At 64.8% G+C, this 56,008-nt stretch carries 55 protein-coding genes and 1 tRNA gene (2 of these 56 running past the window's edge); 39 read left to right on the top strand and 17 right to left on the bottom strand.

Annotated elements, in window-relative coordinates:
- Positions 1-349, bottom strand: partial view of a hypothetical protein gene (locus tag KVT32_RS17230; protein ID WP_217618560.1) — the 5' portion only. Its footprint begins 257 nt before the window's first position; the window shows 349 of its 606 coding nt (coding positions 1-349); its start codon is at positions 347-349; the stop codon falls past the left edge of the window.
- A gap of 203 nt (positions 350-552) precedes the next feature.
- Between KVT32_RS17230 and KVT32_RS17225 the strand changes: the two genes are divergently transcribed.
- Together KVT32_RS17225 and KVT32_RS17220 are read left to right on the top strand one after the other, a co-directional pair.
- A complete protein-coding gene (locus tag KVT32_RS17225; RefSeq protein WP_056322490.1) occupies positions 553-798 on the top strand; it encodes a hypothetical protein in 246 nt (81 codons plus the stop codon).
- A gap of 184 nt (positions 799-982) precedes the next feature.
- Entirely contained in the window at positions 983-1,255 is a 273-nt protein-coding gene (locus KVT32_RS17220) for a hypothetical protein (RefSeq protein ID WP_152383820.1), read from the top strand.
- A 10-nt stretch (positions 1,256-1,265) separates the two neighbouring features.
- Here KVT32_RS17220 and KVT32_RS17215 read toward each other — a convergent pair whose 3' ends face one another.
- Together KVT32_RS17215 and KVT32_RS17210 are read right to left on the bottom strand one after the other, a co-directional pair.
- Positions 1,266-1,829 (bottom strand): DedA family protein, encoded by a 564-nt coding sequence (locus KVT32_RS17215; RefSeq protein WP_152383821.1) that lies wholly within the window; start codon positions 1,827-1,829, stop codon positions 1,266-1,268.
- The gene (locus KVT32_RS17210; RefSeq protein WP_217618559.1) at positions 1,826-3,265 is read right to left on the bottom strand and encodes a PLP-dependent aminotransferase family protein; all 1,440 of its coding nucleotides are present in this window, start codon (positions 3,263-3,265) and stop codon (positions 1,826-1,828) included. The genes KVT32_RS17215 and KVT32_RS17210 overlap by 4 nt, the downstream gene beginning before the upstream one ends.
- Before the next feature lie 169 nt (positions 3,266-3,434).
- Between KVT32_RS17210 and KVT32_RS17205 the strand changes: the two genes are divergently transcribed.
- From KVT32_RS17205 to KVT32_RS17190, 4 genes are all read left to right on the top strand, one after another.
- Entirely contained in the window at positions 3,435-3,815 is a 381-nt protein-coding gene (locus KVT32_RS17205) for a hypothetical protein (RefSeq protein WP_175156834.1), read from the top strand.
- Positions 3,816-3,835: 20 nt separating this feature from the next.
- A tRNA-Met gene (locus KVT32_RS17200) sits at positions 3,836-3,912 on the top strand.
- Positions 3,913-4,135: 223 nt separating this feature from the next.
- Entirely contained in the window at positions 4,136-4,480 is a 345-nt protein-coding gene (locus tag KVT32_RS17195) for a hypothetical protein (RefSeq protein WP_056322501.1), read from the top strand.
- 296 nt (positions 4,481-4,776) lie between these two features.
- The gene (locus KVT32_RS17190) at positions 4,777-6,012 is read left to right on the top strand and encodes a TIGR03862 family flavoprotein (protein ID WP_217618558.1); all 1,236 of its coding nucleotides are present in this window, start codon (positions 4,777-4,779) and stop codon (positions 6,010-6,012) included.
- Positions 6,013-6,049: 37 nt separating this feature from the next.
- Here KVT32_RS17190 and KVT32_RS17185 read toward each other — a convergent pair whose 3' ends face one another.
- Together KVT32_RS17185 and KVT32_RS17180 are read right to left on the bottom strand one after the other, a co-directional pair.
- A complete protein-coding gene (locus tag KVT32_RS17185; RefSeq protein WP_056322507.1) occupies positions 6,050-6,454 on the bottom strand; it encodes a hypothetical protein in 405 nt (134 codons plus the stop codon).
- A 73-nt stretch (positions 6,455-6,527) separates the two neighbouring features.
- A complete protein-coding gene (locus KVT32_RS17180) occupies positions 6,528-6,878 on the bottom strand; it encodes a hypothetical protein (protein WP_056322508.1) in 351 nt (116 codons plus the stop codon).
- A 190-nt stretch (positions 6,879-7,068) separates the two neighbouring features.
- Here KVT32_RS17180 and KVT32_RS17175 point away from each other — a divergent pair, with 190 nt between their 5' ends.
- The 5 genes from KVT32_RS17175 (at position 7,069) to KVT32_RS17155 (ending at position 11,132) form a co-directional block, all read left to right on the top strand.
- A complete protein-coding gene (locus KVT32_RS17175) occupies positions 7,069-7,203 on the top strand; it encodes an entericidin A/B family lipoprotein (protein WP_056322511.1) in 135 nt (44 codons plus the stop codon).
- Positions 7,204-7,336: 133 nt separating this feature from the next.
- Positions 7,337-7,768 carry a BPTD_2524 family lipoprotein gene (locus tag KVT32_RS17170; RefSeq protein WP_152383825.1) on the top strand — a complete coding sequence of 144 codons (432 nt, stop codon included), beginning with the start codon at positions 7,337-7,339 and terminating at the stop codon, positions 7,766-7,768.
- A 3-nt stretch (positions 7,769-7,771) separates the two neighbouring features.
- Complete coding sequence (locus tag KVT32_RS17165) at positions 7,772-8,182, top strand: hypothetical protein (protein WP_152383826.1); 411 nt, start codon at positions 7,772-7,774, stop codon at positions 8,180-8,182.
- A 98-nt stretch (positions 8,183-8,280) separates the two neighbouring features.
- Positions 8,281-9,573, top strand: coding sequence for an aspartate carbamoyltransferase (locus tag KVT32_RS17160; protein ID WP_056322519.1), 1,293 nt, complete (start codon positions 8,281-8,283; stop codon positions 9,571-9,573).
- Positions 9,574-9,698: 125 nt separating this feature from the next.
- A complete protein-coding gene (locus KVT32_RS17155; RefSeq protein WP_175156836.1) occupies positions 9,699-11,132 on the top strand; it encodes a diguanylate cyclase in 1,434 nt (477 codons plus the stop codon).
- A 54-nt stretch (positions 11,133-11,186) separates the two neighbouring features.
- Here KVT32_RS17155 and KVT32_RS17150 read toward each other — a convergent pair whose 3' ends face one another.
- Positions 11,187-12,086 carry a recombination-associated protein RdgC gene (locus KVT32_RS17150; RefSeq protein WP_062838487.1) on the bottom strand — a complete coding sequence of 300 codons (900 nt, stop codon included), beginning with the start codon at positions 12,084-12,086 and terminating at the stop codon, positions 11,187-11,189.
- Between the two features lie 150 nt (positions 12,087-12,236).
- On the opposite strand from KVT32_RS17150, the gene KVT32_RS17145 reads away from it, so the two are divergent.
- Complete coding sequence (locus KVT32_RS17145) at positions 12,237-12,446, top strand: hypothetical protein (protein WP_056322527.1); 210 nt, start codon at positions 12,237-12,239, stop codon at positions 12,444-12,446.
- A gap of 373 nt (positions 12,447-12,819) precedes the next feature.
- Here KVT32_RS17145 and KVT32_RS17140 read toward each other — a convergent pair whose 3' ends face one another.
- From KVT32_RS17140 to KVT32_RS17130, 3 genes are all read right to left on the bottom strand, one after another.
- Positions 12,820-14,481 carry an MFS transporter gene (locus KVT32_RS17140; protein ID WP_371825594.1) on the bottom strand — a complete coding sequence of 554 codons (1,662 nt, stop codon included), beginning with the start codon at positions 14,479-14,481 and terminating at the stop codon, positions 12,820-12,822.
- Between the two features lie 196 nt (positions 14,482-14,677).
- A complete protein-coding gene (locus tag KVT32_RS17135) occupies positions 14,678-16,054 on the bottom strand; it encodes a sensor histidine kinase (RefSeq protein ID WP_108006845.1) in 1,377 nt (458 codons plus the stop codon).
- Between the two features lie 112 nt (positions 16,055-16,166).
- Complete coding sequence (locus KVT32_RS17130; RefSeq protein ID WP_063952853.1) at positions 16,167-16,856, bottom strand: response regulator transcription factor; 690 nt, start codon at positions 16,854-16,856, stop codon at positions 16,167-16,169.
- Between the two features lie 288 nt (positions 16,857-17,144).
- On the opposite strand from KVT32_RS17130, the gene recA reads away from it, so the two are divergent.
- Positions 17,145-18,206, top strand: coding sequence for a recombinase RecA (gene recA / locus KVT32_RS17125; RefSeq protein WP_056322539.1), 1,062 nt, complete (start codon positions 17,145-17,147; stop codon positions 18,204-18,206).
- 123 nt (positions 18,207-18,329) lie between these two features.
- Positions 18,330-19,058 carry a recombination regulator RecX gene (gene recX, locus KVT32_RS17120; protein ID WP_217618556.1) on the top strand — a complete coding sequence of 243 codons (729 nt, stop codon included), beginning with the start codon at positions 18,330-18,332 and terminating at the stop codon, positions 19,056-19,058.
- 102 nt (positions 19,059-19,160) lie between these two features.
- Here the strand turns inward: recX and KVT32_RS17115 are convergent, their stop codons facing one another.
- Positions 19,161-20,078 carry a LysR family transcriptional regulator gene (locus tag KVT32_RS17115; RefSeq protein ID WP_152383829.1) on the bottom strand — a complete coding sequence of 306 codons (918 nt, stop codon included), beginning with the start codon at positions 20,076-20,078 and terminating at the stop codon, positions 19,161-19,163.
- Positions 20,079-20,263: 185 nt separating this feature from the next.
- On the opposite strand from KVT32_RS17115, the gene metE reads away from it, so the two are divergent.
- From metE to KVT32_RS17050, 14 genes are all read left to right on the top strand, one after another.
- A complete protein-coding gene (gene metE / locus KVT32_RS17110) occupies positions 20,264-22,561 on the top strand; it encodes a 5-methyltetrahydropteroyltriglutamate--homocysteine S-methyltransferase (protein WP_217618555.1) in 2,298 nt (765 codons plus the stop codon).
- Positions 22,562-22,869: 308 nt separating this feature from the next.
- Positions 22,870-23,472: a DUF2889 domain-containing protein gene (locus tag KVT32_RS17105; RefSeq protein ID WP_056322544.1), complete on the top strand. Its 603-nt coding sequence runs from the start codon at positions 22,870-22,872 to the stop codon at positions 23,470-23,472.
- 10 nt (positions 23,473-23,482) lie between these two features.
- Positions 23,483-24,643: an ADP-forming succinate--CoA ligase subunit beta gene (gene sucC, locus KVT32_RS17100; protein WP_056322547.1), complete on the top strand. Its 1,161-nt coding sequence runs from the start codon at positions 23,483-23,485 to the stop codon at positions 24,641-24,643.
- Between the two features lie 21 nt (positions 24,644-24,664).
- Complete coding sequence (sucD, locus tag KVT32_RS17095) at positions 24,665-25,546, top strand: succinate--CoA ligase subunit alpha (protein ID WP_056322550.1); 882 nt, start codon at positions 24,665-24,667, stop codon at positions 25,544-25,546.
- A 264-nt stretch (positions 25,547-25,810) separates the two neighbouring features.
- Positions 25,811-26,509, top strand: coding sequence for a TerC family protein (locus tag KVT32_RS17090; protein WP_056322553.1), 699 nt, complete (start codon positions 25,811-25,813; stop codon positions 26,507-26,509).
- Positions 26,510-26,623: 114 nt separating this feature from the next.
- Positions 26,624-27,343 (top strand): TerC family protein, encoded by a 720-nt coding sequence (locus KVT32_RS17085; protein ID WP_175156839.1) that lies wholly within the window; start codon positions 26,624-26,626, stop codon positions 27,341-27,343.
- Complete coding sequence (locus KVT32_RS32490) at positions 27,330-27,452, top strand: hypothetical protein (protein ID WP_255357201.1); 123 nt, start codon at positions 27,330-27,332, stop codon at positions 27,450-27,452. The genes KVT32_RS17085 and KVT32_RS32490 overlap by 14 nt, the downstream gene beginning before the upstream one ends.
- A 9-nt stretch (positions 27,453-27,461) precedes the next feature.
- On the top strand, positions 27,462-28,406 hold the full coding sequence (hemC, locus tag KVT32_RS17080) for a hydroxymethylbilane synthase (protein ID WP_217618554.1): 945 nt from the start codon (positions 27,462-27,464) through the stop codon (positions 28,404-28,406).
- Positions 28,406-29,224, top strand: a complete 819-nt coding sequence (locus tag KVT32_RS17075; protein ID WP_152383832.1) for a uroporphyrinogen-III synthase — start codon at positions 28,406-28,408, stop codon at positions 29,222-29,224. The genes hemC and KVT32_RS17075 overlap by 1 nt, the downstream gene beginning before the upstream one ends.
- Positions 29,225-29,261: 37 nt before the next feature.
- Positions 29,262-30,452 (top strand): uroporphyrinogen-III C-methyltransferase, encoded by a 1,191-nt coding sequence (locus tag KVT32_RS17070; protein WP_152383833.1) that lies wholly within the window; start codon positions 29,262-29,264, stop codon positions 30,450-30,452.
- 4 nt (positions 30,453-30,456) lie between these two features.
- Positions 30,457-32,070, top strand: coding sequence for a heme biosynthesis HemY N-terminal domain-containing protein (locus KVT32_RS17065; protein WP_152383834.1), 1,614 nt, complete (start codon positions 30,457-30,459; stop codon positions 32,068-32,070).
- Positions 32,071-32,099: 29 nt separating this feature from the next.
- Positions 32,100-32,630, top strand: coding sequence for an inorganic diphosphatase (gene ppa / locus KVT32_RS17060; RefSeq protein WP_056322566.1), 531 nt, complete (start codon positions 32,100-32,102; stop codon positions 32,628-32,630).
- A 289-nt stretch (positions 32,631-32,919) separates the two neighbouring features.
- Positions 32,920-33,615, top strand: a complete 696-nt coding sequence (locus tag KVT32_RS17055; protein ID WP_128827800.1) for a fumarylacetoacetate hydrolase family protein — start codon at positions 32,920-32,922, stop codon at positions 33,613-33,615.
- 38 nt (positions 33,616-33,653) lie between these two features.
- Positions 33,654-33,785 (top strand): entericidin A/B family lipoprotein, encoded by a 132-nt coding sequence (locus KVT32_RS17050; RefSeq protein WP_008164311.1) that lies wholly within the window; start codon positions 33,654-33,656, stop codon positions 33,783-33,785.
- 72 nt (positions 33,786-33,857) lie between these two features.
- On the opposite strand, the gene KVT32_RS17045 is transcribed toward KVT32_RS17050, so the two are convergent.
- The 3 genes from KVT32_RS17045 to KVT32_RS17035 are packed head-to-tail and all read right to left on the bottom strand — an operon-like array spanning position 33,858 to position 36,536.
- Complete coding sequence (locus tag KVT32_RS17045) at positions 33,858-35,558, bottom strand: PhoH family protein (protein WP_056322570.1); 1,701 nt, start codon at positions 35,556-35,558, stop codon at positions 33,858-33,860.
- A gap of 55 nt (positions 35,559-35,613) precedes the next feature.
- Positions 35,614-36,078 carry a peroxiredoxin gene (locus KVT32_RS17040; protein WP_062838474.1) on the bottom strand — a complete coding sequence of 155 codons (465 nt, stop codon included), beginning with the start codon at positions 36,076-36,078 and terminating at the stop codon, positions 35,614-35,616.
- Positions 36,078-36,536: an Mth938-like domain-containing protein gene (locus KVT32_RS17035; RefSeq protein WP_142055794.1), complete on the bottom strand. Its 459-nt coding sequence runs from the start codon at positions 36,534-36,536 to the stop codon at positions 36,078-36,080. The genes KVT32_RS17040 and KVT32_RS17035 overlap by 1 nt, the downstream gene beginning before the upstream one ends.
- 233 nt (positions 36,537-36,769) lie before the next feature.
- Between KVT32_RS17035 and alaC the strand changes: the two genes are divergently transcribed.
- The 4 genes from alaC (at position 36,770) to KVT32_RS17015 (ending at position 41,274) form a co-directional block, all read left to right on the top strand.
- Positions 36,770-37,957 (top strand): alanine transaminase, encoded by a 1,188-nt coding sequence (gene alaC / locus KVT32_RS17030; RefSeq protein WP_056322579.1) that lies wholly within the window; start codon positions 36,770-36,772, stop codon positions 37,955-37,957.
- Between the two features lie 168 nt (positions 37,958-38,125).
- Positions 38,126-39,430, top strand: a complete 1,305-nt coding sequence (locus KVT32_RS17025) for a homoserine dehydrogenase (RefSeq protein ID WP_056322581.1) — start codon at positions 38,126-38,128, stop codon at positions 39,428-39,430.
- Between the two features lie 34 nt (positions 39,431-39,464).
- Positions 39,465-40,874: a threonine synthase gene (gene thrC, locus KVT32_RS17020; protein WP_152383835.1), complete on the top strand. Its 1,410-nt coding sequence runs from the start codon at positions 39,465-39,467 to the stop codon at positions 40,872-40,874.
- 178 nt (positions 40,875-41,052) lie between these two features.
- A complete protein-coding gene (locus tag KVT32_RS17015; RefSeq protein ID WP_062838472.1) occupies positions 41,053-41,274 on the top strand; it encodes a YgdI/YgdR family lipoprotein in 222 nt (73 codons plus the stop codon).
- 93 nt (positions 41,275-41,367) lie between these two features.
- Here KVT32_RS17015 and KVT32_RS17010 read toward each other — a convergent pair whose 3' ends face one another.
- Both KVT32_RS17010 and pepN read right to left on the bottom strand, forming a co-directional pair.
- Positions 41,368-42,387: a class 1 fructose-bisphosphatase gene (locus KVT32_RS17010; RefSeq protein WP_062838471.1), complete on the bottom strand. Its 1,020-nt coding sequence runs from the start codon at positions 42,385-42,387 to the stop codon at positions 41,368-41,370.
- 10 nt (positions 42,388-42,397) lie between these two features.
- Positions 42,398-45,103 carry an aminopeptidase N gene (pepN, locus tag KVT32_RS17005; RefSeq protein WP_217618553.1) on the bottom strand — a complete coding sequence of 902 codons (2,706 nt, stop codon included), beginning with the start codon at positions 45,101-45,103 and terminating at the stop codon, positions 42,398-42,400.
- 151 nt (positions 45,104-45,254) lie between these two features.
- On the opposite strand from pepN, the gene KVT32_RS17000 reads away from it, so the two are divergent.
- On the top strand, positions 45,255-45,890 hold the full coding sequence (locus KVT32_RS17000; protein ID WP_152383837.1) for a DUF4136 domain-containing protein: 636 nt from the start codon (positions 45,255-45,257) through the stop codon (positions 45,888-45,890).
- 90 nt (positions 45,891-45,980) lie between these two features.
- Here KVT32_RS17000 and KVT32_RS16995 read toward each other — a convergent pair whose 3' ends face one another.
- Positions 45,981-46,364, bottom strand: coding sequence for an H-NS family nucleoid-associated regulatory protein (locus tag KVT32_RS16995; RefSeq protein ID WP_056322597.1), 384 nt, complete (start codon positions 46,362-46,364; stop codon positions 45,981-45,983).
- A gap of 750 nt (positions 46,365-47,114) precedes the next feature.
- Between KVT32_RS16995 and tldD the strand changes: the two genes are divergently transcribed.
- From tldD to glcF, 6 genes are all read left to right on the top strand, one after another.
- On the top strand, positions 47,115-48,575 hold the full coding sequence (gene tldD / locus KVT32_RS16990; protein ID WP_056322600.1) for a metalloprotease TldD: 1,461 nt from the start codon (positions 47,115-47,117) through the stop codon (positions 48,573-48,575).
- Between the two features lie 246 nt (positions 48,576-48,821).
- Complete coding sequence (gene aroG, locus KVT32_RS16985) at positions 48,822-49,895, top strand: 3-deoxy-7-phosphoheptulonate synthase AroG (protein ID WP_152383839.1); 1,074 nt, start codon at positions 48,822-48,824, stop codon at positions 49,893-49,895.
- Between the two features lie 102 nt (positions 49,896-49,997).
- Entirely contained in the window at positions 49,998-51,407 is a 1,410-nt protein-coding gene (locus tag KVT32_RS16980) for an FAD-binding oxidoreductase (RefSeq protein ID WP_217618552.1), read from the top strand.
- Between the two features lie 177 nt (positions 51,408-51,584).
- Positions 51,585-53,084 (top strand): FAD-linked oxidase C-terminal domain-containing protein, encoded by a 1,500-nt coding sequence (locus KVT32_RS16975; RefSeq protein ID WP_175156847.1) that lies wholly within the window; start codon positions 51,585-51,587, stop codon positions 53,082-53,084.
- Positions 53,085-53,096: 12 nt separating this feature from the next.
- Positions 53,097-54,203, top strand: a complete 1,107-nt coding sequence (glcE, locus tag KVT32_RS16970) for a glycolate oxidase subunit GlcE (protein ID WP_175156848.1) — start codon at positions 53,097-53,099, stop codon at positions 54,201-54,203.
- A 6-nt stretch (positions 54,204-54,209) separates the two neighbouring features.
- The gene (gene glcF, locus KVT32_RS16965; RefSeq protein ID WP_142049902.1) at positions 54,210-55,445 is read left to right on the top strand and encodes a glycolate oxidase subunit GlcF; all 1,236 of its coding nucleotides are present in this window, start codon (positions 54,210-54,212) and stop codon (positions 55,443-55,445) included.
- Positions 55,446-55,470: 25 nt separating this feature from the next.
- On the opposite strand, the gene KVT32_RS16960 is transcribed toward glcF, so the two are convergent.
- Positions 55,471-56,008 carry the final stretch of an NAD(P)(+) transhydrogenase (Re/Si-specific) subunit beta gene (locus KVT32_RS16960; protein ID WP_056322618.1) on the bottom strand. The gene runs 902 nt beyond the window's last position, so the window shows 538 of its 1,440 coding nt (coding positions 903-1,440); the start codon falls outside the window, past its right edge; the stop codon is at positions 55,471-55,473.

The following is a 56,008-nucleotide window of genomic DNA, read 5'->3' as shown; positions in this document are numbered from 1 at the left end:
GGCTGACCAGCAGCATGCCGAACTTGCGCTCTTCGTCCGCCATGGGTTCGGGCGGCGGCGGCGCGTCGCCAGCGTGCGGATCCTGGCAATCGAAGTGCGCGCCGGCCTCGCGCATGGCGGCCAGCACGCGCTGCCATTCGGACTCCTGCAGCGTCAGGCGCGCCATCATGTAGAACAGCCGCTGCCGGCCCAGCGTGCGCGGCTCGGCGCCGCCGACATAACTGGGCCAGGGCGTCGATGCGTCCAGCCCGGCCAGTTCGGCCATCTTGCCATCGCTGTAACCTAGCCTGTCCTGCAGCCGTTGCAGCGACTGGGCGCTGGGCGGGACGTAATTCTGGATCGTTTTCATGAGCGCGCTCCGGTTGTGCCGGGCGTCTGAAGGCAGCGCCGGCGGCGTGCGCCGCGGTGCCCTTGCGGCTACGCTTCATGCTAGCGCCGACCCCCGTGCTTGCCTAGCCGCGGCAGGGGGTACGCCTCGTGCGGCCCCGGCCCGACGCGCGCGGGCGCCATGCTAGGATTTGCGCCAAATTTCATTGCCAGGAGGCTTACACCATGGATATCCAGGAACAGATCGCCGTCGTCGTGCACACCATCTCGCATCAGGGCGGACGCATCGATGCGCTCAATGCCACGCTGCTGTCGGTGCTGCAATTGGTGAAGAGTTCGCCGGGGCTGCGCGAGGCCATCGAGGCGCAGCTCGAACAGAACTATTCCAGCCTGCTTGCGCGCTCGGAGAACCCGCAATACGTCGCGGGTTTCGAAAGCGTGCGCGACATGGTCGTGACGGCCTTGAAGTGATGTGCGCGGCGGCAGTTACCCACAAGTTCTGTGGACAAGCCTTGGGATAGTGCGGGCATAGATGCCCAAATTCCTTTAATTACAACGGCTTGCGCGGAGCGGTCAAAAGCGGCTCCCTGGCGCATGCGCGGTGCGCAGCCGGACGGCCGCCACGACGGGCCAAGCCCGGGTAATATGCGGCCCCATGCGGAATCAGTATTCATTGGAAGGCCGGAGCCACGCCCTCGCGGCGCGCGTTTCGGAAGCGGCAAAGCTGGCGGCGTTCGACCCCGGCAAGCTTTCCCCCGAGGCGAGGGAAAGCTGGGAGCGCATGGGCCACGGCTTCAAGGCGTGGCACGACTTCGACCAGCGCCACCCGATCCTGCGCCGCCTTGCGCGGCTGCCGGTCATCGGCGCCCTGTACCGCAAGGCGCGCCGCCGCCATGTGCAGCGGGCCAGCGGCAAGCTGGTCTTCTGAGCGCCGGCCGCTATCCGCGGCGGCGCGCATGGAGCCGATAGGCCAGCCACACCAGCACGCCTAGCGCCGCCGCGACGGCCAGCTTGGTTTCCACGCCGTGCAGGCGGCCAAGCAGCGCCTCGATCGTCCGTCCGAACACGAAGCCCAGCAAACTGAAGCAGACCGCCCAGATCATGGCCGCGATGGCGTTCAACACCAGGTAACGCAGGGCCGGCACCTTGGATATGCCAAGCGCCACGGGGCCGACCGTGCGCAAGCCATACAGAAAGCGCAGCGCCAGGATGAAACCGTTGGGATACCGGTCGATGGCCGACAGCGCCCTGTGGAACGCCGGCTTGGCGCGGATGCGCTGCACGTAGCGGTGGTCTCGGTAGCGGCGTCCCACGTAGAACAGCACCTGATCCGCCAAGAACGAGCCAGCGAACGCGCAGAGCATGACGTAGGGCAGGTGGAATAGTCCCTGGTGCGCCAGGAAGCCCGCAAACACCACCACGCTTTCGCCTTCCAGGAAGGTTCCGCCCAGCACGGCCCACAGGCCGTAGTCCGCGATGAATTGATGCAGTGCCGCGTTCATCCTGTCCTTTCTTCAACGATGCGCGCGAGCGCCACCAGTGCGTGTGAGACTTCCGGGGTGATGCGTTGCCCGCAACTGATACGCAGGAAGTGGTCGTAGCGGGCGCCATTCGAAAACATGGCGCCGGGCGCCACGCGTATGCCTTGCCGCAATCCGGTCTCGAAGACGTCCATGCCGGACACGCCCGCGGGCATTTCCACCCAGAGCAGCATGCCGCCTTGCGGCACGCTCAGCCGCGTGCCGCGCGGGAAGTGCGCGGCGATGGCCTCGGCGGTCAGGTCGCGCTGTGTCTTTAACTCGCGGCGCAGCCGGGCCAGGTGGCGGTCGTAGGCGCGCGACCCCATGAACTCCGCCACTGCGATCTGGGCCAGCGGTTCGTTGGGGCGGCTTTGCGCGAACTTGAGCATGGCGATCCGGGCTTTCCAGCGGCCGCCCAGCAGCCAGCCCAGCCGCATGCCCGGCGCCAGCGTCTTGTGCATCGAAGAGCAATAGATGACGTTGCCGGTGGCATCCCAGGATTTGGCGGCCGCCAGCGGCGTGTCGTCGTCGGTCAGGGCGCCGTAGGTGTCGTCCTCGATGAGCGGCACCTGTTGGCGCTCGCACAGGGCCACCAGCCGCGCCTTGTGCGCGTCGGGCATCACGCAGCCCAACGGATTCTGGAAGTTCGGCACCACGACCACGGCGCGGATGTTGCCGTGGGTCTGGAAGGCCAGGTCCAAGGCTTCGATCGACAACCCGTGCTGCGGGCTGGTGGGGATCTCGAGCGCGCGCATTCCCAGGCTTTCCAGGATCTGCAGCAAGCCAAAGTAGGCGGGCGACTCCACCGCGATGGTGTCCCCGGGCCGGGCGACGGCGCGCAGCGCCAGATTCAGGGCTTCGATGCAGCCATGCGTGACGATGACGTCGTCCGGCGTCGTGTTGATGCCATTGGCCAGCGCCCGGCGGGCCAGCACCCCGCGCAGGTCGGGATGCCCTTGGGGCGGCACCGGGCTGACCAGCACCTCGGGCGATTGCCGCAGCGCCCGCGTCATTGCCTGCTTGAGCGCCTCCATGGGATACGCCTGCGGCACGGCCGCAGCCAGGGCGAAGTTGGCGCTGACAGGATGGGCCTCGCACTTGGCGATGAAGTCCGAGACGCGGTCGTGGATGCCGACATACTGCGCCGCGCCGAGCGTCTGGCGGATGTCCGGCTCGGACACGGGTGGAATGCTGTTGCGTCGGGGTTTGAGAACAAAATAGCCGGAGCGGGGGCGGGCCTCGATCAGGCCATCGTCCTCGAGCTGGCGGCAGGCCTGCAGGGCCGTGGACAGGCTGACATGATGCGTGCGCACCAGCGTGCGGACGGACGGCATGCGCTGCGCGGGGGCAAGCACGCCGGTCTGGATGGCGCGCCGGTAGTGGTTGGCCAGGCGAAGGTACAGCGGTTGGGGTTCCATGCGCCGATCTTGCTCCCCTGCGTTGGGCCGTGGGTAGGCACAGATGAGGGCAAAGTACACCATAACAGCGACAAAATCGAGCCTCTGCATCGGTACAGAAAGCCGATTTGTGTGGCTGTTGCGCAAAGCAGCGCGCGCGTAGCCTGTCATGGTGCTTCTGGAGACCATCATGACCCCGCAATCCACCCCCGACTTCCCAGGCCAGCGCCTGGATCTTCCCGCCGGCGCCAGCCGGATGTTCGTGCTGCGCGCAGGCGCCGCCGTCGTCTGCACTGAAGGCAGCGTGCGCGTCGAAGAGGGCGCAAACGGCCTGGAAGCCGCGAACGGTCTGCATCGCGTCGTTCCGGTTCGCCTGAACGCCGGGGAGGTTCACGGCGTGACGAACGGGGGCGCGGTGCGCGTGAGCGCGCTGGGCGGCGCACAGGTGATATGCCTGGATGCCGAAGGCCGTTTGCCTTCGGTCCTGCGCCGGGCAGCGGGCTTTTTTCATCGTTTCGTGTCGAAAAACGGAAACATTCGCCTGGGTGCGCTGCACAAGATTTCAAAATGATGTATGATTCACACATCAGACGCGGGGTGGAGCAGTCTGGCAGCTCGTCGGGCTCATAACCCGAAGGTCGTAGGTTCAAATCCTGCCCCCGCAACCAGTTTCAAGCAGTACCCGGTCTTGCAAGCGGCGCGTTTCACATGCCCCGGCAAGTCCACAGCAAAAAAGCCGCGACGCTGTCGCGGCTTTTTTTCGTCTGCCGATTGCGCTGGGTCATGCCGCGCGTGCGTTCGGAGTTTCCCCGATAGCCGCGCCCGGACACGGCCGCCACCCTGCGCTACCATGGGTCACGCGCGCTACATTGCCGCACAAAAGGAGTGTCCATGGGAACCGCAAAATACGATCATCCCGGCTACGTTGCTGATACGGGCGCTGAGGGCAAGTACCACGTGGGCATCTGGTGCCCGCACGGGTATCCCGCCCACATCCATATCGGCCGTCCGGCCGACCGCGGCGATCCCCATGCCTTGCTGAGACTGCGCATTCCCGACGGCGTCTTCCAGTCGCTGCCGGATGACCCCGAAACCCTGTGCCGCCGCGCGTTGGGGCAGGCGCTGGATGCCGGGCTGCTGCGCACGGTCGCCGTCGATGGCGAGTACCAGGAACTGCGTTTCCAGCTGGATGCCGAGCCCTGGTCTGGCCCGATGCAGGCGGCCGAGCGCGCCTGATTCTTGTCTGAATCGCCGCGGCAGTTACCCACAGGGATTGTGGAAAACCCTTGGGATAGCTGCTGCGTATATGCAATTTCTCTAGCAAAAACATGGGCTTGGCGTCGGCGGTCAAGAAGTGGCCGCCGTTGCGCTTTCCGGGCAGTCACAGCGGGCAATCCCGCTGCCAGCCGGCGCAGCCATGAGACAATCTGCGTCCCCACGGCCCGACGTCCGAACGTCATCTTCGTCCCGGTTTTCTCCCGCATGCGTTCCGCTTTTCCCCTTCCGCGTCCTGTCACCAAGGCGACGGCGCCATGAGCCTGTCCGCCAAACGCGTTGCCATCATCGGGGGCGGCCCGGCCGGCCTGATGGCTGCCGAGAAGCTGAGCGAAGCGGGGGCGCAGGTCGACGTGTTCGACGCCATGCCCTCGGTGGGACGCAAATTCCTGATGGCGGGGCGGGGCGGCTTGAACTTGACGCACAGCGAGCCCGCCGAGCCCTTTCTTGCCCGCTACGGCGATCGTGCCCCTGTCGTGCAGCCGTGGCTGCACAAGATGGGCGCCGCCGCGCTGCGTGAGTGGGCGCACGCGTTGGGCATCCAGACCTTCGTGGGTTCATCGGGCCGGGTGTTTCCCCAGGAGATGAAGGCCGCGCCGCTTTTGCGCGCCTGGCTAGCCCGGCTGCGCGGACAGGGCGTGCGCTTTCACATGCGGCACCGCTGGCTCGGCTGGCGCGGCGGCAAGCCCGGTGTGGACGCGTTGCGCTTCGAGACGCCCGCCGGCCAGACGCAGCATGCGGCGGATGCCGTCGTGCTGGCGCTGGGCGGCGGCAGCTGGGCCAAGCTGGGATCCGATGGCGCCTGGGTGCCGGATCTCCAGTCGCACGGTGTGCCGGTTGCGGCATTGCGGCCCGCCAATTGCGGGTTCGACGTCGCATGGTCCGATCACTTCCGCAGCCGCTTTGCCGGTCAGCCGGTCAAGTCGGTGTCCATGGCCTGCGGCGGACTTCGCCGCCAGGGCGAGTTCGTCGTATCGGAAACCGGGATCGAAGGCAGCCTCGTCTATGCCTTGTCGGCCGCCCTGCGCGACCGGATCGACACCGGCGGCAGCGCCGTGGCCTTGCTGGACCTTGCGCCGGACTGGCCTCACGAGAAGGTGATGGCCGCAGTGACGCATCCGCGCGGCGCGCGCTCGATGTCGAGCCACTTGCAAAGCCGCCTGGGGTTGACGGGTGTGAAGGCGGGCTTGCTCAGAGAGTGCGCCAGTGCCGACGACTTCAAGGATCCGGAGCGGCTGGGCCAGCGAATCAAGGCCTTGCCCGTGACGCTCCTGCGGACTCGTCCGATCGACGAAGCGATCAGCACCGCGGGCGGGGTGGCATTCGACGGCTTGACCGCCGGGTTGATGCTGAAAGCGGTGCCCGGCGTTTTCTGCGTGGGGGAAATGCTGGATTGGGAAGCGCCGACAGGCGGCTACCTGTTGACGGCCTGCATGGCCAGCGGCGTGGCTGGCGCGGCGGGCGTCATGGAATTCCTGAATCCGCAATCCTGAACCGGCAGTCCTCTGCGGACTGCCTGGCAAGCGGCGATCAGGAGCCCGTCGTGTGCGGGGCCATGCCGACCGGCGCGCGAGGCGCCAGATCGCCGACCACGTGGCCCACCACGGGCGGGCCGCCCTCGGGCTGCGAGATGATGCCGATCACGCGGGTGATGGCGCTGGCGGGAATGGTCGTGCCGTGCGCGGGATCCTGCACCAGTTGCCAGATCGTGGCGTTTCCCATGCCGGTGTCGCCTTCAGTCAGGTCCAGGTTGTCCAGGCAGTTACGCGCAAAGGAAGACCAATCGGAAGCATTGCAGGGCAGGCCATGAGACGTGGCGAGCCGGGCCAGGGCCAGCGGCGCGTCGGCCTGGCTGGCGGCATGCTGAGCGGCGGTGCCCAGCGTCACGTCCAGGGAAAGCAGGCGGAGAAACTCAACAACGTTGTCCGTGCTCATCTTGTGGTCTCCTTCCTTTGGGGGCTGCTCTGTTCGATCGCCGGGGGCGCCAGTTTCCGGGGAGTCATCCCGGTCACTGTCCCAGCATCGACACCAGCGACTGCTTCAGGCGCGGCGAAAAAATCGGCACCGTGTGCGATACGCCGCTGCGGTCGATGCCTTCCTTGAGTTGGACTGACTGCCCCTGGAATATATCCGGGGCAGCGGAAATTTCGTTGTACCGCGCCAGCAGTTCATTGACCTGGGCCTGCGCGTCTGCCAGCGTGCTGCTGTCAGCCAGCTTGCCCGCGGCGTGCGCCTGCAAAATGCGATGCAGATCGTCGATGAACAGCGCCAATGCGGCCTGCCCACGGCATTGAGGCTGTTGCCAGCCCCAGCCTTGCGGACCGGCGCCAGCGGGTTGTGATGCTTGTGTCTTCGTCATGTGCGCATCCTAATCCATTGGCGGCAAATACGCGACAGCCGAGAATGCCTCGCAAATGTCACCGGCGCGTAAGGGGGGTGACGGTTTCTTGGCAGCGTTGTTACAGGTGGCGCGCTCGTGTCACGCAAAAAACGGGGCCTTTGAGGTATGCTGGGTTTCGTTTTTTCCATGCCCAGACAGGAGATGTCTTATGAAGAACAGAGTCTTTCTCGTCATGATGCTTTCGATTGCTGCGTTGACGGCCGGGTGCAACACCGTCGCCGGGGCCGGTAAGGATATCCAGCGAGGCGGGGAAAAGATCGAGGGGGCCGCGGAAAAGCGGTAGTGCGTCTGGTTCGCCGCCGTTCGGGCGGCGCAAGGCCACGCCAGAAGTGCCACGAGATTGGCATTTCCAGCGTGGCCTTTTTGCTGCCGCTGGCATAATCGCGGAAGTCCGAATAGCAATGGCGGGAAGAATCATGCGCAAGTCTGTATGGGTGGGTGTCGCGTTGGCGGCTACGTTGGCCGGATGCGCCAGCACCGGCGTCTACGAGTCGGAAACCGCAAAGAAAGAGACCTTCAGCGTCGACACCAATTACCAGGCGGCCTTCCGCCGCGCCGGCGAATACGTGCGCACCTGCCACACGCAGGTCAGCCATCCGTACGGCGTCTCCTATGCCTGGCGCCACACGCTGGGCCAGAAGGGGGCGCCAGACGAGATCCAGCTCTACAAGGTCGGTCAGCCCGCGACGGTGCTGGAATTGATTTCCGCGGAACCCGCAGGCCCTGCCAACGCCAAGGTGACCGTGACGGTCCTGGGCGAAGGCCGGTGGGACGAAGCCGAAATCGCGGCGGCGCGCAAGTCGATCCAGAGCGCGACGCCGACCTGCCGTAGCGCCAGCGGCGGCTGATACATGGATCCCCGCGCCCAGCAGATCCGTGCCAACGGCCTGTCGTTCGCGCTGCTGGCAGGCGCGTTCCGGTTCCTGGGGTGGCTGAACGGCGCGGCCGCCCTCGTCCTGGTGGGTTTCTCGCTAGGCATCGTGGGCGGGGACATTGCCGCGCCCGATCTCCAGATTCCCCTCATCCTTTTTTTGGGCGGCCTCATGCTGGCGTGCCTGGGTGTGGCGTTTGCCTACCTTGCGCAGGTCAGCCTGTTGCGGCAAGGCTACAACGGCCATCTGACGCGCGGCCATTGGCCGGCGCAGTTGCTGGCGCTACTTTGTTATGTGGCCAGCGCGCTGGCATTCTGCGGCGCCTGCTGGTTTGCGGCGTCGCAGGCAGTGGCGGACGCCCCAAAGGCGGCGGCTTACGCGCAGCGTTAAAACGCGGGTAAACCCGTATGCGCAAAAATATTGGACTTGTGTAGACGTACGGAATAATATGCGCACTGCGTATATAACTCCTCTTCTTGGGGCCCGTCATGAGCATCTCCCAGCAAGCCTTTCTGCGCGACGCCATGCGCCGCCTCAATCTCACCCGCGACGTGTTCGCCACCCGAATCGGCGTCAAACGCCGCGCGCTGGACACCTGGCTGTTGCCTGAAGGCTCGCAGGAGTTCCGGGCCATGCCTGAAGTGGTGCAGCGGTTCGTCAGCGAAATCGTGCAAAACGGCGTGCTGCTCGAAAAATATACGCAAAGCGTACAAGACGGCCCCTTGCGTGACCGCATTGCCGTCGAAGGCAAGAATCAGCTGCTGTCGGTGGACCAATTCACCCGCGATTCCGTCGAAGACCTGTTCCGCGTCGCCGACATGATGCAGCCCATTGCGCGCCGCCAGAAGGTGTCGCGGGTGCTGGAAGGCGCCGTGCTGGGCAACCTGTTCTTCGAGGCCAGCACCCGCACCCGCGTGAGCTTTGGATCCGCGTTCTGCCGCCTGGGCGGGTCGGTGTGCGACACGACCGGCTTCACGTTTTCGTCGATGGCCAAGGGCGAATCCATCTACGACACCAGCCGCGTCATGAGCGGCTACGTGGACGCGATGGTCATTCGCCATCCCGACCAGGGTTCGGTCGCGGAATTTGCGCGTGCGACGAACATTCCCGTGGTCAATGGCGGTGACGGCCCCGGCGAGCACCCCAGCCAGGCGCTGCTGGATCTGTACACGATCCTGACCGAGTTCTCGCGCCTGGGCAAACTGCTGGACGGCGCGCACATCGCCATGGTCGGCGACCTGAAGTATGGCCGCACCGTGCACTCGCTCATCAAGCTGATGGCGCTGTACAAGAACGTGAAGTTCTCGCTGATCTCGCCCAAGGGCCTGGAGATGCCGACCTACATCGTCGAGCAGGCCAGCCGCAACGGCAACATCATCGAGCAGAAGTCCTCGCTGGCCGAGGGCCTGGCGGGCGCCGATGTCATCTACGCGACGCGCGTGCAGAAAGAGCGTTTCGCCAACGAAGAAAACGAAGGCTATACGCCCGACTTCCAGGTCAACCGCGCCATCATCGACGCCTACTGCAGCCCCGAGACAATCGTGATGCACCCGCTGCCGCGCGACAGCCGTCCGGGCGCCAACGACCTGAGCGTGGATCTGAACCACGATCCGCGTCTGGCGATCTTCCGCCAGACCGACAACGGCATTCCCATCCGCATGGCGATCTTCGCGGTGTTGCTGGGCGTCGAAGGCCTGGTGCAGCATTCGCTGCGCGATGTGACGTGGCAACATCCGTCGCATGTCGGTCCCGACGATTCGGTCTTCCACGGCCTGGATTGAGGCCAGACGCCCGTGGCGGCGCCGCGAAAGCGGTCCCGTCACGGGGAATTCAAGCATAATCCGCGCTGGTTTTACGGGCGAGTGCCGCTATCAGGCGCGCACGCCGTTCTTGGGCGGATGATCTTATGTCTTCGAGCAGTTCCGATGTTCCTCCTTCCGCGGCCACCGCCGATGCAGCCAGCGGCCAGGCGTGCTACCTGAGCGCCTCCAATGCGCAGGCCTGGGAGGCGGTCTATCAATCGGTCGACGCCAATACGCGCGGCCAGGTTGCGGCGCTGGTGTCCGACCATGCCGCGCAACTGGTGGATGCCTTCTATTCCACCTTGCTTGCCGATGCCGAAGCCGGCCCGCGGCTCTCTCACGAAATCGTCTCGACCCGCCTGCACCGCGGCATGACGCATTGGCTGAAAGGCCTGCTCTGCGTGCGCGAGCAAGGCGATATCGACGTGCTGATGGCCACGCAGAAGAAGGTCGGCGAGGTTCACGCGCGCGTCCATATCCCGATCCATCTGGTGATGGCCGGCGCCCGCATCCTGAAGAACGAAATCGCGCAGCGCCTGCGCGCCGGCGGCCTGGAAGGCCAGGCGGCTTCCGTCGCAACGCAGTACGTGTGCAATCTGTTCGACCTGGCCATCGAACAGATGAGCCGCGCGTTCATGCGCGACATCAATCGGGGCGCCCGCAACGACGAGGCCTATCGCCTCTTTGCGTTGGGCCAGAACATTTCGACCGAACGCGAGCGGCAACGCGCCGCCTTGCTGGAATGGAGCCAGGCGGTGCTGATCGGCCTGCATTACCGCACGCCGGAGCAGGCGCTGCCGCGGTTGGCCGCCTCGGAGTTCGGACTCTGGCTGCAGCACAAGGGCGCGGTGCTGTTCGAAAGCGCGCCTGCGCTGCGGCAGATCGTCGAGGCCGTGGCGCGGCTGGATGACACGGTGCTGCCGGGGATGATGCAAAGCGCCAGTCAGGCGCCGGAATCGCTGCCCAATCAGGTGCGCGAACTGCAGGAGCTGGTGGCGCGCATCAAGCATCTGCTCAACGGCCTCTTTGACATGGTGGCCGAGATCGAAAGCGGCAGCGATCCGCTGACCAACGTGCTCAACCGGCGTTTCCTGCCGTCCGTCATCGGCCGCGAAATCTCGCTGGCGCAGCGTCAGCGGTCAAGCTTTTCGGTGCTGTTGCTGGACATCGATCACTTCAAGGCCATCAACGATGCGCACGGCCACGCGGGCGGGGACCAGATCCTGCGCCAGTTTGCCGAAGTCGTGCATCAGACCTGTCGATCCAGCGACTTCGTGTTCCGCTATGGCGGCGAGGAATTTCTTGTCGTGCTGGTGGACACGGGGCCGGGCGCTGCGCTGGCCGCCGCCGAAAAGCTCAACGCCGAGATTCGCCGGCATCGCTTCGTGATCGCCGAGGCCGGCGCGATGCATGTGACAGCCAGCATCGGCGTGGCGACCTTCGACGGCCATCCCGACTACGCCTACCTGATCGATCGCGCCGACAAGGCGCTGTACAAGGCCAAGCAGGCCGGCCGCGACCGCAGCGTCGAGGCATGAAAAAGGGCCGCTCGACAAGAGCGGCCCCTGGTGTTGCTGCCGGTCAAAGGCGGCTTAGATCTTCTTTTCGCCGCCCAGCGCTTCGACCAGTTCGGCCATCATCTTGGCCAGTTCGCCGGTCATCAGCATCATGTCGGAATCGAACTTTTCGTCGTCGTTCGCGGCCACGCCTTCGTTGCCTTCCTTCAGCACGTCCAGCGGCGCCACGCGCTTGACGTCCAGGCCTTCGGTCAGGACAAACGACACGCGGTCTGCCCACGTCATGGCCAGGCGGGTGCACTGCTTGCCCGACTGGATGTGACGGCGTACGTCGTCAGCGTCGATGGAGTGCTTGACGTAGCGGATCGCGGCGCCGCTTTCACCGGACGAGCGCAGTTCGGTGTCCTGGTCGATGGTGAAGTTGGTGGGCGCTTCGTCCTCGGCCAGCCAGCCGGTCATGGCGGAGGCGGGCGATTGGGCGACGTACAGGTTTTCGAGCGGGAACGGATCGACGCACTTGGCGAGCAGGCCGATGACTTCGTCGGCCTTGGCCGAAGCGGCCGCGTCAATGACGAGCCAGTTGTTCTTCGGGTCGATCCACACGCGCGTGTCGCGATAGACGCTGAAGGCGCGCGGCAGGAGCTCGTCCGTGACGCGCTCCTTGATTTCCTTCATCTGCTTGCGGCCAGGTTTGTAGCCTTGCTGCTCTTCGATTTCCTGGGCGCGCGCCTTGGCGACCTGGTTGATGACGGTGCCCGGCAAGAGTTTCTTTTCAGCGCGCAGGCTGAGCAGGATCTGGCCGTTCACTTCGTGGGCCAGGCCGCCGTTCTCGCGCGGGGGCACCCAGCCCAGGCTTTGCATTTCGAGGTTGTTGCCGGTCTGGTAGGCATGGCGCGCCAGCGTTTCTTCAAGCTGCTCGCCGGTCAGGGTCCAGGGCGAGGAGAGGCGGTAAATCTTGAGATTCTTGAACCACATGAGCGTCGGCCAAAAGGGTTGATTCTATACGACGCGGCGGCTTTGCCGAAGGGGGCAGGCACGCTGGCAACAGGCGACACGTTCTGTCACTGACAGGGGGCAGCCTATCCGGTAATGTCCCGCGCACCAACGTGAGATTGGAGTGAAAAGATGAAAATCATTGGCGCGATCCTCATTGTCCTGGGCGTGGTTGCCCTGGCCTATAAGGGCTTTAGCTACAAGTCCGAAGAAACGGTTCTGCAGATCGGATCTGTGAAGGCCACGGCGGAAACCGAGAAGTCGGTGCCCATCCCGACGTGGGCAGGCATTGCCGCGATCGTGGCGGGTGTGGTCGCCATCGGCGTGGGCATGCGTCGTTGATATGAGCCGGCCGCAAGGCCGGCCGTGCAGCATGAAGAGGGCGGTCGCGCTGCGGCCGCCCTTAGTCTTTTGCGGGCCGCCGCAAAAAAAGCGGCCCGGCTCAATAAAGAGTCGGGCCGGTACGGGAGCACGCAATGCCGCGTCATAAAAGGCTCGCGGGGAACGCGGCATTGGTGTCAGATCAGCAGCCCTGCAATCGTCTGACAGGGGGATCAATCGTCAGGCAATCTTGCGCAAGGCCGTAATCTGAGCGCTCAGTCTACTGGCGCAGGTCTGACATGGTCCTGAAAGTGCGGCACAAAAAAAAAGCTCCGCGAGGAGCTTTTGAAAGGCCGGGCAGGCGCAGCAGTCCCGCCCGGCGGGGGATGGTTTGTCAGGCGTTGATGTCGTTGTCCTTGGATTCGCGCACGAAGAGCGTGCCGACCACCAGGGTCATGACCGCGATGATGATCGGATACCACAGGCCGTCGTAGATGTTGCCGGTGGCCGCGACCACGGCGAATGCGACCGGAGGCAGGAAGCCGCCGAACCAGCCGTTGCCGATGTGGTAGGGCAGGCTCATCGACGTGTAGCGGATGCGCGTCGGGAACATCTCCACCAGCATGGCGGCGATCGGACCGTAGACCATGGTCACGTACAGCACCAGGATCGTCAGCAGCACCACGACCATCACGGTGTTGGTCTGGGCCGGATCGGCCTTGGCCGGGTAGCCGTGGCTGCGGATCGAGGCGGTCAGCGTCTTGTCGAGTTCGGCGACCTTGGCCTTGAACTCGGCCGGCGCCAGCGAACGGCCGTCGAACGAGGTGAACACTTCATTGCCGATCTTGACGCGGGCCACGGAACCGGCCGGAGCCGCTTCGTTGCGGTAGTTCACCGAGTTGCGGGCCATGAACGACTTGATCACGTCGCAAGAGCTGGTGAACGAGGCCGTGCCCACGGGGTTGAACTGGAACGAGCAGGTGCTCGGATCCGCGATCACCGTGACCGGGGCGGTGGCTTGCGCCTTTTCAAGCGCCGGGTTGGCAAAGTGGGTCAGGCCCTGGAAGATCGGGAAGTAGGTCGCCGCGGCGATCAGGCAGCCCGCCATGATGATGGGTTTGCGGCCGATCCTGTCCGACAGCGCGCCGAAGATCACGAAGAAGGGCGTGCCGATCAAGAGGGCGATGGCGATCAGGATGTTGGCGGTGTTGGCGTCGACCTTCAGCGTCTGCGTCAGGAAGAACAGCGCGTAGAACTGGCCCGTGTACCAGACCACGGCCTGGCCGGCGGTCAGACCCAGCAGCGCCAGCAGCACGACCTTCAGGTTCTTCCATTGGCCGAACGATTCGGCGATCGGCGCCTTCGAACCCTTGCCTTCTTCCTTCATGCGCTTGAAGGTGGGGGATTCATTCAGCTGCAGCCGGATCCAGACCGAGATGCCCAGCAGCACCACCGAGATCAGGAACGGAATGCGCCAGCCCCAGGCCTTGAAGTCGTCTTCGCCCATGAATGTGCGGATGCCCAGGATGACCAGCAGCGACAGGAACAGGCCCAGCGTCGCGGTGGTTTGAATCCAGGACGTGTAGAAGCCGCGGCGGCCATGCGGGGCGTGTTCGGCGACGTAGGTCGCCGCGCCGCCGTATTCACCGCCCAGCGCCAGGCCTTGCAAGAGGCGCAGGACGATCAGGATGGCGGGAGCGGCCAGGCCGATGCTGGCGTAGCTGGGCAGGATGCCGACCAGGAACGTCGACAGGCCCATGATCACGATCGTGACCAGGAAGGTGTATTTGCGTCCGACCAGGTCGCCCAGGCGGCCGAACACCAGCGCGCCGAACGGCCGCACCGCGAAACCCGCGGCGAAGGCCAGCAGCGCGAAGATGAAGCCCGCGGTCGGGTTCACGCCGGAAAAGAAGTGTTGGGCAATGATGGCTGCGAGCGAGCCATACAGGTAAAAGTCATACCACTCGAACACCGTGCCGAGCGAAGACGCGAAGATGACCTTGCGCTCCTCCTTGGTCATCGGACGCGGATCCGCGGATGGACCGCGGCCTGCCATGGTAGTTGTGCTCATGATGTCTCCTCGTTTTTTAGGCCGGCGGTTTTCCGCCGTGCTTGACCCTCCGCCGGCGCGGCCGACATCGAGCTAAGCGTCACATTGGGGCGCGACGCTGACGAGGTTCTGACGGGACCCTTACTTGAATCTTAAAATTGAAACAAATGGTAAACGCTCCGGGGAAGGCTAGGGATAGTCCTTAGCTCTCGGCGGGCTCGGGCGGGGGCGTGTAGAGGGGAAAAGCGACGCGGATGCGGGTGCCGGGCAGGTCGGAGTGTTCGGTGGGATGGTCGCTGATCACGACGCTGGCCTGATGCTTTTGCGTGATCTCGCGCACGATTGCCAGGCCCAGGCCGCTGCCGTCCGAGGACGTGCCCAGCACGCGGTAGAAGCGGTCGAACACGCGCTCGCGCTCTTCGGGCGCAATGCCCGGTCCCGAGTCCTCGACCTCCAGGAGCCCCTCGCCGTCCGCCTGCAGCACGCGCACGGTGATATGCCCGCCGCGAGGGGTGTAGCGCAGCGCGTTGTCCACCAGGTTGTTCAGCAGTTCGGCCAGAAGCAGCGGGTTGCCGTTGATCTCGACAGGCGTGTCCGACCCCTCGAAACCGAGATCCGTGTTCAGCGACAGGGCCAGCGGCACCCAGTGCATGGTCTGCTCGTAGGCGATGGCGTTGATGTCGGTGCGGGTCAGGCCGATGGCGCTGGGATTTTCGGCGCGTGCCAGCAGCAGCAGCTGATTGACGAGCCGGGTCGCCCGTTCCGAGCCGGTGACCAGTTGCCGCAGGCTGGACTGCATTTCCTCGGGACTGGCGTCGCGCAGCGCCAGTTCCGCCTGCGTGCGCAGTCCCGCGAGCGGGGTCTTCAATTGATGCGCGGCGTCGGCCACGAACCGGCGCTGCGCCTGCACGTTGGCGGACAGCCGGTCCAGCAGGTCGTTCATGGCCGCGACCAGCGGCGCGATCTCGGAGGGCGCGGCGCGCTCGTCGATCGGCGAAAGATCGTCGGGGCGTCGGGCGCGCAGGCGCTGCTGCAGCGCATTCAACGGCGCCACGCCGCGCGACAGCCCGAACCAGACGAGCAGCACGGCGATCGGCAGCACCACGAACTGCGGGATGATGACGCCCTTGATGATGTCGTTGGCCAATTGCGTGCGCTTCTCGACGGTCTCGGCCACGATGAGAAGCGCCGGCTGCGTGCCCGGCAGATGCAGGTCGACCCAGGTGAACGCCAGCCGGATGCCAAAGCCGCGCAGCGTGTCGTCCTCGTATTGGACCTCGCCGGGGCGGGGCTGTCCCACGGTGGTGGGCAGCGGCAGTGCGCGGTCACCGCCCAGGTATTCGCCCCGGCTGCCCAGCGCCAGCCAGAACACGCTATCCGTCTCGTCGGCGCGCAGCACGTCGCGCGCGGCGTCGGTCATCTTCAGCACCGCGCGGCCGTCCTGCGCGTGGACCTGGCGCGTCAAGACGTGCAGGTTGTTGGCCAGCGCGCGGTCGTACGGCACGTTGGCGATGTTCTGCGCGACCACATAGGTGATCGCGACGCTCATGGGCCACAGCAGGAACAGCGGCGCCAGCATCCAGTCCAGGATTTCGCCCAGCAGCGAACGTTGGGGCGGCGCAAAGCTCGGGCCCTTGGACCCGGCTTGCATGATATCCAGGGCTTCCTGGTTGAGCGGCTCTGGTGAGGGCTCAGCTTGCGAGGTACGCCGCACCCTGGTCCCGCTCAAGACAGTAGCCCAGGCCGCGCACGGTGACGATCTTCACGCCGCTGGGCTCGAGCTTTTTGCGCAGGCGATGCACGTAGACCTCGATGGCGTTGGTGCTGACCTCCTCGCCCCATTCGCACAGATGGTCGACCAGTTGGGTCTTGCTGACCATGCGTCCGCTGCGCGTCAGCAGGATTTCGAGCAGGCTGACCTCGCGGGCCGACAGGTCCAGCGTTTGGTCGTCCACGATGGCGACACGGCCGGTCTGGTCAAAGAGCAGCTTGCCGTGCTTGAGCATCGTGCCGCCGCCGCCCGCGCCACGCCGCGTCAGCGCGCGCACGCGGGCTTCGAGTTCGGACAGCGCGAAGGGCTTGGCCATGTAGTCGTCCGCGCCCAGGTCCAGGCCCTTGACGCGCTGCTCGATGCTGTCGGCGGCGGTCAGGATGAGGACGGGCAGGGCGGAGTTGCGGGCACGCAGGCGGCGCAGCACTTCCAGGCCGGCCAGTTGCGGCAGCCCGAGATCGAGGATGAGCAGGTCGAAGGCCTGGGCGGCCAGCGCGGAATCGGCGGCAAGCCCGTCGCGCACGGCATCCACTGCATAGCCGTTGTGGCGCAACGAGCGGGACAGGCCATCGGCCAGGATGCTGTCGTCTTCGGCGATCAGGATACGCATGGGCTGCTGCTAGGAAGATACACGCCGGCCCGGGGGACGGAGAAAGGCGAAAATACCGGGATCGCTCCGGATTCTGTCATACGGCGCCGGGCTTGCCACTCAGGGTATACGTGCAAAAAGCTGGCACACTGGGTTTTTGTACAGTACAATCCGATGCCATAATCTGATCCGTAGCTCAAGGCTCCACGTCAGGCCGTAGGACAGGCATCAAATCCGGCAAGCTCAGACCCGGCCAGCTCAGACCCGCAGTTTTTCCGACTTCCAGATACGTTACAGACAGGACTCCTCATGGACGACAAAACCACCAAGGCCGCCGCTTCGGAAAAGGCCAAGGCGCTCGCCGCAGCGCTTTCGCAGATCGAAAAGCAGTTCGGCAAGGGCTCGATCATGCGCTACGGCGACAACGAGGTCTCGCACGACATCCAGGTGGTTTCCACGGGTTCGCTCGGTCTGGATATCGCGCTGGGCGTCGGCGGCTTGCCGCGCGGCCGTGTCGTCGAAATCTACGGTCCGGAATCGTCGGGCAAGACGACCCTCACGCTGCAGGTCGTCGCCGAAATGCAAAAGCTGGGCGGCACCTGCGCCTTCGTCGACGCGGAACACGCACTGGATGTCCAATATGCGTCCAAGCTGGGCGTCAATCTGGCCGACCTCTTGATCTCGCAGCCGGACACGGGCGAGCAGGCGCTGGAAATCACCGACGCGCTGGTGCGCTCGGGTTCGGTCGACCTGATCGTCGTCGACTCGGTGGCCGCGCTGGTGCCCAAGGCCGAAATCGAAGGCGAAATGGGCGATTCGCTGCCCGGCCTGCAGGCTCGCCTGATGAGCCAGGCGCTGCGCAAGCTGACCGCCACCATCAAGAAGACCAACTGCATGGTCATCTTCATCAACCAGATCCGGATGAAGATCGGCGTCATGTTCGGCAACCCCGAAACCACCACCGGCGGCAACGCGCTCAAGTTCTACGCATCCGTGCGCCTGGATATCCGCCGCATCGGTTCCATCAAGAAGGGCGACGAGGTCGTCGGCAACGAAACCCGCGTCAAGGTCGTCAAGAACAAGGTTGCGCCGCCGTTCAAGCAGGCCGAGTTCGACATCATGTATGGCGCCGGCATCTCGCGCGAAGGCGAAATCATCGACCTGGGCGTGGCCGCCAACGTCGTCGACAAGTCGGGCGCCTGGTACAGCTACAACGGCAACCGCATCGGTCAGGGCAAGGACAACGTGCGCGAATACCTGAAAGAGCACAAGGACATGGCCATCGAAATCGAAAACCGCGTCCGCGAAAACCAGGGCATCGTCAGCCGCGCCGCTGAATTCGTGCCCACGGCGGAAGACACCGCCGAATAATCCCGGACATTCGGCAGGGCTCGCCGCGGTTCAGGCAAGTCCCATCGCCGGCCCGGCTGGGCTGGGAAACTGCGGCAGGCGCCAAGATGGGCCTGCCGTTTTGTTTAGCAAGCAGGAAAGCGCATGAGCTGGAAATCGACTCCCGCGTCCGCCGAGCGCCAACGCGCCCGGTTGGACGACGAATTCGAAACGGTCGCCAAGCCGCAAGGCTTGCGGCGCACGTCCGATGCGCGGGTGGCACGCGAACCCGCAGCGTCTGACGGTTCGGCCGATGGCGCTGAATCTTCCGGCCTGTGGCAGCGCAGTTCCGAGCAGCGAAGTTCCAATCAGCGCGGCGCCGCGCGCGGCCGGCGTGCTGACACCGCCGCCAGCGCCGACGAGGCGTCAACGTCCGACGGCAAGCAGGCGCGCAAGGGACCGTCACTGAAGATGCGGGCAGTGGGGTATCTGTCGCGGCGCGAGCACGCGCGCGAAGAACTGGCGCGCAAGCTGGCTGCTTATGCCGAAGATGCGGCCGAGGTCGAATCGGTACTCGACGCGCTTGAAAAAGAAGGCTGGCTGTCCACCGAACGCTTCGCCCAAAGCCTGGTTCATCGGCGCGCCGCGCGGCAGGGCGCGGCGCGCATCGTGCAGGAATTGCGCCAGCATGGCGTGGACGACAACCAGGTCGCGGAACTGCGCGAACAGCTTCGCGCCACCGAATACGACCGGGCGCTTGAGGTCTGGAAAAAGCGCTTCAGCGCCAAGCCCGAAGATCGCGCGGTCTACGCAAAGCAGGCGCGCTTTTTGGCCAGCCGGGGTTTTGCGCACGACGTCATCCGGCGCATCCTCGGCGAGGGCGACGAAGACTGACGCCCGGCCAGCCGGCGTGGTTTCCCGCAGGCGTCTACCCAGCCGGCGCCGCTGCGGCCGTCGTTGTTCCTTAGGTTTTCACGTCAGTCTTCACTTTGGTCTTCACTTCGCCGACTTGATGCCCGACAGTGTCTTGAAGCAGACGTCGCGGGTAATGGTCAGAAACTCGTCGATATACGAGGCGTCCGTGTCCTCGCTGCGCACGGTCGCATACAACGTGCGCCACACGCCTTGCGGGCCCAGGCGGCAAAGCCGCAGCCATCCCTGATTCATGTATTCCGTCAGCGCCCAGTTCGGCAGGGCCGCCACGCCCCGATTGCTGGCCACGAGCTGCGCGATGATCGGCGTGAGTTCCGCCTTGCGGACAGCGGCGGGCTCCACGTCGGCCGGGTCCAGAAAGGCGGTGAAGACATCCAGCCGCTGCTTGTCCACGGGGTAGGTGATCAGGGTCTGGTCCGCCAACTGCTCCGGCAGGATGAATTTGCTGCCCGCCAACGGGTTGGTTTCGGACACAGCCAGCACCAGCTCATATTTGAATAGCGGCAGGTATTCCACCGCATCCAGCGGCTGCGGGTCTGACGTGATGACCAAGTCCAGGTCGCCGCGCACCAGCGCGGGCAGGGGGGCGAACGAGAACGCCGCGGACAGGTCCAGCGCCACATCCGGCCATTGCACGCGGAAGGCGTCCAGCGCCGGCATCAGCCATTGAAAACAGGAATGACAGTCGATCGCCAGGTGCAGCCGACCTGTGCGCCCGGCCGCCAGCCGTTGCAGGTCGCGTTCCGTGGCGCGAATGCGCGGCAGGACCTCATCGGCCAGCGCCAGCACCCGCAGCCCAGCCGTGGTCAGCCGGGCCGGCCGTGTGCGCCGGTTCAGCAGAGGCGTGCCCAGGCGGGTTTCGAGATCTCGCAGCTGATGCGACAGCGCGGATTGCGTCAGGTGCAGGCGTTCTGCGGCTTCCTGAAGGCTGCCGCCATCCCGGATGGCGGTCAGAGTTTCGAGGTGGCGGATTTCTAGCATTGAGGGCGGCTGAGCGGGTCGGGATCCGGGGGCGGCATAAGGACGCCAAACCCCGGCGGGTTGGCATGGCTAGCTATTCTATGAGGTTTCCTCATCTTATGAATGCGTACATTGATTTTGATTCATTTTGATTTGGCCTCAGAATGATCGCCACTTGAACAAATTTTGTGGATGGCGGCTAGAACATGACTACGATTCATAATTTGGGTTTCCCCCGCATCGGCGCCCAGCGTGAACTCAAGCGGGCGGTCGAGGCCTATTGGGCCGGCAAGCAGACCGCCGACGCCCTGGAAGATACGGGCCGTGAACTGCGCGCCCGCCACTGGCGCCTTCAGGCCGCGGCCGGCCTGAAGTTCGTGCCGGTGGGCGACTTCGCCTGGTACGACCAGATCCTGGAATGGACAACGCTGCTGGGCGCGGTGCCGGCGCGCTTCGGCCAGAAGGACAGCGAGCCGGTGTCCTTGGACACGCTCTTTCGCATGGGCCGCGGCCGCGCGCCGTCGGGCAAGCCCGCCGCTGCCTGCGAAATGACCAAGTGGTTCGATACCAACTACCACTACATCGTCCCGGAACTGGTGCCCGGCCAAACCTTCCGCATTGCCCGCGAAAGCCTGTTCGACCAGGTCAGGGAGGCCCAGGCGCTGGGTCTTGAGGTCAAGCCGGTCATTCCCGGCCCGCTGACCTGGCTGTTCCTGGGCAAGGGCGACGCCTTTGCCGGCGGCGCCGCCGATGCCGGGAAACTCCCGCTTCTGGCAGCGCTGCTGCCGGTCTATGAAGAGGTGCTGGCGCGGTTTGCCAAGCTGGGCGTCGAGTGGGTGCAGATCGATGAGCCCATCCTGGCGCTCGATCTGCCGCAAGCCTGGCGCGATGCCTTCAAGCAGGCTTATGCCACGTTGTCCGCCAGTGCGGTTAAAGTGCTGGTCGCCACCTACTTCGACGGTCTGAAGGACAACCTCTCGACGGCGCAGGCCCTGCCGGTGGCCGGCCTGCACGTGGACCTGGTGCGTGCCCCCGAACAATTGGCCGACGTGGTGGCGGGCCTGAACGACGGGCAGGTCTTGTCCGCCGGCATCATCAACGGCCGCAACATCTGGCGCACCGATCTCGACGCCGCCATTGCCGCGCTCGCCCCGCTTGCGCGCCATCTTGGCGACCGACTGTGGTTGGCGCCGTCGTGCTCGCTGCTGCACGTGCCCGTCGACCTGGAAAACGAAACCGAACTGGACGCCGAACTCAAGAGCTGGCTTTCCTTTGCCGCCCAGAAGCTCGACGAGCTGAGCCTGCTTGGCCGCGCGCTGAGCAGCGCCACGGACCCCACGGTGCAGCAGGGGCTGGCCAGCCAACGCGCGGCGCTGGCCGCGCGCCGCGCCTCGGTGCGCATCCACAACCCGGCCGTGGCCGAGCGCATGGCCGCAGCAAAGGGCATGTCGCGCGACCGGGCGCCGTTTGCAGGCCGCATCGCGCGCCAGCAGGAGCAGCTGGGGCTGCCCGCCTATCCCACCACCACGATCGGCTCGTTCCCGCAGACGGCCGAGATCCGCGCGTTGCGCCGCGACTGGAAGGCGGGCGCCTTGACGGATTCCGCGTACGAAGCCGCCATCCGCAAGGAGATCGAGGAAGTCATCCGCTTCCAGGAAAAGGTGGGCCTGGACGTTCTGGTGCACGGCGAGCCCGAGCGCAACGACATGGTCGAGTACTTCGGGGAGCTGCTGGCCGGCTTTGCCTTCACGAAAAACGGCTGGGTGCAGAGCTACGGTTCGCGCTGCGTGAAGCCGCCGATCATTTTCGGCGACGTCGCCCGTCCCGCGCCCATGACGGTAGGCTGGTCGTCCTACGCCCAGTCGCTGACCGACAAGCCGGTCAAGGGCATGCTGACCGGTCCGGTCACCATCCTGCAGTGGTCGTTCGTGCGCGACGACCAGCCGCGCGAAGCCACCTGCCGCCAGCTGGCGCTGGCGCTGCGCGACGAAGTCGTGGACCTGGAAGCGGCCGGGATCAACGTCATCCAGATCGATGAGCCGGCCATCCGCGAAGGCCTGCCGCTGCGCCGCGCCGATTGGCAGGCATACCTGGACTGGGCCGTGGACTGCTTCCGCCTGTCGACCGCCGGCGTACGCGAGGAGACGCAGATCCACACGCATATGTGCTATTCGGAATTCAACGACATCATCGAATCGATTGCCGCCATGGACGCCGATGTGATCACGATCGAAACGTCGCGTTCCAATATGGAGCTGCTCAAGGCGTTCGAGGACTTCCGGTACCCGAACGACATCGGCCCGGGCGTGTACGACATCCACTCGCCCAACGTGCCCGAGGTCGGCTGGATGGTTGACCTGATGAACAAGGCCGCCGCCCGCCTGCCCAAGGAACGCCTGTGGGTCAATCCCGACTGCGGCCTGAAGACGCGCGCCTGGCCGGAAACGGAGGCCGCGCTGATCGGCATGGTCCAGGCGGCGCGCGCGCTGCGCGAGGCGGCCTGACGGCCGATGGCGTTCCCGGCGCACGCGCGCCGGGCCTCCTGCATTTCCAACCCGGCCGCGCGCCACGCGCACGCCGGGTTTTTGCCTGCTGCAGACGCCATTACCAGCCCCACGCCGAGCCGCGCGGCGAAACCGGCAGGGGCCGCGTGGAAGGAGGGAAGTCACGGCGGCGCGGTCAGCGGACCGGACAGCTGGGCATCCGCCGCCCAATTAATACGATTGCGCGAATGCCGCCTGCGCTATACTTTGAAGGTTTTGTTGCCGCGCACCATACGCGCAGGCCATCTTTGCCCCGCAGGCCCCCTCGCATGCCCTTGCCACCGCCGGATTGTCCTCGCCAACCGCTGCATACGCGTTCCATACGTGTGCAGTCGTACGCGCGCGATGACGGCAACTGGGACCTGGAAGCCGAGCTGATCGACGTGAAAGCGTACGATTTTCCGAAGCGCGACGGCGAGATGTTCAAGGCCGGGCAGCCCATCCACCATATGCACCTGCGCATCACCATCGACGAGGAATTCTCGATCGTGGCGGCTCAGGCCGTCTATGATGCGGCGCCTTATGGCGAGCATTGCAAGGCCATCGAGCCGGCGTACACTGACCTGATCGGCATGAACCTGCTCAAGGGGTTCCGCCGCCAGGTCAAAGAGCGGTTCGGGCATGTGGAGGGCTGTACGCACATGACCGAACTGTCGCAGGTGCTTCCCACCGCGGCGGTCCAGACCATGGCCAACCGCCGGCGGCAGGAACCCAACCCGAACCGGCGTCCATTCCAACTGGACGGCTGCCATGCGCTTAGCACTGGCGGCCCTGTGGTGGCTGAGCATTATCCCGAGTGGTACACCGGGGGTAGCGCTGAGGCATCGGCCGAGTCGTCCTCCGATTCACCTTCTTTTTCTCATACGTCCTGACAGGTAACACATGAAAATCCACGAGTATCAAGGCAAGGAACTGCTGAAGCAATTTGGCGTCCCCGTGCCGCGCGGGATCCCCGCTCTTTCCGTCGACGAGGCCGTGGCTGCCGCTGAAAAGCTGGGTGGACCGGTTTGGGTCGTCAAGGCACAAATCCACGCGGGTGGCCGCGGCAAGGGCGGCGGCGTCAAGCTGGCCCGCTCGCTGGACGACGTCCGCAAGCTGGCATCCGAAATCCTGGGCATGCAGCTGATCACGCATCAGACCGGCCCCGAAGGCCAGAAGGTCCGCCGCCTGTACATCGAAGACGGCGCCGACATCCAGAAGGAATACTACGTTTCGCTGGTCACCGACCGCGCCACGCAGAATGTCGCTTTCATCGCTTCCAGCGAAGGCGGCATGGACATCGAGGAAGTGGCTCACTCCACGCCCGAAAAGATCATCACCGAATACATCGACCCGCTGGTTGGCCTTTCCGCCGAGCAAGCCACCAAGATCGCCAACGCGATCGGCCTGCCCGCCGACTCGACCGCCCAGGCCGTTGACGTGTTCCAGAAGCTCTATAAGTGCTACATGGACACCGACGCCTCCCTGGTCGAAATCAACCCCCTGAACCGCGACAGCAAGGGCAACATCATCGCCCTGGACGCCAAGTTCAACTTCGACTCCAACGCCCTGTTCCGTCATCCGGAAATCGTCGCCTACCGCGACCTGGACGAAGAAGATCCCGCTGAAATCGAAGCCAGCAAGTTCGACCTCGCGTACATCCAGCTCGACGGCAACATCGGCTGCCTGGTGAACGGCGCCGGTCTGGCCATGGCCACGATGGACACCATCAAGCTGTTCGGCGGCGAGCCGGCCAACTTCCTGGACGTCGGCGGCGGCGCCACGGCCGAGAAGGTCACGGAAGCCTTCAAGATCATGCTGGCCAACAAGAGCGTCAAGGCCATCCTGGTCAACATCTTCGGCGGCATCATGCGCTGCGACGTGATCGCCGAAGGCGTCATCACCGCTTGCAAGGCCGTCAACCTGAACGTGCCGCTGGTCGTGCGCATGAAGGGCACCAATGAAGAACTCGGCAAGAAGATGCTGGCCGACTCCGGCCTGCCGATCATCAGCGCCGACACGATGGCCGAAGCTGCCACCCGCGTCGTAGCCGCCGTCAAGTAAAGCAAAAATCAAGGATTCACAATGTCGATTCTGATCAACAAGGACACCAAGGTCATCACCCAGGGCATCACGGGCAAGACGGGCCAGTTCCACACCCGCATGTGCCGTGAGTACGCCAATGGCAAGGCCGCCTTCGTGGCCGGCGTGAACCCCAAGAAGGCGGGTGAAGATTTCGAAGGCGTGCCGATCTTCGCGTCGGTCAAGGACGCCAAGGCCGACACCGGCGCCACCGTCTCGGTCATCTACGTGCCGCCCGCCGGCGCCGCTGCCGCCATCTGGGAAGCCGTCGAAGCCGAACTGGATCTGGTGATCTGCATTACCGAAGGCATCCCGGTCCGCGACATGCTCGAAGTCAAGAACCGCATGAAGGCCAAGGGCAGCAAGACGCTGCTGCTGGGCCCGAACTGCCCCGGCCTGATCACCCCGGACGAAATCAAGATCGGCATCATGCCCGGTCACATTCACCGCAAGGGCCGCATCGGCATCGTCAGCCGTTCGGGCACCCTGACGTACGAAGCCGTGGCGCAAGTCACCGAACTGGGCCTGGGCCAATCCAGCGCTGTCGGTATCGGTGGCGACCCCATCAACGGCCTGAAGCACGTCGACGTGCTCAAGCTGTTCAATGACGATCCCGACACCGACGCCGTCATCATGATCGGCGAAATCGGCGGTCCGGACGAAGTCAACGCCGCGCAGTGGGCCAAGGACAACATGAAGAAGCCGGTCGTCGGCTTCATCGCTGGCGTCACCGCCCCTCCCGGAAAGCGCATGGGCCACGCCGGCGCGCTGATCTCCGGCGGCGCCGACACGGCCGATGCCAAGCTGGAAGTCATGGAAGCCTGCGGCATCCGCACCACGCGCAACCCCTCCGAAATGGGCAAGCTGCTCAAGTCGGTGCTGTAAGTCTCAGCAACGCGCGATAAAAGCCCGCTTCGGCGGGTTTTTTTTTGGCCGGGTTTTTTGAGGCTTTCTTAGGGAAATCCCGCGTCCAGGAAGCGGCCGGGTGAATCATACGGAAAGCTGAACGAAACTATAATGAAAGAAATTTTGCGCGTACCAGCAAGAATGCCGTCGGGCTCGCACCAAGACGGTCAGTACGTTTTTTGCGTTCAATTCACCCATTAATTTGGTTTTGTCCTAGGGGGATCACACCTAGGAAAGAGAGGCATGGAACTCAGTTCAGCGGCATTCTGGATCGCGTTGCTCCAGATCATTTGGGTCAACATTCTGCTATCGGGCGACAACGCCGTGGTTATTGCGCTGGCAGCGCGCTCGTTGCCTCCGGCACAACAGAAAAAAGCGATCGTGGTCGGTTCGGCCGCTGCGATCATCATGCGTATCGTACTGACGCTCGTCGCGGCCAAGCTGTTGTTGCTGCCGTGGCTCAAGCTGATCGGCGCGCTGCTCCTGGTCTACATCGGCGTCACCTTGCTGCTGCCCGAAGGCGAAGAAGACGGTGCCGGCAAGTCGCATGGCAACCTGTTGACCGCCATCCGCACCATCATGATCGCCGACCTGGTCATGAGCCTGGACAACGTGGTGGCCGTCGCCGCCGCTGCGATGGGCGACACGACGTTGCTGGTGCTCGGCCTGGCCATCAGTATTCCGCTGGTCATCTTTGGCAGCACGCTGCTCTTGAAGGTCATCGAACGCTTCCCGCTCATTGTCTGGGTTGGGGCGGCGCTGTTGGGTTTCATCGCAGGCGAGCTGCTGGTGGGCGACCCGGCGTTGCAGGAGCCGGTGGCGCGTATCGATGCCGCATTGGGCGTTACTCAGCACAGCTTCGCACTGATGTCGGGCGCGCTGGGCGCAGTGCTGGTGCTACTGATTGGTAAAGTTTTGCTTGCGCGTCGGAAAGCTGACTGAAAGCTGAACTACAATAATATGTTTTTCTAAATAAACCTGCCGCGCGAAGGCGCGCGGCAGGGCGGCCGGGCCGGGACCGGCCATTCTTTTCATAAATGCCTTCGGGGGTTCAAAGTGCTTGAGTTTTTTCAGACGCTGAGTTGGGCAGCGGTATTTCAGATCATCCTTATCGACATCCTGCTCGGCGGCGACAACGCTGTCGTGATCGCGCTGGCGTGTCGCAACCTGGCGCCCAAGCAACGGATGCAAGGCATTTTGTGGGGCACCGCAGGGGCAATCATTCTGCGCGTCGTGCTGATCGCCTTCGCAATGCAGCTTCTGAACATCCCGTTCCTGAAGGTCGTGGGCGCGCTGCTGCTCGTCTGGATCGGCGTCAAGCTTCTGGTTCCCGAAGAAGATGCGCATGGCGACATCAAGGGCGGCACATCCATCGTCGCCGCGATCAAGACCATCATCATTGCTGACTTCGTGATGAGCCTGGACAACGTGATCGCCATCGCCGGCGCCGCGCAGAATGCGCATGCCGACCATCAGCTGGGCCTGGTCATTTTTGGCCTGGTCGTCAGTGTGCCGATCATCATCTGGGGCAGCACGCTGGTGCTCAAGCTCATCGACCGCTATCCGCTGGTCGTCACCTTCGGCGCGGGCCTCTTGGGCTGGATCGCTGGCGGCATGCTGGTGACCGACGTTATTGTCGAGCGTCAATTTGGCGTTCAGCCGACTACGGTTAAAATCGCCGCTGAAATCATTGGCGCCTTGCTCGTTGTTGTCCTTGGACGGTGGCTTGCAAGCCGCAAGAACGCTTCCAAGGAATCAGCACATGAGTCTGCGTAGATCCACCGATCCCCAGCAATCCGAATCGGGCCTGAGCCTTCTTCAGGGTCTGTTCGTGCTGGCCATCCTCGGGGTAGTCGCGACGATCATCGTCTCCAACTTCGTTTGATGGCGTCACGTGTCTCTACCGCAACGTCTGGTCATTGCGACCCGCGCCAGTCGGCTTGCCCTGTGGCAAGCCGAGCATGTGCGCGATCAACTGCGCACGCTGTACCCAGCGTGCGCAGTTGAACTTCTTACCCTGACAACCCGAGGCGACCAGATCCTCGACCGCACGTTGTCCAAGGTGGGCGGCAAGGGTCTGTTCGTCAAGGAACTGGAAAACGCGCTGCTCGACGGCCGTGCCGATCTCGCCGTCCACTCCCTCAAGGATGTGCCGGTGGATCTGCAGGCGCCGTTTGAGCTTTGCGCCGTCCTCGATCGCGCGGATCCGCGCGATGCCTTCGTGTCCAACCGTTATGCCTCGCTGGCGGACCTGCCCGCGGGCGCCGTGGTCGGCACGTCCAGCCTGCGCCGCGAGTCCCAGATCCGTTCCCGGTTTCCCGCCCTGGTGGTCAAGCCCCTGCGCGGCAATCTGGATACGCGCCTCTCCAAGCTCGACAAGGGCGACTACGACGCCATCGTGCTGGCTGCCGCCGGCCTGGACCGTCTTGGCATGGGCGAGCGCATCCGCAGCCTGCTCGATCCCGCCGACAGCCTGCCGGCGGCCGGGCAGGGCGCCCTCGGCATCGAAATCCGCGACGACCGCGACGACATGCGCGCGTGGCTTGCACCGCTGGTCAGTGCAGACACGACCGCCTGCGTGCTCGCCGAGCGCGCGGTGTCGCGCAAGCTGGGCGGTTCCTGCCAGGTGCCCCTGGCCGCCTTTGCCCAGCTCGCCGGCGACACGCTGTCGCTGCGCGCGCTGGTGGCCTCGCCCGACGGCACCCGTGTCGTTCATGCCACGCACAGCGGTCCCATGACCGAAGCCGAAGCCATCGGCGAAGCGGCCGCCTCCGAACTCCTGGAGGCGGGTGCAGAGACGATTCTTCGCGAACTGCTGCAAAACCCCGGGTCCGACTGATGGACCCGGCGTTTGCAGCCGCCGACGGGCCGCGCATCGCCATCCTGACGCGGCCCGCAGGGCGCAACGAAGCGCTGGCCGGCCGCCTGCAGGGCGCCGGTTGGCAACCGTGCATCCTGCCCGCACTTGAAATCCACCCCCTGTCTGTCGCTGCCGAAGACCTGCCGCGGCCGTCGGCCTACGACCTCGTCGTGTTCGTCAGCGGCAATGCCGCGCGCCAATACCTGGATCAGCTCGCGCGCGCCGATGGCGCCGCGGACTGGCCTGCGGGCGTCGCGGTCGCCACGGTCGGGCCCGCCAGTGCCCAGGCGCTGCACGAGACCGGCCGTTTTGGCGTGAATACAACAGTTCTGCATCCGGACGAATCGGCCCCCAGCCATGATTCCGAGGCGCTTTGGCGCGTGCTTGCCGCCCAGCCTCAGTTGCCCGCGCGCGTGCTGGTGGTGCGGGGCACGCAGGGGCGGGACTGGCTCGGCGATACGCTCGAGGCACACGGTGCGCACGTGACGCGCCACGCAGCCTACCGCCGGCAACCGGCTGGCTGGACCGCGGAACAGCTTGCCACCCTCAGGCGCTGGGCCGATGCAGGCGTCACGGCCACCTGGCTGGTCACCAGCGGAGAGGGCGTCGACGCCATTTATGGTCAGCTCAGCGCCGCGGGTCTGACCGGGTGGTGGCAGCGCTGCCGCTTCGTCGCCACGCACCCCTCGCTGGTTGGCCGCCTGCCGCAGCCCCGCATTGGCGCGCCCGAGCCGGCGATGGTAAAAATCTGCGTGCCCAACGACGAGTCGATTTTCCAGGCTTTTGTTGCTGCTTGATTCGTTGGTTCGGACTGACACCGAATACAATCGCGTCATGACAGATAAGACTCCCGCTACCGATCCGGCCGTTCATCCGGCCGCCCCGGACGCAAGCGCGTCCGCATCGGCCCCGGCCGACTCCGTCAAGGCCCGTCCGGCCAAGCGCGGCAGTGGTCCTTTGGCCACCGCACTGATAATCGTCATCCTGTTGGCCGTGGGCCTGGGATATGCGTTGTGGAAGCAACGCACCCAGTTCGTCTCCGCAGGCCGCGAAGTGGCAACGCGCCTGGATACGCTCAGCGCCGATGTGGCGCAAGCCCGCAAGGACACCCGCGAAGCGCTTGCCCTCGCGCAGGCGCAGACCGGCCGCGTCGCCGAACTCGAAGACACGTTGCGCGAAACGCAAAGCCAATACAACGCCCTGCAACAGGCTTGGCAGAACTTCAACGACAGCGCCAGCGACGAACTGCTGGCCAATGACGTCGAACGCCTGCTGACCATCGCCAATCAGCAATTGCGCCTGGCCGGCAACGTCTCCAACGCCATCGTCGCCCTGGAAACCGCGCAATCGCGTCTGGCGCGTGCCGACCGCCCGCGGTTCTCCAGCCTGCAGCAATCCATCAATGGCGACCTGGACCGCCTGCGTGCCGTGTCCACCGTCGACATCCCCGCGCAATCGGGCCGCATCGAACGCCTGGTCGCGCTGATCGGCAAGGCGCCGCTGCTGGTGCCGGACACCGTGTCGCCGGGCGTGTCCCCGGTCGGTCAAGCCCAGCCGCCCGCGCCGGCCCCCACGATCGATCCGCTGGCCGGCCTGCCCGCCGACGCGCCCTGGTGGCAGCGCTGGCGCGCCGAAGTGGCTTCATGGCCTGGCCGCGCGGGCTCCGCGCTGGCTCACGAGCTTGGCGGTCTCATCACCATCCAGCGCGTGGACGAACCGGCCGCGCTGCTGTTGTCGCCCGAACAGGCCGATCAGGTGCGCGGCACGCTGCGCCAGCGCCTGTTGACCGCGCAGCTCGCGATGCTGATGCGCCAGCCCTCGGTCTGGAAGAGCGAACTCGACAACGTCGGCACCACGCTTTCCAAGTACTTCGATGGCCGCTCGCCTGACACCGTCGCCGCGCAGACGCTTGCGCGCGAACTGGCCCAGACCGACATCGCCGTGCGCATGCCGGATGTGGCGGACAGCCTGAACGCCGTGGCGGCTCTGCGCGCCGCCGGCTTCAAGACCAGCGACCAGGACTGAACCCATGCGTACCTGGTTCTGGACCCTGCTGCTCGCCGTCGTCGCCGTCGCCCTGGCGGTGGTCCTGCGCTCGCACGCGGGCAACGTGCTGCTTCTGGTGTGGCCGTGGCGCATCGAGATGTCGCTGACCCTCGCCGTCCTGCTCATCGTCGCCACCTTCATCATCCTGTACGTGGGCCTGCGGCTTCTGGCCTGGCTGCTCGCCATTCCCGATCGCGTCCGGGCCTGGCGCGGCAAGCGCGCGCAGGCTCGCGACCACGAATTGCTCGAACGCGGCTGGATTGGCCTGCTTGAAGGCCGCTACGCCCACGCCGAAAAAGACCTGACCAAGCTTCTGGACCAGACCAAGGTCCGCACGCGGCGCGTGCTGGCTGCCCTGTCCGCTGCTCGTGCCGCGCATGGCCTGGGCGAATTCGACCGGCGCGATCGTCTGCTGGCCAACGCGCAAGAGCAGGCCGGCACCGAGCCCGGCCTCATTGAAGCCACCGCCACCGTCTCGGCCGACATGCTGCTCGATCAGGGCCGCGCTGAACGCGCACTGACCGTGCTGGGCCCGCTGGCCGACGGCGGCGCCCGTCATTTGCACACCATGCGCCTGCTGCTGCGGGCGCACACGGCTCTGAATCATCAGGAACAGGTTTTCACGCTGGCGCGCGGACTGTCGCGCCGCAATGCGCTGGGCCGCCCCGAAGCCGACGGCCTGATCGATGCCGCGGGCGCCGCGCGCTTGCGTGCCGCCGCGGCCAACGATGCCTGGCGTCCCATCTGGAAAGACCTCAAGGCCGAAGAGCGCCTGCTCCCGGAAATTGCCCTGGCGGGCGCCGCCGCATTCGAAGCCGCCGGCGAGCCCAACGAAGCGGCGCGCGTCCTGGAATCGGCCATCGCGGTCAAGTTCAATCCCGCCCTGGTGGCGGCCTACGCCCGCTGCGAAGCCGAGCAGGTGTCGCGGCGCCTGGCCAAGGCCGAGACCTGGCTGCATCAACGCCCGACCGATCCCGACCTCCTGACCGCCCTGGGCATGCTGTGCCTGAATGGCCAGCTCTGGGGACAGGCCGAACGCTACCTCTTGCGTAGCCTGGCGCGGCGCAGCGATGCGCAGACGCACGCGCTGCTGGGCAGTCTGTACGATCGTCTGGACCGGCCGGTAGATGCCGTGCGCCACTGGCGCCTGGCCACGGCCGCCAGCATGGCGTTGCCGGTGCTGGCCTCGGATGCGGCGCTTCCCGCCGCAGACACCGGCTCGGACCCTTATCGCGTGGATGCCGAAGGCGGCTATGCCGTCGGCCTGTCGGACACGGACAGCGATGAGGACACCGGTGGCGATTACCCGGCCTTGCCGCCGGCTGCCGCATCGGCTTCGGACTACGTACTGGATCCGGATGCCCGCGCCAGCAAGGCCCAGCAAGACCGCGCCCTGGCGCCCGAAGACGCGCCGCTGGCTCGCGGAACGTCCGATATCGACGAATACTTCGACAGCGCGCCCATTCCGGCGGCGGCGTTCGACGAGCCCGTGCCCACGTACGCGCCGGCGCCGGCCGTGCCTGCTCCCAAGCCTGCGCCGCCCGCGGCGCCCGTGCCGACCACCAAGCCGCCGTTCAAGGACGACGGCTCGATTTGAATATCCTTTCAGACAAACAAGGTTGAACCATGAGTCTTGATCGCGTCTCCCCTGGCAAGAAGCTGCCGGAAGACTTCAACGTCATCATCGAAATCCCCATGAACGCCGACCCGGTGAAGTACGAGGTCGACAAGGATTCCGGTGCGATCTTCGTCGACCGCTTCATGCTGACGGCCATGCACTACCCGTGCAACTACGGCTATATCCCCCAGACCCTGTCCGAAGACGGCGACCCCGCCGACGTGCTGGTCCTGACCCCGTTCCCCATCCAGATCGGCGCCGTCGTGCGCTGCCGCGCCATCGGCGTGCTGGAAATGGACGACGAGTCGGGCGGCGACGCCAAGCTGCTGGCCGTGCCGATCGAAAAGCTCTACCCCCCGTACCGCAACATCAAGTCCTACGAGGATCTGCCCGCGGAAGACATCTCCCGCATCCAGCATTTCTTCGAGCACTACAAGGACCTGGAAAAGGGCAAGTGGGTCAAGGTCAAGGGCTGGAAGGGCGTGGACGCCGCTCACGAGGAAATCGTGCGCAGCGCCGAGCGCTACACCAAGGGCTGATCGGGCTACACGCCAGCCGGCATCTTGCCGGCCGGCGCCTACCGGCGGCGCGGCCGCGACGGCCCGTGGCCTGTCGCCGCCGCGCCGTTGTCTTGCAGGCGCCCGTTCCGTGCGGTCCTCGCATTGGCCGCAGAAAGGGCTACACTCGCGAGTGCTTTTTCAAACGCCCGGCCGCCCAACAACAACAACGCCCCATCGCGGGGGCACAGGGCATGCCAAGCGCGCGCGGCGTCGGGGTAACATCTTTCCCGGATATTCCGGTCACGTATTTGTCATAGGTTGATAGCTCATGGACTACGTTTTGCCTCCCCAGCCGCCCGTCGCGGTCCCCGTTGCCGGCAGCGCCGCGCTGTTCCCCGTGCGCCGCGTCTATTGCGTCGGCCGCAATTACGCCGAACATGCCAAGGAAATGGGTTTCACGGGCCGTGAAGATCCGTTCTTCTTCTGCAAGCCCGCTGACGCGGTGCTGTTCGTGGCCGACGGCGAAACCGGCAAGATGCCTTATCCGCCCAAGACTTCCAATTTGCACTACGAGATGGAGCTGGTCGTGGTACTGGGCAAGGGCGGCCGCGACATCCCCGTCGACCAGGCCAACGAATGCGTGTGGGGCTATGCGCTGGGTCTGGACATGACCCGCCGCGACCTGCAAGGCGAAATGAAGAAGCAGGGCCGCCCCTGGGAAATCGGCAAGGCCTTCGATCAGTCGGCGCCGCTGGGCCCCATCCACCCGCGCAGCGTGGTCGGCACGCTCGACAAGGGCGCCATCTGGCTGGACGTCAATGGCGAGCGCAAGCAATCCAGCGACATTTCGCAGATGCTGTGGAATATTCCGGAAAGCATTTCGTATCTGTCGGGCCTGTTTGAACTGCAGCCCGGCGACATCATCTTCACCGGCACGCCCGAGGGCGTGGGCGCCGTGCGCCAAGGTGACGTGATCACTGGCGGCGTCGAAGGCCTGGGCGAACTGCGCGTGCAGATCGCCTGAGCGCAGGCGCTTTCATTTTTTCATTTTGGAGTCACAGCATGCGCGGCAAGATTGTGCTGACTGCCTTTGTCGTGTTCGGTTTCGTGCTGGCCGGTTGCAATACCGTCGCCGGCATGGGTAAGGACATGTCCCGGGCAGGCAATGCCATCACCAACGCAGCCGACAAATAATCGGCGCGCGGTAGTGAAAAAAAGCCCCTTGAGCGATCAAGGGGCTTTTTGTTTGCCGGTGCGAGAACAAGCCTAGAGCACGTCGCCCGCGTAGTCGGCCAGGCGGGAGCGCTCGCCACGCTGCAGCGTGACGTGGCCCGAGTGCGGCCAGCCCTTGAAGCGGTCGACCACAAAGGTCAGGCCCGAACTGCCTTCCGTCAGGTAGGGCGTGTCGATCTGCGCGATGTTGCCCAGGCAGATCACCTTGGTGCCAGGGCCAGCACGGGTCACCAGCGTCTTCATCTGCTTGGGCGTCAGGTTTTGCGCCTCGTCGATGATGAGGTACTTGTTCAGGAAGGTGCGGCCACGCATGAAGTTCAGGGATTTGACCTTGATGCGCGAGCGGATGAGGTCCATGGTGGCCGCGCGACCCCAGTCTCCGTTGCCTTCGCCTTCGCCCATGTTCAGCACGTCGAGGTTGTCTTCAAGCGCGCCCATCCAGGGCAGCATCTTTTCCTCTTCGGTGCCGGGCAGGAAACCAATGTCTTCACCGACGGGCACCGTGACGCGCGTCATGATGATCTCGGTGTAGCGCTTGGTCTCCAGCACCTGCGTGATGCCCGCCGCCAGCGCCAGCAGCGTCTTGCCCGTGCCGGCCTGGCCCAGCAGCGACACGAAATCGCATTCCGGGTTCATCAGCAGGTTCATGGCGAAATTCTGCTCGCGATTGCGCGCCGTGATGCCCCAGACATTGTTCTTGCCGTGGGTATAGTCGCGCAGGGTGGCCAGCACCGCCATCTTGCCGCTGACTTCGCGCACTTGCGCGTACAGCGGCATCTGGCCTTCGAAGTAGACGAACTGATTGACCACGAATTGCGAGCACAGCGGGCCGTGGATGCGGTAGAAGGTGGTGCCGCCCTGTTGCCAGGATTCGACGTCCTTGCCGTGCTTGTTCCAGAAGTCTTCGGGCAACTGCATCACGCCCGAGTACATCAGGTCGGAGTCTTCGAGGACATGGTCGTTGAAGTAGTCTTCGGCGGCCATGCCCAGCGCGCGCGCCTTCAGGCGCATGTTGATGTCCTTGGACACCAACACGACCTCGCGCTGCGGGTATTTTTCCTGCAGGGCGCGCACCACACCCAGGATCTGGTTGTCGGCCTTGCCCATCGGCAAGTCCGAGGGCAGGGTGCTGTGGATGGCCGTGGTCTGGAACATCAGGCGGCCCGTGGCATCCTTGTTGCCCAGCTTGGCCAGCTCAAGGCCTTCGTCCAGGTGCGTGGCGTCCTGCACCAGCGAATCGAGCGACCGGCTGACCTGACGCGCGTTGCGCGCGACTTCCGACATGCCCTTTTTCTGGTGGTCCAGTTCTTCCAGCGTCATCATCGGCAGGAAGATGTCGTGCTCTTCGAAGCGGAAGAGCGAACTGGGATCATGCAGCAGCACGTTCGTGTCCAGCACGAACAGCTTGCGAGGTTCATTCTGGGCGCGCGCCTTGCCGCGCTTGGCGGGGGCGGGCGCAGCCTTGGCCTGCTGGCGCGCCGGGGCGCGAGCGGCCGGCGCGGCGGGGGGCGGCGCCTGGTGAGCGGGCGACGGCGTGTGGGCCTTGCGTGCCGGCGCCGCCAGGCCTTCAAGTTCTGGCTGTACCAGCAGTTCGTCCTCGTCTTCGGCGAGGGCTGCCTGGGTGTTGGACCGCGCAGCGGCAGTCTTGGTGGTGCGGGCCTGCGCCCGGGCGGATTCGCCCGAGGGGAAGGTCAGGATGGCTGCGGGGCGGGTAGGCAACTTCGGAAGCGGCATATGCGTCACTCTCCTGTTTGGGCCGGCTATAGCGCCTGACGGGTTTCCTGTGCGGCTAACCGATGCTTTTGGCGGCTTGCAGGACTTCCTTGGCGTGGCCTGGGACCTTCACCCCGCGCCACTCCTGCACCAGCACGCCATAGGCGTCGATCAAGAAGGTACTGCGTTCGATGCCGCGCACCTGCTTTCCATACATGTTCTTCTGCTTGATAACGCCGAACAGATTGCAGACGGTTTCGTCGGCGTCGGAGATGAGAGGGAAAGGAAGCTCGTACTTGGCCTTGAAATTCTCGTGCGACTTCAGCGAGTCGCGCGAGATGCCGATCACGATTGCGCTGGCCGACAGGAAGTCGGCGTGCAGATCGCGGAAATCCTGGCTTTCGGTGGTGCAGCCGGGCGTGTTGTCCTTGGGGTAGAAATACAGGATCACGGCCCGCCCCTGGCATTGTTCGAGGCTGATGGGGCCGATCGTGCTTTCGGCGGTGAACAACGGGGCGGGTTTGCCTATGCTCGGCGTCATTAATTCGTGGCTCCGTGGGGAGGGATGAGGGCGACGACCACGCGCCGGCCTTCAGCCATCAGGATGTTGTAGGTGCGCGAGGCAGCGTGGGTGTCCATGGTTTCAACGCCGATGCCGATCGCCAAAAGGGGACGCAGCACGTCGGGACGCAGGAACTGTTGCTTGCCGCCGGTGCCCACCAGCAGGACTTCGGGGGCGTTGGCCGGGCGGCTGGGCGCGGCTTCCGGGGCATCCAGAAAATCCAGGGGATTGCGGGCGGGCTCGGACAATCCAGCTGCCAGGAGCAAGAGGGAGGAGGTGATGTCGGCCGTCGACTCAACAGGCCAGATGGTCACTTCGCCTTCGGGGCCGAAAGCGACCGAAGAGGAAAAACGTACCTGGTTGACCTCGATGTAGCCATCGCCATAGGCGGTGACAGTGTTTAGAGCGGCCGTCGCAGGATCGGTATGCAGCTTCAATAAAAACTCCGGCTTTACGTGCTTGATAATAGCGCATCGGACACGCCGCATGTTGCAACGTATCCACGGGGAAAAAGGGGCTTTTTTGCCCCATTTGCCGCCAAGGCGTCGTTGCGCTAGATTACAGGGTTTTGCTGCGCTGCAATCGTGAGCTGGCGCGGCTCAGAGCCCCTTTCCCCTTCGCGCGACCGCGCCCTGGTCTTTTTGCCTTTTCGCCCCTAAGGATTCCCATCATGAGGAAGTTCTCTCGCATCGAGCGTTTGCCCCCGTACGTTTTCAACATTACCGGCGAGCTCAAGATGGCGGCGCGTCGGCGCGGCGAAGACATCATCGACATGTCGATGGGCAATCCGGATGGGGCGACGCCCAAGCACATCGTCGACAAGATGGTGGAGGCGACCACGCGTCCCACCACCCACGGCTATTCGGTGTCCAAGGGCATTCCGCGCCTGCGCAAGGCGATCTGCGACTGGTACCAGCGCCGCTACGCGGTCGAGTTCGACCCGGACTCCGAGGCCATCGTCACCATCGGCTCCAAGGAAGGCCTGGCGCACCTGATGCTGGCCACGCTGGACCGCGGCGACACCGTGCTGGTGCCCAATCCCAGCTACCCGATCCACATCTACGGCGCCGTCATCGCGGGCGCCAACATCCGTTCCGTGCGCATGACGCCGGGCGTTGACTTCTTCGAGGAGCTGGAACGCGCCGTGCGCGAATCCATCCCGAAACCCAAGATGATGGTGCTGGGCTTTCCCAGCAACCCGACTGCGCAGTGCGTGGACCTGTCGTTCTTTGAGCGCGTGGTGGCGCTTGCCAAGGAACACGACATTCTCGTCGTGCATGACCTGGCGTATGCCGACATCACGTTCGACGGTTATGTGGCGCCGTCCATCATGCAGGTGCCCGGCGCGCGCGACGTTGCTGTCGAGTTCTTCACGATGAGCAAGAGCTACAACATGGCCGGCTGGCGCATCGGCTACATGGTCGGCAACCGCGAGCTGGTCAACGCGCTGGCTCGCATCAAGAGCTATCACGACTACGGCACGTTCACGCCGATCCAGGTGGCGTCCATCGCCGCGCTGGACGGCCCGCAGGACTGCGTGAGCGAAATCGTGGCGCAATACCAGAGCCGCCGCGACGTGCTCGTGCGCGGCCTGCATGAAGCAGGTTGGAATGTGGAGATTCCCAAGGCGTCCATGTACATCTGGGCGCAGATCCCCGAACCCTACCGGGCGATGGGCTCTTTGGAATTTGCCAAGCGTGTCCTGTCGGATGCGAAAGTGGCCGTGTCCCCCGGGATCGGCTTCGGCGAGTATGGCGACGAATACGTGCGCTTCGCGCTTATCGAAAACGAGCAGCGCACGCGTCAAGCGGTGCGCGGCATCAAAGATATGTTCCGCAAGGACGGATTGCTGAAGTGATGGGTGCCCACCCCCGCAGCGCTGCGCGCTTCCCCCTCTGAGGGGCATGCCTGCGGACCGGCGGAGCCGGATCCGCGGCATCGCGATCGGGTGGCAACAGCTTCATGCACAGGATTATGGAGAAGTGAAATGAATTCCCCTCAACGCCCGCCCGCAGAGGGCGGCGCGATGAAACCCATGAAGGTGGGTCTGCTTGGTCTTGGCGTGGTTGGCGGCGGCACGTGGACCGTGCTGTCCCGCAACGCCGAGGAAATCGCCCGCCGCGCTGGCCGCCGCATTGAAGTCACCCGCGCCGCCGTGCGCGACGTGGAAAAGGCGCGTGCCCGCGTGGGCGACTCCATTCTGGTCGACACCGATGTGCACGCGCTGGTGCGCGATCCCGACATCGACATCGTCGTGGAACTGATCGGCGGCGACACGCTGGCGCGCGAGCTGGTGCTCGAAGCCATCGCCAACGGCAAGCATGTGGTCACGGCCAACAAGGCCTTGCTGGCCAAGCATGGCAACGAGATCTTCGCCGCCGCGTCCGAACGCGGCGTGATGGTGAACTTCGAGGCCGCCGTCGCGGGCGGCATCCCCATCATCAAGGCGATCCGCGAAGGCCTGACCGCCAACCGCATCCAGTGGGTGGCCGGCATCATCAACGGCACCACCAATTTCATCCTGTCCGAAATGCGCTCGCGCGGGCTGCCGTTTGCCGACGTGCTGGCGGAAGCGCAGCGCCTGGGCTACGCCGAAGCCGACCCCACGTTCGACGTGGAAGGCGTGGACGCGGCCCACAAGCTGACGCTGCTGGCCTCGCTGGCATTCGGGGTGCCGGTCCAATTCGACCGCGCCCACATCGAAGGCATTTCGCAACTGGCCGCCGAAGACATCGAACACGCCGAGCGCCTGGGCTATCGCATCAAGCTGCTGGGCATCACCAAGCGCCGCCCCGACGGCATCGAGCTGCGCGTGCATCCGGCGCTGGTGCCGTCCGAGCGCCTGCTGGCCAATGTCGAAGGCGCGATGAACGCCGTGCTGGTCAAGGGCGACGCCGTCGGCCCGACGCTGTACTACGGGCAGGGCGCGGGCGAAGAGCCCACCGCCTCGGCCGTCGTGGCCGACCTGGTCGACGTGACGCGCCTGCACACCGCCGATCCGGGCAACCGCGTGCCGCACCTGGCCTTCCAGCCGGATGCCATGTCGGACACCCCGATCCTGCCGATCGAACAGGTCAGCACGTCCTACTACCTGCGTCTGCGCGTGGACGATCAGCCCGGCGTGCTGGCGGACATCGCCCGCATCCTGGCCGACCGCGGCATTTCCATCGGTTCGATGATCCAGCAGCCGTCGCACATCGGCGGCGCCGACATCATCTTCCTCACGCACGAAGCCGTCGAAGGCAACGTCAATCAGGCCATCGAGCGCATTGAGTCGCTGCCGTTCGTGCGGTCCAAGGTGACGCGCCTGCGCGTGGAGAACCTGACGTGATCGGGGGCGCCCGGTGCATCGTGGAGCAATTGACATGAAATACATCTCTACGCGCGGCGGCATGGCCCCGCTCGAATTCTCCGACATCCTGCTCGAAGGCCTGGCGCCCGACGGCGGGCTGGCGGTGCCGCAGACGCTGCCGCAGGTTTCCGCGGAAACGCTGGAATCGTGGCGCGGCTTGTCGTATGCCGATCTGGCCTTCGAAGTGCTGTCGTTGTTTGCCACGGACATCCCCTCGGACGACCTGCGCCGTCTGACCCGTGCCGCCTACACGCCGCAGATCTTCAACAGCGAGGACATCGTTCCGCTGCGTCCGCTCGATGGCGGGCTGTCGCTGCTGGGCCTGTCCGAAGGTCCCACGCTGGCGTTCAAGGACATGGCCATGCAGTTCCTGGGCCAGGTATTTGAGTACGTGCTCTCCAAGCGCGGCACCACGCTGAACATCGTGGGCGCCACCTCCGGCGACACGGGCTCGGCCGCTGAATACGCGCTGCGCGGCAAGAAGGGCGTGGCGGTGTTCATGCTGTCGCCCCACGGCCGCATGAGCGCCTTCCAGCGCGCGCAGATGTACTCGCTGCAAGACGAGAACATTCACAACATCGCCGTGCGCGGGGTCTTCGACGAAGCCCAGGACATCGTCAAGGCGCTGGCCGGCGATCTGGCCTTCAAGACGAAGTACCGTCTGGGCGCCGTCAATTCGATCAACTGGGCCCGTATCGCCGCCCAGGTCGTCTACTACTTCCATGGCTGGCTGCGCGCCACCGAGCGCGCGGGACAAGAAGTGTCGTTCGCCGTGCCGTCGGGCAATTTCGGCAACATCCTGTCGGGCCACATCGCCCGCAGCATGGGTTTGCCCATCCGCCGCCTCGTGCTTGCCACGAACGAGAACAACGTGCTGGAGGAGTTCTTCCGCACTGGCGTGTATCGTCCGCGCGCGGCTGCGCAGACGTACGCCACGTCCAGCCCCTCGATGGACATTTCGCGCGCGTCGAACTTCGAGCGCTTCGTGTTCGACCTGACGGGCCGCGATACCGACCGCGTGAAGGAATTGTGGGCGACGATGGCACGCGACGGCGCGTTCGACCTGTCCGACATGAAGGACCAGTTCGAGTCGCGTTATGGCTTCGTGTCGGGCGCCAGCTCGCATACGGATCGCCTGGCCACGATCCGGTCCGTCTACGACGCCACCGGCGTGCTGGTCGACCCGCACACCGCCGACGGCGTGAAGGTCGCGCGCGAATTCGTCGAGCCGGGCGTTCCCATGCTCGTGCTGGAAACCGCGCTGCCGGCCAAGTTCTCCGAGACCATCGAGGAAGCGCTTGGCCGTCCGGCCACGCCGCCGGGCAACCTCGCAGACCTGGAATCGCTGCCGCAACGCGTCGAAGTCATGGACTGCAGCGAGGCCGCCGTACGCCGTTTCATCGAGACACACGCCAAGGTGTAAGCACGATTGCCGCTTGTGTACGGTTGCAACCCCTCCCAGGCGCGTCCTGCGAGGGGTTTTTCATTATTGGGGGCGGGGACGATTACGTTCTTATGCATTTTGCCGACAACCCGACACGATTTCGGGGAGCGATTCGGATAGAGTGAAATCACCCATTCAACACTCGGAGAACACAACCATGAAGCTGAAGACCATGACGTTGGCCCTGGTGATGACCGGCGTTGGTGTGCTGGCCGGATGCTCGTCGCCCTCGGTTATTCACCAACGCGACGGATCTTCGACCGTAGCGCCCGACGAGCCCGAATACGACAAGAAGTCGGGCATGTATGAATACGAACAGAACGGCAAGAAAATGCAGATCAACAAGGACGACGTGAAGTCCATCGAAGAGGTCAAGTAACGCACCCCCTGCTTGCCTGTACCCTTGAAAAAAGCCCCCGGCCATGATGGCCGGGGGCTTTTGCATTGGCGCGCCGAAAGCGCGGCGGGCGTCTTACTTGCCCGCGTCTTCGGCGTGATAGCGGCCCACGCGTTCGACTTCGTTCTTCGAGCCCAGGATGACGCTGACGCGCTGGTGCAGCGTGTCAGGCTGGATGTCCATGATGCGCTGGACGCCGTTGATGGCCGCGCCGCCTGCCTGTTCGATCAGGAAGCTCATGGGATTGGCTTCGTACATCAGGCGCAGCTTGCCGGCCTTGCCCGGCTCGCGCGCATCCCACGGGTACATGAAGATGCCGCCGCGGGTCAGGATGCGATGCACGTCGGCCACCATCGAGGCGATCCAGCGCATGTTGAAGTCCTTGCCGAGCGGGCCGGTCGAGCCGGCCAGGCAGTCGTCGATGTAGCGCTTGACCGGGGCAGCCCAGTGGCGCTTGTTCGACATGTTGATGGCGAATTCCTTGGTGTCTTCCGGCACGCGGATGTTCTCGTGCGTGAGCACCCACGAGCCCATTTCGCGATCCAGCGTGAAACCCACGACGCCGTTGCCGATGGTCAGCACAAGCATCGTCTGCGGACCGTACACCGCGTAACCGGCCACCACCTGCTTGTTGCCCGGTTGCAGGAAGTCCGCTTCGCAGACGGGCGCGCCCGACACGTCGTGCGGCGCGTGCAGCACCGAGAAGATGGTGCCGATGGAGACGTTCACGTCGATGTTCGACGAGCCATCGAGCGGATCGAACAGCAGCAGGTATTCGCCCTTGGGGTAGCGGTTCGGGATCAGATGGATGGTTTCCATCTCTTCCGACGCCATGGCCGCCAGGTGGCCGCCCCATTCATTGGCTTCCAGCAGGATCTCGTTGGAGAGCACGTCGAGCTTCTTCTGGACCTCGCCCTGGACATTCTCGCTTTCCAGGCTACCCAGAACGCCGCCCAGCGCGCCCTTGCTGACTGCGTGGCTGATGGCCTTGCACGCGCGCGCCACGACTTCGATGAGCAGGCGCACTTCCGGCGCCAGGGCTTGGGCGGAGCGTTGCTGCTCCACCAGGTATTGAGTGAGTGTTTTACGTTTCAAAAGGATCTCCCTATGCAGCGAATTCTAAAGCCTTGGATACGATTTCCTGGACGTTGCGCGACAGGCCGTCGTGCTGGCGCACCTTTTCAAGCGCGGCCTGCATGGGGGCACGCAGCGCCGGGACGAAGCGAGACCAGTTGTCGAGCGCACGCGCCAGCCGCGCGGCGATCTCCGGATTGAGCGCGTCCAATGCCAGAACCTGCTCCGCCCAGAACGTGTAGCCCGAGCCGTCCGGCTGGTGCATGCCGCGGGCATTGTTGAGGCAGAACTGGAAAATCAGCGCGCGGGCGCGGTTCGGGTTGCGCAGCGTGAATGCCGGGTGCTGCATCAGCTCGCGGGCGGTCTGCACCGTGGTCGAGCGGGCGGTGGCCTGCAGCGCGAACCACTTGTCCACCACCAGCGGATTGGCGCTCCATTTGGTGTAGAAAGCGGCCAGCGCCTCTTTCGGGTAGTCGCCTTGCCCAAAGTTGATCAAGGCGGCCAGCGCGGCCATGCTGTCGGTCATGTTGCCGGCGGTGGCGTACTGCGCTTCGGCAAGGCGCTGGGCTTCGGGCTCGCCAGCGGCCATCAGGTGGCTGAGCGCCAGGTTCTTCAGTGCGCGCATGCCGGCGGGAATGGGCGCGGGGCTATATTCGCCCGGCGTCTGGTTCTCGTCGAAGGCGCGGCGGAATTCGGCATGGAGCTGACGGCCGAGTTCGGCGCGAAGGAAATCGCGTGCCACGGCCAACGCAGGCGGATCGACCTGCTGCATGCGCTCGGCCAGCGTCTTTTCCGAAGGCAGCGCCAACGCGCGCGCACGGTACGCGGCGTCCAGGGCGGGATCGGTCAGCAACGCGCGCCAGGCTTCGATGAAGGCGGCATCGGCCTGCAGCGGGCGGCCCGCCTGGCTGGCGTCGGCCAATGCAAGAATCTGGCGGGTGGCCAGTTCCTGGCCGGCTTCCCAGCGTGCGAACGGATTGCCATCGTGCGCGGACAGCAGCGCCAGTTCCTCGTTGGACCAGTCGTAGTCCACGATGACCGGCGCCGAGAAGTCGCGCAGCAGCGAGGGCACGGGGCGGTCGGCGATATCTTCGAACACCCATTGCTGGCTTTGCGTGGTCAGTTCCAGCAGGGCGGTGTCCACGACCGCGCCGTCCTGACGCAGCGGCAGCGCGTTGCCCTCACGGTCCAGCAAGCCGATCGCAAACGGAATGTGAAAGGGCGCCTTCACGTAGTCGGGGCCGGCCTTCTTTTCAACGCCGACCGGCGGGCAGGCCTGGGTAAGCGTCACCGTGCAGAGGCGAGTGGCCGCGTCGTGGTCGAGCCTGACCGTGACGCGCGGCGTGCCGGCCTGCCGGTACCAGCGGCGGAACACGGACAGGTCGCGTCCCGGGTGCTGCTTGACGTAGACGGATTCCATCGCGGCGACGAAGTCGTCGCACGTGACGGCCTGGCCGTCGTGGCGGCGGAAGTATTCGTCCATGCCTTCGCGGAACCCGGCCTCGCCCAGCAGCGTGTGCTGCATGCGGATGACCTCGGCGCCTTTCTCGTACACGGTGGCCGTGTAGAAGTTGCCGATCTCCTGGTAGCTCTCGGGGCGGATCGGATGCGCCATGGGGCCGGCGTCTTCCGGGAACTGCGCGGCGCGCAACGCCACGACGTCGTCGATGCGCTTGACGGCGCGGGCGCTGGCCGCGGCGGCCGCGTCCATGTCGCGGGCCATCATGTCGGCGCTGAATTCCTGATCGCGAAAGACCGTGAGACCTTCCTTCAGGCTCAGTTGGAACCAGTCGCGGCAGGTGACGCGGTTGCCGGTCCAATTGTGGAAGTATTCATGCCCGATGACCGACTCGATGCCTTCGTAGTTGGCATCGGTGGCGGTTTCCGCGTCGGCCAGCACGTAGGCCGCATTGAAGATATTCAGGCCTTTGTTTTCCATGGCTCCCATATTGAAGTCATGGACGGCCACGATCATGAAGCGGTCCAGATCCAGTTCGAGACCAAAGCGGCTCTCGTCCCAGCGCAAGGAACGCACCAGGGAATCCAATGCCCATTCGGTTTTGGTTTCGGAGCCGGGGTCGCTGTAGACCTGCAGCAGCACGTCCCGGCCGCTGACCGTCTTGACCGTGGTTTCGCGATGCGTCAGGTTGCCCGCGACCAGCGCGAACAAGTAGCAGGGTTTGGGGAACGGATCTTCCCACTCGACTTCATTGCGGCCGTCGGGCAACTGGCGCGAGGCGATCAGGTTGCCGTTGGACAGCAGCACGGGATACTCGGGCTGCGCGCGCAGCGTCACGCGGTAGCGCGACATCACGTCGGGACGATCGGCAAACCAGGTAATGCGCCGGAAGCCCTCGGCCTCGCATTGCGTGAAGAAATTGCCGCCAGACACATACAGGCCCATCAGCGTGGAATTGGCGGAAGGCTTGCAGCGGCTGACGATTTCAACGGTGGCATCGGCGGGCAGGCCGCGCAGCGTGAGCGTGTGTTCGGTCAACTGGTAGCTGGCCGCCGGCAGCGGCTCGCCATTCACGCCTACCGACACGAGTTCCAGCTCTTCTCCATCCAGGATCAGGGCGGCGTCAGCGCTGGCGTCTTGCCTGCGCTGCACGTGCATCGTGCAACGCACTTCGGTCGCGTCGGGCGCGAGATCGAAGGCGAGGGCGACTTCAGGAATTTCGTAGGGGTAGGGCTGGTAATCCTTGCGGTATACGGTAACGGGCGTGTCGGTGCGCATGGGGATTTGCAGTCCTGTATGAACAAGAAGGCTATTGTAGTGGCTGGCGGTTGAGCGGTACCTTGGGCGTACGGGCTAGCCTGAAAACTTTTGGCAAGCGCTTATGTCAAAGCTCGTTATGATGGCGCCGTCGTGCGAACAGGAGTCTCAAATGTCCAGGATGTCTTGGATCAACAGTCTGGGCCGATGGGCCGGTATTTTTTCGGTGCTTGCAGCCATGATGCTGACAGGCTGCGCCGCGCCCACCGTCTCCGCCCGTGTGACGTCGTTTCAGCAATGGCCAACCGGTGTCGAGGGCCAGACCTACCAGTTTGTTCCTGCCGACCCATCCCAAATCAATAATCTGGAATATCAGTCATTTCAGGATATGGTGCGCGCGGGGATCGGGGCCACGGGACTGGTCGAGGCGCGCCCTGGCGTGAAGGGGCGGTTTGAGGTGTCGTTCCGCTATGGCACAACCCAGACGCAGGTGATGGTGCGCCGTCCGTACGACCCGTATTTCTACGGCGGCTACGGCGGCTTCTATGGGCCGGGCCCCTGGGGCATGGGCGCGGGATTCTGGGGACCTGACTGGGTGGACGTGCCCATGGTCGTCCAGCGCAATTCCCTCTCGCTCTTCATTCGTGATACCCAGAACGGCGGCGCGGAAGTTTACCGCTCGACGGCGTTCATATTGAGCGAGCGTGACGATTTGATTCGCACCATGCCCTATCTGGTGCGTGCCATATTCGACAATTTCCCAGGCAATAATGGCGCTGAGCGAGAGATTCAATTCCCGGCACGTTGACGAAAGCAGGCGCCTCGCGGCGCCTGCTTAAAATAAAAAAGCGGCGCACCATCATGGTGCGCCGCTTTTTTTCTTACTGAAGAATAGGTTTTATTCCTTGATAAGAAAACTCTCGCGGGTGGCGCCGCCGGCTTCTTCAGCGGCGAGCCAGCGCGGCGCCTTGCCGCGGCCGCTCCAGGTTTCTCCGGTTTGGGGATGGCGGTACTTGGGCGCCACGGCGCGCTTGGCGGCGCCGGCTGCGCGGGCGGGGCCGCTGGCCTTGCGGCGGCCACTCGTGGCGGCGCGCGCGGGCTTGCCTGCGCCGTAGGCGGCGATGATCTCGTCAGGCGTAATGTCGTACTCGCGCATCGACGTGATGATGGAGGTGATGACCGGCTTGCGGCGCTTCGTCTGAAGGATTTCCGCCTTCTTCTGGAGCTTGTTGATTTCCTTTTCTATCTTTGCTTGCAGAGCTGCGTAGGTTTCTCGGGCCATGTTTATTCCTGATTATGGAACTGCTTTAATCGCCGGCGAAGTTATGTTTAATTGTTGTGCCTCGCATAATACAGAATTTACGAGGTGGTATCTCAATTGTCGGACTAATTACTTTGTATCAAAAGCGCCACCGGCTCTCCGCTTTGCGGCTGCCCGCCATTTCCATCAGTTAGGAAGGAAAATCTTAAATTTGGGACAAACTGAAACAAGCGCTTGCTTGGTTTACGGGCGGGCGGTGCGGGCGGGCAATTGTCGGACAACCTTGTAATGACGGGCCTAGCGTGTGATTGGCCGGCATTGCATGCCCGATCATCCTGGACGAGGGCGCGTGCAATGCGCGTCGAATGCCGCAATTTTCTTCAGGCGGGAAATCGTCGCGAAAGCGGGTGCCATACATTATGGCTTTGCACCCCGCCCGCGGTGATATACCCGGGCGCCATGGTGTTCCGTCCCCGAGTTTTCATTTTGCCGTCAGGTCATGCGACAACACGAAAAGTCCCAGTCTTGCCATTCGGTCTGAGCACAATTGCTTAACTTGATACGTAATTAGGTACTTAACTTGATACCCAGTATGCCGTCTCCATCTATGTCGGCAAGATAATGCGAGACCATTTTGTCCCGCATTTGCCGCTGCGGTAAGCCGCGACCTTTGGCGTTTGCCGGGACGCCGGGCCCGTGTCGGCGGTACGATACGGTCTTGAGCGCCACGACGCGCATGCACGGCCCCGGTGCCGTTCCTGAACTGAGCCTATGAAAATCATCGATCCCGCCATTGCTTCCCTGGCCACCGCCAAATCCCTTCTGCTCGACCCCTGGGGTCTGACCGAGGCGGACATGGCGCGGGCACTGGGTGAAATCTTCACCCACAAGGTCGATTACGCCGACCTGTATTTCCAGTACACGCGCAGTGAAGGCTGGAGCCTGGAAGAAGGGATCGTGAAGACGGGCAGTTTCTCGATCAGCCAAGGCGTGGGCGTGCGCGCGGTCAGCGGTGAAAAGACCGCGTTCGCGTATTCGGATTCGCTGTCGCCCGAGGCGCTGCTGTCGTCGGCGCATGCCGTGCGCGGTATTGCCCGCCGCGGCGCAGGCAAGGTCAAGGTCGCCGCCCAGGTCGAGGCCGAGATCGGCCGCAGCCTCTATGCGGACATCGATCCCGTCGCCAGCCTCAGCGCGCCCGAAAAGGTCGCGCTGCTCGAACGCGTCGAACGCATGGCGCGGGCGCGCGATCCCCATGTGATCCAGGTCATGGCGGGCCTGGGCGCGGAATATGACGTGGTGCTGGTTGCGGGCAGCGATGGCCGTCTGGCCGCCGACGTGCGCCCGCTGGTGCGCCTGTCGCTGACCGTGATTGCCGAGCGCAATGGCCGCCGTGAAATGGGCCACGCCGGCGGCGGTGGCCGCCTGGGTCTGGCTTACTTCACCGACGAGATGCTGCAGGGCTATGTCGAGCGCGCGGTGCACGAGGCGCTGGTCAACCTGGAAGCGCGTCCGGCGCCGGCCGGCGAAATGACGGTGGTCCTGGGGTCGGGCTGGCCGGGCATCCTGCTGCACGAAGCCGTCGGTCACGGCCTGGAAGGCGACTTCAACCGCAAGGGGTCCAGCGTGTTTTCCGGACGCATCGGCGAGCGCGTGGCGTCCAAGGGCGTCACCGTGGTCGACGACGGCACCATTCCGGATCGCCGCGGATCGCTCAACATCGACGACGAGGGCAATGCCACCCAGCGCAACGTGCTGATCGAAGACGGCATCCTGCGCGGCTACATGCAGGACACGCTCAATGCCCGCCTGATGAAAACCGCCGCAACCGGCAACGGCCGCCGCGAGTCGTTCGCGCACCTGCCCATGCCGCGCATGACCAACACGTACATGCTGGCCGGCGACAAGCCTGCCGATGAAATCGTGGCCTCGGTCAAGCGGGGCCTGTATGCCGTCAATTTCGGCGGCGGCCAGGTCGACATCACCAACGGCAAGTTCGTGTTCTCGGCGTCCGAGGCCTACATGATCGAGGACGGCAAGGTGACCTACCCGGTCAAGGGGGCAACCCTCATCGGCAACGGCCCCGACGCCATGAACCGCGTGACCATGATCGGCAACGATCTGCAGCTGGATTCCGGCGTCGGCACCTGCGGCAAGGACGGCCAGAGCGTGCCGGTCGGGGTGGGCATGCCGACGGTCCGCATGGAAGGCCTGACGGTCGGCGGCACGGCTTGATGCGTTAAATGGGGGCGGCACGCCAAAAAAATCTGGCGTGACGCTCTCAAAAAACTGTGCTAGAGTCAGTCCCCATGAAATTCGCGTCCCCCGCCTTTTATTTTTATTTTTTTGGTTTTCTGAAGCCGCTGGCGGAGGAAGGGACGCGCTCAATCTGAAGTTTGGAAAGAATCCCCCCAAAAAAGCCGCCAGCGAATCTGGCGGCTTTTTTTATGCCGCCATGGCGGGCAACCCAGGAGCAGTACCGTGTCGCACAACACCGATGACCTTCGTATTCGAGAAATCAAGGAACTGAATCCGCCCTCGCACGTGATGCGCGAGTTCGCCTGCACCAAGGAGGCGTCCGAGACCGTCTTCGCCGCGCGGCAAGGCATGCACCGCATCCTGCACGGCATGGACGACCGCATGATCGTCGTGATCGGTCCGTGCTCGATTCACGACACGCGTGCCGCCATCGAATACGCCAAGCGCCTGAAGCCCGTGCGCGACCGCCTGAGCGCGGACCTGGAAATCGTGATGCGCGTCTATTTCGAGAAGCCGCGCACGACGGTGGGCTGGAAGGGGCTTATCAACGATCCCGACCTCGATGGCAGCTTCGACATCAACAAGGGGGTGCGCGTGGCCCGTCAATTGCTGCTGGACATCAACAGCATGGGGCTGCCGGCGGGATGCGAGTTCCTGGACATGATTACGCCGCAGTACATCGCGGATCTGGTCTCCTGGGGGGCGATCGGGGCGCGCACGACAGAGAGCCAGGTGCATCGGGAACTGGCGTCCGGCCTGTCGTGTCCGGTGGGGTTCAAGAACGGCACGGACGGTAACGTGAAGATCGCCGTCGACGCCATCAAGGCGGCCTCGCAGCCGCACCATTTCCTGTCGGTGACCAAGGGTGGCCATTCGGCCATCGTGTCCACCGCCGGCAACGAGGACTGCCACGTGATCCTGCGTGGCGGCAAGACCCCGAACTACGACGCCGCCAGCGTTGACGCCGCCTGCCTGGACGTGTCCAAGGCCGGTCTCGCGCAACGCATCATGGTCGATGCCAGCCACGCCAACAGCAGCAAGAACCCCGAGAACCAGCCGCTCGTCGTCGAGGACGTCGCGCGCCAGATGGAAGCCGGCGATGCCCGCCTGGTCGGTGTCATGGTCGAAAGCCACCTCTTGGGCGGCCGCCAGGACATGGTGCCGGGCCAGCCCCTGGTGTATGGCCAAAGCATCACCGACGGTTGCATCGACTGGGACGCTTCGGTCGCTGTGCTGGAGCGCCTGGCGCAGGCCGTGCGTGAACGCCGCCGCGTCGCGCTGACCTCCGGCAAATGAAGAGGATGCGCGCCGCGCGCCCCGCGCCTGGCGGGGTGTGCGGCGCAGCACGCGGGGCGGCGTAGAATATTCGGATTATCGAACCCGGGAAACCACGAGATCATGAACGCTCCCTTGCACGCCGAATCGTTGCGCCGCGCGGTGCCGGCCGCCTGCCTGGATGCGCTGCGCGCGCACTTTGGCGACCGTCTGTCGGAATCGGCCGCCGTTCGCGAGCATCACGGCCGCGACGAATCGCCTTATCCGGCCATGCTGCCTGACGCCGTGGTGTTTGCGCAGTCCACCGAAGACGTGGCGTACGTCGCCAAGGTGTGCAACGAGCATCGCGTTCCCCTGATTCCGTACGGCGCCGGTTCTTCGCTGGAAGGCCACATTCTCGCCATCCAGGGCGGCATCAGCCTGGACCTGTCGCAGATGAACAAGGTCCTGGCCATCAACGCCGAAGACCTGACCGCCACGGTGCAGGCCGGCGTGCTGCGCAAGCAGCTCAACGAAGAAATCCGCAGCACGGGCCTGTTCTTCCCGATCGATCCGGGCGCCGACGCCAGCCTGGGCGGCATGGCCGCCACGCGCGCCTCGGGCACCAACGCCGTGCGCTACGGCACGATGCGCGAGAACGTCATGTCGCTGACCGTCGTCACCGCGGACGGCCGAATCATCCGTACGGCGGGCCGCGCCCGCAAGTCGTCGGCCGGCTACGATCTCACGCGCATTTTCGTGGGCAGCGAAGGCACGCTGGGCATCATCACGGAAGTCACGGTGCGCCTGTATCCGCAACCCGAAGCCGTGTCCGCCGCGGTCTGCAATTTCCCGACGCTGGACGCCGCGGTGCAAAGCGTGATCGAAATCATCCAGATGGGCGTGCCGATCGCGCGTGTCGAGTTCATGGACGCCGCGAGCGTTCGCGCCGTCAACCTGCACAGCAAGCTGACCCTGCGCGAGACGCCGCTGCTGGTGTTTGAATTCCACGGCAGTCCGGCCGGTGTGCAAGAACAAGCGGAAACCGTGCAGGCCATCACGGCCGAGCACGGCGGCATGGACTTCGAATGGGCCGAGCGTCCCGAAGACCGCAGCCGTCTCTGGACCGCGCGCCACAACGCGTACTTCGCGGGCCTGCAATTGCGTCCCGGCTGCCGCGCCAGCACCACCGACGTCTGCGTGCCGATCTCGCGCCTGGCCGATTGCGTGCGCGACACCGTCGAGGAACTGGACCGCGCAAGCTTTCCGTACACGATCGTCGGCCACGTGGGCGACGGCAACTTCCACGTGCTGATGCTGCTGGATGCCGATAGCCCGCAGGAGTGGCAGGAATCGGAAGCCATCAACCACAATCTCGTGCGCCGGGCCATCGCTGCCGACGGCACTTGCACGGGCGAACACGGCGTCGGCCTGCACAAGATGCAGTTCATGGCCGAAGAGCATGGCGGCGACGCGCTCGACCTGATGCGCAGCCTCAAGCACGCCTTCGACCCGAACAACATCCTGAATCCGGGCAAGATCGTTTCCTGGTAAACGGCGGGCGGGGCGGCAGCGCCGCCTCGCTTGGGCACCCCTGCTGCATTTAAGCGACAGGCGCCTGCCCGGTTTACGGTCGGTTACGTATGCATCGGCCGCCAAGCCCCGTAAATACGTCAGGTGCGGGTAAATCCCGGCCTGATTAACCGGGGCACTCGCGCTATTGTTGCGCTCATGAATTCACTGGTCGAAACTGGCTTGGCACAAGTGCAGGCGCCTTATTCGCAGCAACAGCTCATCGAGGCGTTGTCGGCCGTGCTGCCCGCGCACTGTGTGCTGTATCGCGAAGAGGACACACGTCCTTACGAGTGCGACGGCCTATCCCTTTACCGCTCCATACCCGCGGTGGTTGCCCTGCCCGAAACCGAAGCGCAGGTGCAGGCCATCATGCGCGTGTGCAAGCGTCTGAATGCGCCGATCGTGGCGCGGGGCGCCGGAACCGGGTTGTCGGGCGGCGCCATGCCGCACAGCCGGGGCGTGCTGCTCGGGTTGTCCAAGTTCAACCGCATCAAGCATATCGACCTGGCCAGCGCGACCGCCATCGTCGAACCCGGCGTACGCAACCTTGCCATCTCCGAAGCGGTGTCGCCCTACGGGCTGTACTACGCGCCGGATCCGTCCAGCCAGATTGCGTGCTCCATCGGCGGCAACGTGGCGGAAAACTCCGGCGGCGTGCATTGCCTGAAGTACGGCCTCACGGTGCACAACGTGCTGCGCGTGCGCGTGGTCACGATAGACGGCGATGTGGTCGAACTGGGATCGCACGCGCCCGATGCGCCAGGGCTGGACCTGCTGTCGGTGTTCATCGGATCCGAGGGCATGCTGGGCGTGGTCACCGAAGTGACCGTCAAGCTCATCCCCAAGCCGGCGTGCCAGCAGGTGGTCATGGCCAGTTTTTCCAGCGTCGAGGCCGCGGGCAATGCGGTCACGCAGGTGATCGCGGCGGGCATGATCCCCGCTGGCCTGGAAATGATGGACCGCCGCGCGACGCACATGGTGGAACCGTTTGTCCGTGCGGGCTACGACATGGATGCGCAGGCCATCCTGCTATGCGAATCGGACGGCACGCCCGAAGAGGTGGCGCACGAGATCGCGCGGATGGAAGCGGTGTTCCGCCAGGCTGGCGCCACGCGCTGCCAGGTGTCGGCGTCCGAGGCCGAACGGCTGAAATTTTGGGCGGGACGCAAGAACGCGTTTCCCGCCGCGGGGCGTGTGTCGCCCGATTACTACTGCATGGACGGCACGATTCCGCGTCGTCATCTGGCGCGCGTGCTGGGCGCCATCGAACAGATGGAAGACGAATTCGGCCTGCGATGCGCCAACGTCTTTCATGCCGGGGACGGCAATCTGCACCCGCTGATCCTGTTCGATTCGAATAAGCCGGACGAGGTGGAACGCGCCGAAAAATTCGGTGCGGCCATTCTTGAGCTGTGCGTGCAGGTGGGAGGAACCGTGACTGGAGAGCACGGTGTGGGAATGGAGAAAATAAATCAAATGTGCGTGCAATTCTCTCGCGAAGAACTCGACGCGTTCCTGGCAGTCAAGCGGGCCTTCGATCCGCCGTGCCTGCTCAATCCTGAAAAGGTCATCCCCACGCTGGCTCGCTGCGCCGAATACGGCAAGATGCACGTCCATGCGGGAGAATTGCGCTTCCCCGATCTCGCCCGTTTCTAGGACGTATCCCTTATGGATTTTGTCCTGTCGGAATTGTGCGACCAGGTCATGACGGCGCGTGCCGGTCACAAACCCCTGTTCGTGATGGGCGGCGGCAGCAAGCGGTTCTACGGCAACTATCGTCCGGTCAGGCCGCAGGATGGCCATTGCCTGCTGGACATGACGCCTTACCGCGGCATCGTCAGCTATCACCCGTCCGAACTCGTGGTGACCGTGCGCGCCGGCACGCCGCTGGCCGAACTGGAAGCCGCGCTTGCCGAGCACGGCCAGATGCTGGCCTTCGAGCCGCCGCATTTCGCGTCCACCGCGACCGTGGGCGGCTGCGTGGCTGCCGGCCTGTCGGGGCCGCGCCGCATGAGCGCCGGCGCCTTGAAGGATTTTGTGTTGGGGGCGCAACTGCTGGATTCCGAAGGGCGCATCCTGTCCTTCGGCGGCGAGGTCATGAAGAACGTGGCGGGTTATGACGTGTCGCGCCTCCTGGCCGGCTCGCACGGCATCTTCGGCGCCATCCTGGAGGTGTCGCTCAAGGTCGTGCCCAAGCCGATGGAAGAGATTACGCTGACGCTGCCCGCCACGCAGGCGCAGGCGCTGGTGAACTTTGCCTTCTGGCGCGGCAAGCCGTTGCCGATCTCCGCATCGAGCTGGACAAGCGAAAGCGGTGGGGCCGACGGCATGACGATGGTGCGTCTGTCGGGCGCGCCGCCCGCGCTCGCCAGCGCCCGAGGGCTGATCGGCGGCGACCTGATGGCGCCCGAGGCCGCGGCGGCGTGGTGGCAGTCGCTGCGCGAGCAGACCCACGCGTTCTTTTCGCCCGGGCAGCCCTTGTGGCGTCTTGCCTTGCCGCCCACCACGGCCGACCTCGAGTTGGGGCCGACGCTGATCGAGTGGGGCGGGGGGCAGCGATGGCTGAGCGGCCCGCACGATGCGGCCCAACTGCGCGACGTGGCGGCCCAGCATGGCGGCCATGCCACGCTGTTCCGGCCTGCGGACACCGCGCCGCCGGCCGATGGCGTGTTTCACCCGCTCGCGCCGGGCATTGGCGCGATCACCCGCCGGCTGAAGCAGGAACTTGATCCCGCCGGCCTGTTCAACCCCGGCCGCCTGGTCCTGGAGCTGTAGGACATCATGCAAACCAATCTGGCATCCTGGGCTAGCGGCACCGATCTGGGCAACGAGGCGGACGCCATCCTGCGCCGCTGCGTGCATTGCGGATTCTGCACGGCAACCTGTCCGACCTACCAGGTCCTGGGCGACGAGCTGGACAGCCCGCGCGGCCGCATCTATCTCATCAAGCAGGTCCTTGAAGGCAAGGAACCGACGCAGTCCACGCAGCAGCATCTGGACCGCTGCCTGACCTGCCGCAACTGCGAGACCACTTGCCCGTCGGGGGTCGAGTACGGCCATCTGGTCGATATCGGCCGCAAGATCGTGGACGAGCGCGTGGAGCGGTCATGGGGCGATAGAACCCGGCGCACCTTGCTGCGCAAGGCGATGCTGTCGCCGATGTTCGCGCCCGCCATGCGGCTGGGCCAGAGCCTGCGCGGGCTGCTGCCGCAGGCGCTCCGGCGCAAGGTGCCGGAACGCCGCGACGCGGGGCCGCTGCCCCAGGTGGGGCAGCACGCACGGCAGGTGCTGATGCTGGCCGGCTGCGTGCAGCCGGCCATGATGCCCACCATCGACGCCGCCACCATCCGCGTGCTGGATGCCGTTGGCATCGGCGCGCGCATTGCGCCGGGCGCCGGCTGCTGCGGCGCGGTCAGTTTCCATCTGGATGCGCAGGACGAAGCCGTGGCGCAGATGCGCGCCAACGTCGACGCGTGGTGGCCCCTGGTTCAGGACGGCAAGGTCGAGGCCATCGTGATGAACGCGTCGGGCTGCGGCGCCATGGTCAAGGAATACGCGCACCATCTGCGGCACGATGCGGCCTATGCGCAAAAGGCCGCGGACATCGTGGCGCTGGTCAAGGACGTGGCCGAAATCGTTGCGCCGCATGCCGGGCTGCTGCGCGCGCGGCTGCCGGCGGGCATGCGGGCGGCCTTTCATCCGCCATGCACCTTGCAGCACTGGCAGGGCTTGCGGCCGTTGTCCGAGCAGTTGCTGGCCGACCTGGGTTTTGAACTGCAGCCGTTTGCCGACAAGCACCTGTGCTGCGGGTCGGCCGGCGCGTACTCGGTATTGAATCCGGACATCGCGCTTGAGCTGCGCGACCGCAAGCTGGGCGCCATTGCGGCGGCGAGTCCCGATGTGATCCTGTCGGCCAACATCGGCTGCATCGGCCATCTGCAAAGCGGCACCGACACGCCGGTGCGGCATTGGGTCGAGGTGGTGGACGAGCAGTTGCGCCGCGCCGCGCAGGGCTAGGCCCGCGCGGCGGCTGGCGCGCCGCCTATTCGACGGCCTTGACCATGTCCTCGAGCACCTTCTTGGCATCGCCAAAGACCATCATCGTGCGGTCCATGTAGAAGAGCTCGTTGTCCAGGCCGGCGTAGCCCGAGGCCATGGAGCGCTTGTTCACGATGACCGTGCGCGCCTTGTAGGCCTCCAGGATGGGCATGCCCGCAATGGGCGACTTTGGATCGTTCTTGGCGGCGGGATTGACCACGTCGTTCGCGCCCAGCACCAGCACCACGTCGGTCTGCCCGAACTCGCTGTTGATGTCTTCCATTTCGAAGACCTGGTCGTACGGCACTTCGGCCTCGGCCAGCAGCACATTCATGTGGCCGGGCATGCGGCCCGCAACCGGGTGGATCGCGTACTTGACGGTCACGCCGCGCTCGGTGAGCTTTTCGGCAAGTTCCTTCAGCGCGTGCTGCGCGCGCGCCACGGCCAGGCCATAGCCCGGCACGATGGTCACGCTTTCGGCGTTGGTCATCAGGAACGCCGCGTCATCCGGGCTGCCCGACTTGACGCTGCGTTGCGGCGTG

Origin of the sequence: Achromobacter sp. GbtcB20, from assembly GCF_019091095.1 — a bacterium.
Classification (GTDB): Bacteria; Pseudomonadota; Gammaproteobacteria; order Burkholderiales; family Burkholderiaceae_B; genus Achromobacter; species Achromobacter mucicolens.
The sequence above is the reverse complement of the archived record's forward strand: the minus strand, read 5'-3'. Positions and strand labels throughout refer to the sequence as shown.

Coding starts and splice junctions, on each gene's coding strand:
- KVT32_RS17150 (WP_062838487.1), bottom strand. CDS start 12,086: ATGTGGTTCAAGAATCTCAAGATTTACCGCCTCTCCTCGCCCTGGACC.
- glcF (WP_142049902.1), top strand. CDS start 54,210: ATGCAAACCAATCTGGCATCCTGGGCTAGCGGCACCGATCTGGGCAAC.
- sucC (WP_056322547.1), top strand. CDS start 23,483: ATGAAAATCCACGAGTATCAAGGCAAGGAACTGCTGAAGCAATTTGGC.
- KVT32_RS17040 (WP_062838474.1), bottom strand. CDS start 36,078: ATGACGCCGAGCATAGGCAAACCCGCCCCGTTGTTCACCGCCGAAAGC.
- metE (WP_217618555.1), top strand. CDS start 20,264: ATGACTACGATTCATAATTTGGGTTTCCCCCGCATCGGCGCCCAGCGT.
- KVT32_RS17170 (WP_152383825.1), top strand. CDS start 7,337: ATGCGCAAGTCTGTATGGGTGGGTGTCGCGTTGGCGGCTACGTTGGCC.
- KVT32_RS32490 (WP_255357201.1), top strand. CDS start 27,330: ATGAGTCTGCGTAGATCCACCGATCCCCAGCAATCCGAATCGGGCCTG.
- thrC (WP_152383835.1), top strand. CDS start 39,465: ATGAAATACATCTCTACGCGCGGCGGCATGGCCCCGCTCGAATTCTCC.
- sucD (WP_056322550.1), top strand. CDS start 24,665: ATGTCGATTCTGATCAACAAGGACACCAAGGTCATCACCCAGGGCATC.
- KVT32_RS17000 (WP_152383837.1), top strand. CDS start 45,255: ATGTCCAGGATGTCTTGGATCAACAGTCTGGGCCGATGGGCCGGTATT.
- pepN (WP_217618553.1), bottom strand. CDS start 45,103: ATGCGCACCGACACGCCCGTTACCGTATACCGCAAGGATTACCAGCCC.
- KVT32_RS17165 (WP_152383826.1), top strand. CDS start 7,772: ATGGATCCCCGCGCCCAGCAGATCCGTGCCAACGGCCTGTCGTTCGCG.
- KVT32_RS17025 (WP_056322581.1), top strand. CDS start 38,126: ATGAAACCCATGAAGGTGGGTCTGCTTGGTCTTGGCGTGGTTGGCGGC.
- alaC (WP_056322579.1), top strand. CDS start 36,770: ATGAGGAAGTTCTCTCGCATCGAGCGTTTGCCCCCGTACGTTTTCAAC.
- tldD (WP_056322600.1), top strand. CDS start 47,115: ATGAAAATCATCGATCCCGCCATTGCTTCCCTGGCCACCGCCAAATCC.
- KVT32_RS16995 (WP_056322597.1), bottom strand. CDS start 46,364: ATGGCCCGAGAAACCTACGCAGCTCTGCAAGCAAAGATAGAAAAGGAA.
- KVT32_RS17225 (WP_056322490.1), top strand. CDS start 553: ATGGATATCCAGGAACAGATCGCCGTCGTCGTGCACACCATCTCGCAT.
- KVT32_RS17090 (WP_056322553.1), top strand. CDS start 25,811: ATGGAACTCAGTTCAGCGGCATTCTGGATCGCGTTGCTCCAGATCATT.
- KVT32_RS17070 (WP_152383833.1), top strand. CDS start 29,262: ATGACAGATAAGACTCCCGCTACCGATCCGGCCGTTCATCCGGCCGCC.
- KVT32_RS17130 (WP_063952853.1), bottom strand. CDS start 16,856: ATGCGTATCCTGATCGCCGAAGACGACAGCATCCTGGCCGATGGCCTG.
- KVT32_RS16980 (WP_217618552.1), top strand. CDS start 49,998: ATGAACGCTCCCTTGCACGCCGAATCGTTGCGCCGCGCGGTGCCGGCC.
- KVT32_RS17175 (WP_056322511.1), top strand. CDS start 7,069: ATGAAGAACAGAGTCTTTCTCGTCATGATGCTTTCGATTGCTGCGTTG.
- KVT32_RS17195 (WP_056322501.1), top strand. CDS start 4,136: ATGGGAACCGCAAAATACGATCATCCCGGCTACGTTGCTGATACGGGC.
- KVT32_RS17210 (WP_217618559.1), bottom strand. CDS start 3,265: ATGGAACCCCAACCGCTGTACCTTCGCCTGGCCAACCACTACCGGCGC.
- KVT32_RS17135 (WP_108006845.1), bottom strand. CDS start 16,054: ATGCTGGCGCCGCTGTTCCTGCTGTGGCCCATGAGCGTCGCGATCACC.
- KVT32_RS17205 (WP_175156834.1), top strand. CDS start 3,435: ATGACCCCGCAATCCACCCCCGACTTCCCAGGCCAGCGCCTGGATCTT.
- KVT32_RS17105 (WP_056322544.1), top strand. CDS start 22,870: ATGCCCTTGCCACCGCCGGATTGTCCTCGCCAACCGCTGCATACGCGT.
- KVT32_RS17050 (WP_008164311.1), top strand. CDS start 33,654: ATGCGCGGCAAGATTGTGCTGACTGCCTTTGTCGTGTTCGGTTTCGTG.
- glcE (WP_175156848.1), top strand. CDS start 53,097: ATGGATTTTGTCCTGTCGGAATTGTGCGACCAGGTCATGACGGCGCGT.
- KVT32_RS17190 (WP_217618558.1), top strand. CDS start 4,777: ATGAGCCTGTCCGCCAAACGCGTTGCCATCATCGGGGGCGGCCCGGCC.
- recX (WP_217618556.1), top strand. CDS start 18,330: ATGAGCTGGAAATCGACTCCCGCGTCCGCCGAGCGCCAACGCGCCCGG.
- KVT32_RS17215 (WP_152383821.1), bottom strand. CDS start 1,829: ATGAACGCGGCACTGCATCAATTCATCGCGGACTACGGCCTGTGGGCC.
- KVT32_RS17115 (WP_152383829.1), bottom strand. CDS start 20,078: ATGCTAGAAATCCGCCACCTCGAAACTCTGACCGCCATCCGGGATGGC.
- KVT32_RS17055 (WP_128827800.1), top strand. CDS start 32,920: ATGGACTACGTTTTGCCTCCCCAGCCGCCCGTCGCGGTCCCCGTTGCC.
- KVT32_RS17145 (WP_056322527.1), top strand. CDS start 12,237: ATGAAAATCATTGGCGCGATCCTCATTGTCCTGGGCGTGGTTGCCCTG.
- KVT32_RS17140 (WP_371825594.1), bottom strand. CDS start 14,481: ATGGCAGGCCGCGGTCCATCCGCGGATCCGCGTCCGATGACCAAGGAG.
- KVT32_RS17185 (WP_056322507.1), bottom strand. CDS start 6,454: ATGAGCACGGACAACGTTGTTGAGTTTCTCCGCCTGCTTTCCCTGGAC.
- KVT32_RS17065 (WP_152383834.1), top strand. CDS start 30,457: ATGCGTACCTGGTTCTGGACCCTGCTGCTCGCCGTCGTCGCCGTCGCC.
- KVT32_RS17045 (WP_056322570.1), bottom strand. CDS start 35,558: ATGCCGCTTCCGAAGTTGCCTACCCGCCCCGCAGCCATCCTGACCTTC.
- KVT32_RS17015 (WP_062838472.1), top strand. CDS start 41,053: ATGAAGCTGAAGACCATGACGTTGGCCCTGGTGATGACCGGCGTTGGT.
- KVT32_RS16975 (WP_175156847.1), top strand. CDS start 51,585: ATGAATTCACTGGTCGAAACTGGCTTGGCACAAGTGCAGGCGCCTTAT.
- KVT32_RS17220 (WP_152383820.1), top strand. CDS start 983: ATGCGGAATCAGTATTCATTGGAAGGCCGGAGCCACGCCCTCGCGGCG.
- KVT32_RS17155 (WP_175156836.1), top strand. CDS start 9,699: ATGTCTTCGAGCAGTTCCGATGTTCCTCCTTCCGCGGCCACCGCCGAT.
- KVT32_RS17180 (WP_056322508.1), bottom strand. CDS start 6,878: ATGACGAAGACACAAGCATCACAACCCGCTGGCGCCGGTCCGCAAGGC.
- KVT32_RS17075 (WP_152383832.1), top strand. CDS start 28,406: ATGGACCCGGCGTTTGCAGCCGCCGACGGGCCGCGCATCGCCATCCTG.
- KVT32_RS17160 (WP_056322519.1), top strand. CDS start 8,281: ATGAGCATCTCCCAGCAAGCCTTTCTGCGCGACGCCATGCGCCGCCTC.
- recA (WP_056322539.1), top strand. CDS start 17,145: ATGGACGACAAAACCACCAAGGCCGCCGCTTCGGAAAAGGCCAAGGCG.
- ppa (WP_056322566.1), top strand. CDS start 32,100: ATGAGTCTTGATCGCGTCTCCCCTGGCAAGAAGCTGCCGGAAGACTTC.